This window comes from Streptomyces sp. NPDC002476, from assembly GCF_042889785.1.
Classification (GTDB): Bacteria; Actinomycetota; Actinomycetes; order Streptomycetales; family Streptomycetaceae; genus Streptomyces.
On record NZ_JBIARH010000016.1, the window covers coordinates 1 to 57,401 of the forward strand.

Genomic DNA, 57,401 nt, shown 5'->3' on the forward strand with positions numbered 1-57,401 from the left:
GAGCTCGGGGAAGGGGCGTCGGTGACCGACGACGACGCGGGAGGCGGAGTCGCAGGGCGTCGGGAGCCCGCTCCCTATTGCTCCCCAGGTCGTAATAGGGCTTGCAGGGAAGCAACACCGTTGATTCCCTGCAAGCCCTCAGGACGTGCGCGGGCCCCGTACGAGAAACGTACGGGGCCCGCGTCGTGTCACTGTCCGGGGAGGTGCCGTGCCGGATCACATTCCCGCGATCAGCTTCTCCACCCGGTCGTCCACCGAGCGGAACGGGTCCTTGCACAACACGGTGCGCTGCGCCTGGTCGTTGAGCTTGAGGTGGACCCAGTCGACGGTGAAGTCCCGCCGCTGTTCCTGGGCCCTGCGGATGAAGTCGCCGCGCAGCCGCGCCCTGGTCGTCTGCGGGGGCACGGACTTGCCCTCGAAGATCTTCAGGTCGTTGCAGACCCGGTCGGCCTGCCCCTTGCGCTCCAGCAGGTAGTACAGGCCGCGACGGCGGTGGATGTCGTGGTACGCGAGGTCTATCTGAGCGACCCGCGGGTGCGACATCGTCATGTTGTGCTTGGCCCGGTACCGGTCGATGAGCTTGTACTTCATCACCCAGTCGATCTCGGTGTCGATCCGGTCCAGGTCCTGGGTCTCGATCGCGTCGAGCGCGCGCCCCCACAGGTCCAGGACCCGGGCGACCGTCCCGGTGCGGATGCCGCGGCGGTCGACGAAGTCGACGGCCTTCTCGTAGTACTCGCGCTGCACCTCGATGGCGGACGCCTCACGCCCGCTGGCCAGCCGCACCTTGCGCTGCCCGGTGGTGTCGTGGCTGACCTCGCGGATGGCCCGGATCGGGTTCTCCAGCGTCAGGTCCCGCATCACCGTGCCCGCCTCGATCATGCGGAGCACCAGGTCGGTCGCGCCGACCTTGAGCAGCATCGTCGTCTCGGACATGTTGGAGTCGCCGACGATGACGTGGAGGCGGCGGTACCGCTCCGCGTCCGCGTGCGGTTCGTCCCGCGTGTTGATGATCGGGCGGGACCGGGTCGTGGCGGAACTGACGCCCTCCCAGATGTGCTCGGCACGCTGGCTGACGCAGTAGACCGCGCCGCGCGGCGTCTGGAGCACCTTGCCCGCGCCGCAGATCAGTTGCCTCGTGACGAGGAACGGAATCAGGATGTCCGCGAGCCGGGAGAATTCTCCGTGCCGGGCCACGAGATAGTTCTCGTGACATCCGTAGGAGTTTCCCGCCGAGTCGGTGTTGTTCTTGAAGAGGTAGACGTCGCCCGCGATTCCCTCCTCGTGCAGGCGGCGTTCGGCATCGACGAGCAGACCTTCGAGAATACGCTCACCGGCCTTGTCGTGGGTGACCAGTTCGGTCAGGCTGTCGCATTCGGGGGTTGCATATTCCGGATGCGATCCCACGTCGAGGTAGAGGCGGGCGCCGTTCCGCAGGAAGACATTGCTGCTGCGGCCCCATGACACGACACGGCGGAAGAGGTAGCGCGCCACTTCGTCAGGGGACAGTCGGCGCTGTCCCCTGAACGTGCACGTGACGCCGTACTCGTTCTCCAGCCCGAAAATGCGGCGGTCCATGACTGAACATTACGCCTTATGGCCTGAGCTGAAACCGGGTTCGACAGCACCGTTTCGATCATTTTCCGATCTGCGCACCGCTACGCCCGTGCTCGCGGGAACTGCGAGGGCCTTTTTCGTGGCCAGGAGAACGAGCAGGGCCGCCACCCCACTGGCCCCGGTCACGACGAAGCCCCATGTCGTCCCGCCCCCCTCGACGGCCGGGCCCGCCACCGCCGTGCCCACCGCCGCGCCCACCCCGAACGTCGTCACCAGCCAGGAGAACGCCTCGGTCACCGTGCCGCGTGGCGCGTGCCGGTCGACAACGATGAACGAGCAGGCGATCGAGGGCGCGAGGAAGACGCCCGCGAGGGCCGCCAGGGCGGTCATGGCGACCACCCCCGGAGTCAGCATCAGCGGCAGGTAGCCCAGCGCCAGCAGCGCCACGAGGTACCGCAGCCGGCGCTCCGGGGTCCCGGCCCACTGCCGCGCCCCGTACACCGCGCCGCCGGTCAGCGCGCCCAGGCCGAGCGCGGCCATCAGCCAGCCGTACACCGACTCCCGGCCGTGGTCGTCGGCGTACGCCACCGCGGCGACGGTGATCGACCCCAGGGCGAGCCCGACGAAGAAGAACGCACCGAGCAGCACCAGCAGCCCCGGTGAGCGCAGCGCGCCCAGCCAGTGCGCCTCGCGGGGCGCCGAGCGCCAGGCCCGGGAGGGTTCGGAGACGACGACGGAGAGCGCCCCCAGGACCCCCAGGCCGTTGATGACGAGCAGGGCCGCGGCGGGCGACCAGAGGGACACCAGCAGCGTCACCAGCAGCGGCCCCAGGGTGAACATGACCTCCTGGGCGACGGCGTCCATGGCGTACGCCCGGTGCACCCGCTCCTCACCGCCCAGCACCGACGGCCACAGTGCCCGCAGGCCGCCCTCCAGCGGCGGAGTGAACACCCCCGCCACGACCACGGCCGCGAAGGCCGGCGCCGGCGATCCGGGGCCCGTCAGCGCCAGCATCACCATGCCGAGCGCCGACACCACGGCGGCGGGCAGCTGGACGCGCGGCTGGCCGTACAGGTCCACTGCCCGGCCCAGCAGCGGCTGCCCGACCGCGGTGGACAGTCCGTACACGGCCGCGAGCGCCCCGGCGAGGGTGTAGCTCCCGCCCTCGGCCCGGGTGAACAGCACGATCGCGATGTGGGCGGTGCCGCTGGGCAGCCGGCCCACCAGGGTTCCCACCAGCAGCCTGGCGGCATGCCGTGTCCGGAGGATGTCCAGATATCCGGCGGCCATGTCCCGCCCCTCTCCTCGGGCGCCTTCCGGCACCATGGGGTTTTACGTATAACGACGAGGGTCATACGTACCATGTGCCCAGTCCGCAGGTCCACCGCACGGCGCCTGCCCCGACCGGCCCGGAGGCCCGAGTGACCAGCGCACCACCGCCCGCATCCGCCCGGCCCACCAGCCGGGACGTCGCACGGGCCGCGGGCGTCTCGCAGGCCACCGTCTCCCTCGTGCTCGGGGACAAGTGGCGCGGCCGGGTCTCCGAGGCGACCGCCGCCCGGGTGCGGCACGCCGCCGACGGCCTCGGCTACCAGCCCAACCTGGCTGCCCGCCAGCTGCGCCTCGGCCGCACCAGGACGGCGCTGCTGGTCGTGCCGGCGCTCACCAACGAGTTCTTCGCCCGTGTCCACACCGGTGCCGCCGCCGTCGCCGCGGAACACGGCTTCGGGGTCGTCCTCTACCCGTCCCCGGAGGGCGTCGGGCCGGCCAGGGACCCCTTCGCCTCGGCGCGCGCCTCCCTGGACGGGGTGATCGCCTCGTCGATGGCCGCGGGCGCGCTCGACGCGCTGCGCGGCGCGGACCTGCCGCTGGTCATGCTCGACAGCGACCCGGCGGACACCGGTGTCGCGGCCCGGGTCAACCTGGACATCGCCGACGGCATGCGGCAGGTCGCGGAGCATCTGCTCGCGCTCGGTCACCGCCGCTTCGTCCATCTGGCGTCGGCGGTCGACTCCTGGACGTTCGGCGTCCGCGCCCGTGCGCTGCACGACACCGTGGGGGCGGTGCCCGGCACCTGCGTACGGACCGTCGAGGCGGCGCTCGACGTCCATTCCGGGCGCGAGGCCGCGCAGCGGGCGCTGGCCGCCCCGGGGCCGCGTCCCACGGCGATCGTGTGCGACGACGACGTCCTCGCCGCGGGCGCCTGCAAGACCGTCCGCAGGCTCGGCCTCCGCGTCCCCGACGACCTGTCGGTCACCGGCTTCAGCGATCTGGCCCTCTCCGTGGCCGTCGAGCCGGAGCTCACCACCGTGCGGCTGCCCGCCGAGCGGGTGGGCGAGCGCGGCATGGCCGCCCTGCTCGCGGTCCTGGACGGCCGCCCCGCCGAACCGGGGAGCCTGCCCGTGCACCTGGTGGCACGCGGCTCCTCGGCGGCGGCGCCGCAGGACGCCGGGCACGCGTGACGGTGCCCCGGCCCGCCGGAAGGGCGGACCGGGGCACCGGAGGGCTGCTTACGACCTGGGGAGCAACAGGGAGCGGGCTCCCGACGCCCTGCGACTCCGCCTCCCGCGTCGTCGTCGGTCACCGACGCCCCGCGTCGGTGACCTCCTCCGCCTCGGATCCGAAGCCGCACGACGCCGCTCGCCGATCCACTCCCCATTGCTCCCCATCAGGTCGTTACTCCACGTCCGCGCCGGAGTCGCCGGAGCCGTCGGCGGGCCTGACGGTGTCCGTCGTGCTCGCGGGCGGTTCGGCCGCCTCGCCGGACTCGTCGTCGGAGGGGGCGTCGGTCGGCGCGGCTCCGCCGTCCGCCTCCAGCAGGCGGGCCAGTTGCCGGCCCACGATCCGCTTGAACTTCCGCTGCTGCGGCCGTGTACGGTCCAGGACCGCGACCTCCAGCCGCTCGGCGGGGATCTCCCGCTCGCTGCCGTTGGGGTCCCGGGACAACGCCTGCACGGCCAGCTTGAGCGCCTCGGCGAGCGTCATGCCGTCGCGGTGGCGCTGGTCGAGGAAACCGCTGATCTGCTCGGCGTTGCCGCCGACCGCGACCGAGCCGTGCTCGTCGACGATCGAGCCGTCGTGCGGCAACCGGTAGATCTGGTCGCCCTCGGGCTCGGTGCCGACCTCGGCCACCACCAGCTCCACCTCGTACGGCTTCTCGGCCGCGCTGGAGAAGATGGTGCCCAGCGTCTGGGCGTAGACGTTGGCCAGACCGCGGGCGGTCACGTCGTCGCGATCGTAGGTGTATCCGCGCAGGTCGGCGTAGCGGACCCCGCCGATGCGGAGATTCTCGTACTCGTTGTACTTGCCGGCGGCGGCGAAACCGATCCGGTCGTAGATCTCGCTGAACTTGTGCAGCGCGCGGGACGGGTTCTCGCCGACGAACACAATGCCGTCGGCATACTGCAGCACTACGAGGCTGCGTCCACGGGCGATGCCCTTGCGGGCGTATTCCGCCCGGTCGGCCATGGCCTGCTGGGGTGAGACATAGAACGGCGTCGACACCGGTTGTCCGTCCCTTTCTGTCAGTGACGAGAGTGTCGGGGAAGCATCGGACCGGCGGTCAGAGCAGCGCGGCGCGCGGGCCGTCGGGCTGTTCCATTCGGTGCTCCACGATCGAGCGGGCGATATCGGAGGATTCCGCGTCGGACAGCTTCCGGAAGCCCTCGTCGGTGATGACGGTGACGATCGGGTAGATCCGCCGGGCCATGTCGGGGCCGCCGGTCGCCGAGTCGTCGTCCGCGGCGTCGTACAGCGCCTGGACGACCAGGGTGAGGGCCTGCTGCTCCGTCAGGTCCTCGCGGTAGAGCTTCTTCATCGAGCCGCGGGCGAAGATGGATCCGGAGCCGGTGGCCGCGTACCCGGTCTCCTCGGACCGGCCGCCGGTCACGTCGTACGAGAAGATCCGGCCCTTCTCGCGGTCGACGTCGTAGCCGGCGAAGAGCGGCACGACGGCCAGGCCCTGCATGGCCATCGCCAGGTTGCCGCGGATCATCGTGGAGAGCCGGTTGGCCTTGCCCTCCAGGGACAGCTGGGCGCCCTCGACCTTCTCGAAGTGCTCCAGCTCCAGCTGGAAGAGCTTGACCATCTCGACGGCCAGACCGGCCGTGCCGGCGATGCCCACCGCCGAGTACTCGTCGGCCGGGAAGACCTTCTCGATGTCGCGCTGCGCGATCATGTTGCCCATGGTCGCCCGCCGGTCACCGGCCAGGACCACGCCTCCGGGGAAGGTCGCCGCGACGATGGTCGTGCCGTGCGGCGCCTCGACGGCCCCGTGCACGGGCGGCAGACTCCGGCTGCCCGGAAGCATCCCGGGCGCGTGGGCGGACAGGAACTCCATGAACGAAGAGGACCCCGGCGTCAGGAAGGCAGCCGGTAGCCGCCCGGTGCTACGAGTGTTGGCTTCCACGCGTTTCCCTCCAGGTGTGCGACGGCCCGCGCGGGGCGTCAGGAGTCCCTCCCGACGTGACGGTGGCCGAGTTGCAGTCGATGCGGTGTGTGCCACGGACCCTACCCGGCCCGCGGCGCTGATCCACAAGAAGCGGGAGGGGCGGCCCGCACGACTCGCGGCGCCGTTTGCGACCGCGCGGTACGGGCCGACTCGGCCCGTACCGCGCGCGTCCTGCATCCACTCCCCCGAGTTCACGGTCGTGAACTACTGTCCGCCCTTTTGCACGAAGGAGCGCACGAAGTCCTCCGCGTTCTCCTCCAGCACGTCGTCGATCTCGTCCAGAACCGAGTCGACGTCGTCGCTCAGCTTCTCCTGGCGCTCCTTGAGGTCGTCGGACGCCTGTGCGTCCTGCGCCTGCTCCTCGACCTCCTCGGTGGAACGCGTCGCCCTCTGCTGTCCGCCGCCGGTGTCCTTGGTCGCCATCTCGCTCACCCCGCTCGGTTCGAAGCACTTGATTCAGACCCTACCCACGGGGTCCGACATCGGCCCGGTACTTGCCGGGACGCCCGGGGTCATCTCCATGATTCCCCGGTCGCGGCCCTTTCAGCCGCCCGACAGCACCTGGACCAGCTCCTCGGCGGTGCGGCACCGGTCCAGGAGTTCCTTGACGTGGTCACGGGTGCCGCGCAGCGGCTCCAGGGTGGGCACCCGCTGCAACGAGTCGTGACCCGGCAGGTCGAAGATGACCGAGTCCCAGGACGCCGCAGCCACGTCGTCGGCGAACTGCTCCAGGCAGCGGCCCCGGAAATAGGCCCTGGTGTCCTCCGGAGGCGCCGTGCGCGCCTTCTCGACCGCGTCCTCGTCCAGCAGCCTCTTCATCTTGCCGCGGGCCGCCAGACGGTTGTACAGGCCCTTCTCGGCCCGCACGTCGGCGTACTGGAGGTCCACCAGATGCAGCCGTGCGGCGTCCCAGTCCAGGCTGTCGCGGCGGCGGTAGCCCTCCATCAGCTCCCGCTTGGCCACCCAGTCCAGCTCTCCGGACAGACTCATCGGGTCGCTCTCCAGCCGGCCCAGGACGTCCTCCCAGCGGCCCAGGACGTCCTTGGTCTGCGCGTCGGCATCCGCCCCGTAGCGGTCCTCGACGTACTTGCGGCCCAGCTCGAAGTACTCCATCTGGAGCTGCACCGCCGTGAGGGTCCGGCCGTTGCGCAGCGTGACCAGCTGCTTCAGCGTCGGGTCGTGGGAGACGTGGTGCAGGGTGCGCACCGGCTGGTCGACCGCGAGATCGACGTTGATGAAGCCGTCCTCGATCATGGACAGGACCAGCGCGGTGGTGCCGAGCTTGAGGTAGGTGGAGATCTCCGACAGGTTCGCGTCGCCGATGATCACATGGAGCCGGCGGTACTTCTCCGCGTCGGAGTGCGGTTCGTCGCGGGTGTTGATGATGGGGCGCTTGAGCGTGGTCTCCAGCCCGACCTCAACCTCGAAGTAGTCCGAGCGCTGGCTGATCTGGAAGCCGTGCTCGTGGCCGTCCTGGCCGATGCCCACGCGGCCCGCTCCCGTGACCACCTGGCGGGAGACGAAGAACGGGGTCAGGTGGCGCACGATGTCCGAGAAGGGGGTCTCCCGCTTCATCAGGTAGTTCTCGTGCGTGCCGTACGAGGCGCCCTTGTTGTCGGTGTTGTTCTTGTAGAGGTGGATCGGCTGGGCGCCCGGGAGCTGCGCCGCGCGCTCGGCCGCTTCGGCCATGATGCGCTCGCCGGCCTTGTCCCAGAGGACCGCGTCCCGCGGGTTGGTGACCTCCGGGGAGCTGTACTCGGGGTGCGCGTGGTCGACGTAGAGGCGGGCACCGTTGGTGAGGATGACGTTGGCCAGGCCGATGTCCTCGTCGGTGAGCTGGCTGGAGTCCGCGGCCTCGCGGGCGAGGTCGAAACCCCGGGCGTCCCGGAGCGGGTTCTCCTCCTCGAAGTCCCATCGGGCGCGGCGCGCCCGGTGCATCGCCGCCGCGTAGGCGTTGACGATCTGGGACGAGGTGAGCATGGCATTGGCGTTGGGGTGGCCGGGGACGGAGATCCCGTACTCCGTCTCGATGCCCATTACTCGCCGTACGGTCATGCGGCCCTCCTTGCCCGGCGGGCGCTCCCCCTCGGGGGGCGGCGCTCGCATACCGCTGCTGGTCCGGTGCCTTTGTGCGGTGCCCGTTCCCGCACTGCGCGACCGGGCGGTACGCAAGAGCCTAGAGCGACTCCGCACCGGTGGGGCGCCCTCGGGCGAGCTGTCCGGAAAGCGACCGGCTGCGGATGCCCGGCCGGGCATCCGCAGCCGGTCCGTGTTCTAAAGGTACTGTCCGGTATTCGCCACCGTGTCGATCGAGCGACCGGTGTCCGCGCCCTGCTTTCCGGTGACAAGGGTACGGATGAATACGATCCGCTCGCCCTTCTTGCCGGAGATACGGGCCCAGTCGTCCGGGTTGGTGGTGTTCGGCAGGTCCTCGTTCTCCTTGAACTCGTCCACGCACGCCTGGAGGAGATGGGAGACCCGCAGGCCCTTCTGGCCCTGTTCGAGGAATGCCTTGATGGCCATTTTCTTCGCCCGGTCGACGATGTTCTGGATCATCGCGCCGGAATTGAAGTCCTTGAAATAGAGGACTTCCTTGTCGCCGTTGGCGTACGTGACTTCGAGGAAGCGGTTCTCCTCGGACTCCATGTACATGCGCTCGACGACGGACTGGATCATGGCGTGCGCCGCGGCTTCCTTGGAGCCCGAGTGCTCCGTGATGTCGTCCGCGTGCAGCGGCAGCGAGGGGGTGAGGTACTTGGCGAAGATGTCCTTCGCCGCCTCCGCGTCGGGGCGCTCGATCTTGATCTTCACGTCGAGGCGTCCGGGCCGCAGGATCGCGGGGTCGATCATGTCCTCGCGGTTGGAGGCCCCGATGACGATCACGTTCTCCAGGCCCTCGACACCGTCGATCTCGGCGAGCAGCTGGGGGACGATGGTGTTCTCCACGTCCGAGCTGACACCGGAGCCGCGGGTACGGAAGAGGGACTCCATCTCGTCGAAGAAGACGATGACGGGGGTGCCCTCGCCCGCCTTCTCGCGGGCGCGTTGGAAGACCAGGCGGATGTGGCGCTCGGTCTCGCCGACGTACTTGTTGAGGAGTTCCGGGCCCTTGATGTTGAGGAAGTAGCTCTTCCCCGCGGGCTGGCCGGTGACCTCGGCGACCTTCTTGGCAAGGGAGTTGGCCACGGCCTTCGCGATGAGCGTCTTGCCGCAGCCGGGCGGGCCGTAGAGCAGGATGCCCTTCGGCGGGCGCAGTTCGTGCTCCTTGAAGAGGTCGGGATGCAGGTAGGGCAGTTCGACCGCGTCCCGGATCAGCTCGATCTGGTCGCCCAGGCCGCCGATCCGGTCGTAGTCGATGTCCGGCACCTCTTCGAGGACGAGCTCCTCGACCTCGCTCTTGGGGACCACTTCGTAGACGTAGCCGGACCTGGGTTCGAGCAGCAGGGCGTCACCGGGGCGGATGGTGGTGTCCAGCAGGGGCTCGGCGAGCCGTACCACCCGCTCCTCGTCGGTGTGCCCGATGACCAGGGCCCGCTCACCGTCCTCGAGGATCTCCTTGAGGGTGACGATGTCCCCGGCACGCTCGAATTCCATGGCGTCGACCACGTTGAGCGCTTCGTTGAGCATGACTTCCTGGCCGCGCCGGAGTTCGTCGAGCTCGATACTGGGGCTGACGTTCACCCGGAGCTTGCGGCCCCCGGTGAAGATGTCGCAGGTACCGTCCTCGTTTCCCTGGAGAAACACACCGAACCCGGCCGGCGGCTGCGCGAGCCGGTCGACTTCTTCCTTCAGGGCCACGATCTGGTCGCGGGCCTCGCGGAGCGTGTTGGCGAGCCGCTCGTTCTGTGCGGTCACGCCCGCCAGGTTGGTCTGCAACTCGACGATCCGCTCTTCGAGAATCCTCGTATGGCGCGGAGAGTCGGCGAGCTTACGTCGCAGGACGGCGATTTCCTGCTCGAGATAGGCGACCTCGCCGGCTGGGTCTTCGGACCCCCGCCCGGGCCGGATGCCGCGGTTGATGTCGTCGTCGTGGGCTGCCACGGTCCTCACCTCCTCCAAGGGGAGCTGGACGCTTCCTGACCCTACCTGGGTGGGTGATGATTGAAACCCCTAGATCACAAAGACTGCGGGGCGTGTCCGATCTTCACCCTTGCGTTCCCCCTCGTCCCTGGGGAATACCCACCCTTCAACATCGGAAAGCGGCCGGTTGTATCGTCGAACCGATCAACACACGTCAGGGCCGGCCACTTCTGGTTCGGAAAAGCAGGGAATGACAGGAGAGACGACCGTGCAGCAGGACGCTCCGACCGGCGGCGACGCGCAGGACCTGGAGGTCTGGATCGACCAGGACCTCTGCACGGGGGACGGCATCTGCGTGCAGTACGCGCCCGAGGTGTTCGAGCTGGACATCGACGGTCTGGCGTATGTGAAGAGCGCCGACGACGAGTTGCTCCAGGACAGCGGAGCGACGACGCCCGTGCCGCTGCCGCTGCTCCAGGACGTCGTCGATTCGGCCAAGGAATGCCCCGGCGACTGCATTCACGTGCGTCGCGTCTCGGACAAGGTCGAGGTGTTCGGCCCCGAGGCCGCCTGATCCACCGGACCCCGGCGGCCGGTCAGGCGCCGGCCGGGGCGGTGCCGGCGGTGCGGACGAAGGCGCCGCCCTCCCAGCGCCAGGTGACCGCTTCGCGCTGGTCGGGGCAGCAGCGGGGCACGTCCTCGGAGGAGTAGCCGAGCAGGGTGGCGGAGACGACTCCGTCACGCACCGCGAGAGCGCCGACGCTCATCCGCTGAGCGGGGTCCACCAGGGTCGCCACGGTCCTGGGCGCGGCCCCGCTCGCCTGCGTGAGGACGTAGACGCCGCTGGGCGGGGTGCCGGAACCGGCGGCGCAGTGGACCACGGCGACGGTCTCGGGGCGGCCGTCCCCGTCCAGGTCGCCCGCGGCCTGCCGGGCGACGGTGTGCTCCAGGCCGCCGCAGTCCAGGGGGTAGGTCGCCCGCAGCGGATCGGGCGCGGCCGCGGGAGCCGGTCCCTCCCCCGCGGTGGTCCGATGGGTCGACGCGGATGCCGCGGGCTCCGGCTGGAGCATGCCCGCGGCGGCGACGACGGCCGCCATGGCCGCCGCGGTGGCGAGCCAGTGCAGCGGCCTGCTGTCGGTGTGCGCGAGGTCCGGGAGCTCGGAGGTCTGCACGCGGGATGTCTCCTGTGGTTCCTGTGGACGAGGATGCCCCGGGCCGGGCCGCGACCTCCGGGAGGCGTCCGCGACGGCGTGGGAGCGGCCAGCATCGTGCCACACCGGGCGGAGCGGAGGAAACGGTGGGGTCGGCACGGATGACTGTCCGTAGGGACAACGAAGGGGCGCCGCCGCCGAGTTCCCGGGTCGGTCCGGGAACTCGGCGGCGGCGCCGGTACGTTGCGCGACCCGTCCGCACTCGGATGCGCGAAGGGCTCAGCCGCGCGAGGAGCCGCTCTGGCTGCCGGGACCGTCGTAGTCCTCGCCGTAGGCGCCCTTGGCGGGGCGGCGGCGGCGCAGCGGGGGCTCCACGCCGTCGGCCAGACGGCGGGCGGTGACGAGGAAGCCGGTGTGGCCGATCATGCGGTGGTCCGGGCGGACGGCCAGGCCCTCGACGTGCCAGTTGCGGATCATCGACTCCCAGGGCTGCGGTTCGGCGAAGCAGCCGGTCTCACGGATGGACTCGACGGTCCGCGCGAGCTGGGTGGTGGTCGCGACGTACGCGCAGACGATGCCGCCGGGCACCAGCGCCTTGGAGACGGCCTCCAGGCACTCCCAGGGAGCGAGCATGTCGAGGACGACCCGGTCGACGTCGGTGTCCGAGAGGTTGTCCTGGAGGTCGCCGACGGTCAGCTGCCAGGCGGGGTGGGGTTCGCCGAAGTAGCGCTCCACGTTCTGCCGGGCGATCTCGGCGAAGTCCTCGCGGCGCTCGTAGGAGTGCAGCATGCCCTGCTCACCGATGGCGCGGAGCAGGAAGGTGGACAGCGATCCGGAACCGACGCCGGCCTCCACGACGCGGGCGCCGGGGAAGATGTCGGCGAAGGCCAGGATCTGCCCCGCGTCCTTGGGGTAGACCACGGCGGCGCCGCGGGGCATGGACAGGACGTAGTCGGGGAGCAGGGGGCGCAGCGCGAGGTAGGCGACGTTTCCCGTGGTTCGGACAACACTGCCCTCGGGGGCACCGATCAGCTCGTCGTGCGGGAAGGAACCCTTGTGGGTGTGGAAGTTCTTTCCGGCTTCGAGCGTGAAGGTGTAGTGGCGTCCCTTGGGATCGGTGAGCTGGACCTGGTCCCCGACCTTGAAGGGCCCGCGTCGGCGGGCGGCACCGGTCGGTTCAGACATGTGACCAGCGTACCGGTGATTCGCGGCGCTCCGGCCGCGAGCCCGGGCGGCTGCGGGGCCCCGGCCGGGCCCGTGGTCAGGCGGCGGGCCTGGCCAGGGCGGCGACGAACGCCCGCTCGACGTCGGCGGTGGAGAGCACCCCGTAGATCTCGCCGGTCTCCTCGACCACGAGGTATTCGGTGGCGGGGGTGGCCCTGAGCCGGTCCAGGAGCGCCTCGCCGGCCAGTTCGGCCGGGACCTTCATGCCCTCGGTGAGGTCCTGGGAGAGTCCGCTCACGGCGACCCAGGGGCGGCGGTGCTGGGGCACGGAGACGATGGCCGTCTCCCGGACGACGCCCATGGGTTCGCCGTGCCCGTCGACGACGACGAGGGCGCGGGCGCCCGCCTCGTTGGCCCGGCGCAGGGCCTCGGACAGCGGAGTGTCCGCCTCCACGGGGACGGCACGCCGGGTGAGGGTGCGGGCGCGCAGTTCGGGGAGGTGTTCGCGCAGCCTTGCCATGCGCAGGCTGTTGCCGGCGCCGGTCCAGATGATGGCGGCGAGGATGGCGGCGAGCAGCGCGTCGGTGACGGTGTCCGTGCCGCTGAGGTCGCGGGGGTCGTTCCCGAAGAAGCCGGTGTGGGTGAGCATCGGGAGGCCGATGAGGGTGACGACGGCGAGGGCGCGGCCGACCCAGGCGGCGGCGACGGTGCCGCTCATCGGGCGGCCGGTGATCTTCCAGACGACGGCGCGGAGCATGCGTCCGCCGTCGAGGGGCAGGCCGGGGAGCAGGTTGAACGCGGCCACCAGGAGGTTGGAGATCATCAGGCCGGCGAGGACGACGCCGGGGACGGTGCCGGGTTCGACCAGGCCCATCCCGGCGTAGAAGAGACCGGCGAGCACCAGGGAGAGCAGCGGGCCGACGAAGGCGAGCACGAACTCGCGGCCCGGCGTCTCGGTCTCCTTCTCGATCTCGGAGACGCCGCCGAAGAACTGGAGCTGGATGCGGCGGACCGGCAGCCCGTAGCGCAGCGCCACGACCGTGTGGGCGAGCTCGTGGACGAGCACGGAGGCGTAGAAGGCGATCGCGAAGAAGAGGGAGACCAGGTAGCGGGCCGCGCCGAGTTCGGGCAGCACCCGTTCGAGCTGGCCGCCGAAGACCCAGGTGATCAGCGCGGCCACGACGAACCAGCTGGGCGCGACGTACACGGGCACGCCGAAGAGACGGCCCATGAGGAGGCCGCCTCCGGGCTCTTCGGGGCGGCGCGGTCCGCCCTTGTCCGGGCCGGTCCCGGGGGCCTGTCCCCCCGCGCCGGGGTGCGGGCGCCCGCTGTCGCCGCTCTCGTCCACGAGGTCCCTTCGGTCGGTGCCCTGTTTCACGATCATGCCGTGTCCGGGGGTGTGTGGTCGATGGTATGCCGACGGATGTCCGTGGCGGGCCGTAGGGTCTTCGCATGACCTCCCTGCCGCGGCCGGCCCAGCCGCCTTCGTCCCTCTCGCCGTCACGGGCCGGCGATTTCATGCAGTGTCCTCTGCTGTATCGCTTCCGGGTCATCGACAGGCTGCCGGAGAAGCCGAGCAAGGCGGCCACTCGGGGGACGCTGGTGCACGCGGTCCTGGAGCGCCTCTTCGACGCCCCGGCGGCGGAGCGCACGGCCCGCAGGGCGACGGCGCTGATCCCCGCGCAGTGGGACCGGCTGCTGGAGTCGAGGCCGGAGCTGTCGGAGCTGTTCACGGAGGACGCCGGGGGCGAGCGCCTGGCGCGCTGGCTCTCGGAGGCGGAGCGCCTGGTGGAGCGGTGGTTCTCGCTGGAGGACCCGACGCGCCTGGAGCCCGCGGAGCGGGAACTGTTCGTCGAGACGGAGCTGGAGTCGGGGCTGCGGCTGCGCGGGGTGATCGACCGGATCGACGTGGCGCCGACGGGCGAGGTCCGGATCGTGGACTACAAGACGGGCAGGGCGCCGCGTCCGGAGTACGCGGAGGGCGCGCTCTTCCAGATGAAGTTCTATGCCCTGGTGGTCTGGCGGTTGAAGGGCGTGGTGCCGCGCCGGCTCCAGCTGGTCTATCTCGGCAGCGGGGACGTCGTGACGTACGACCCGGTGGTGGGCGATCTGGAGCGGGTCGAGCGCAAGCTGCTGGCGCTGTGGGAGGCGATCCGGGTCGCGACGGAGACGGGCGAGTGGCGGCCGCGGCCGACGAAGCTGTGCGGCTGGTGCGACCACCAGGCGGTCTGCCCCGAATTCGGCGGGACTCCCCCGGTGTATCCGCTGTCGGTACGCCCGGCTGAGTCCGGTCAGGATGTCCAGGGCAGAATGGACCCGCCCCGCGCCGAGGCCGCCGGGCCCGTGACCGTCGAGGGACCCTGAGGAGACCTTGTGGCAATCCGCGTCCTGCTGGTCGACGACCAGCCGCTGCTGCGCACCGGATTCCGGATGATCCTGGAGGCGGAGAGCGATATCGCGGTGGTGGGTGAGGCCGGGGACGGCCTCCAGGCTCTCGACCAGGTGCGGGCGCTCCAGCCCGATGTGGTGCTGATGGACATCCGCATGCCGCGGATGGACGGCGTGGAGGCGACGCGGCAGATCACCGGTCCGGACCGGGACGGTCCGGCGAAGGTGCTGGTGCTGACCACGTTCGATCTCGACGAGTACGTGGTGGAGGCGCTGCGCGCCGGTGCCAGCGGCTTCCTGCTGAAGGACGCCCCGGCCAACGAGCTGGTGCAGGCGATCCGTGTGGTCGCGGCGGGCGAGGCGATGCTGGCCCCGAGCGTCACCCGCAGGCTGCTCGACAAGTACGCGGACCACCTGCCCTCGGGCGAGGAGCCGCTGCCGGACACACTGCACACACTGACGGACCGCGAGGTCGAGGTGCTGAAGCTGGTGGCGCGCGGGCTGTCGAACGCGGAGATCGCCGCGGACCTGTTCGTCAGCGAGACGACGGTCAAGACGCATGTCGGCCATGTGCTGACCAAGCTCGGTCTGCGCGACCGGGTGCAGGCGGCCGTGTACGCCTACGAGAGCGGTCTGGTGCGGCCCGGCGCCCAGTGACCGGCGTGCGCCTCGACGCCTGGTGAATGGCCCCCGCCCCGACGCCCGGGGCGCGTTCGTCGGGCCGGGGGCGAAACCGCGTGCCGGCGTGTCTCAGACGGCGTCGCGGCTCAGCTCCCACAGCCGGATCTCTGCAGCGGAGTTGACCGCCCGTTCGACGCCATGGAGCCCGGTCCGGGAGGCGGCGTACTGCTTGCCCTGCCAGATGGGCAGGACGGGGACGTCGTCGGCGACGAGGTCCTGGATCCGGTGGAAGGTCTTCGTCGCGGCGCTGCGGTCGGTCTCGCGGCGGGTCTGCGGGATGAGCGTGTTCTGCGCCAGTGCCGACGTGTAGGGCGAGTTCAGGAAGTTGTTCCGGTCGAGGAACGGTGCGGTGTAGTTGTCCGGGTCGGGGAAGTCGGGGAACCAGCCGAATCCGTAGACGGCGTGGTCTCCGCGCACCTGCGCGGGCCGGAACTCGGACCAGGCCGTGCCCTTGGTGTCGACGTCGAACAGGCCGGTGTCGTTGAACTGCTTCTGCAGGGCCTTGAACTCGGCGGCGGTGGTGGCGCCGAAGTGGTCGGTCGTGTAGTGGAGCGTGAGCTTCACCGGGGTGGGTACACCCGCCGCCCGCAGGATCGCCGCGGCCTTCGCGGTGCTGGGTTCGCCGTACTTGTCGTAGAACGAGTTGGTGTGCGCGGTGATGCCCGAGGGGATCAGCGAGTACAGCGGTTCGGCGGTGGTGCCGTACACCTTGTCCGCGATCTCCGCCCGGTCGACGACCTGGGCCATGGCCTGGCGGACCGCCTTGTTCCGCACAGCCGGGTCGTCGGTGTCGAAGCCGAGGCAGCGGATGGCGAGGCCGGGCATCTCGGTGACCCTGACGTCGTCGCCGGGATCGTCGAGCAGTCGCCGGGACTGTTCGGGCGACATGGTGCGGGTCATCATGTCGATCCTCTTGTCGTCGAACGCCTTCCCCATCGCGTCCGCACCGGGGAAGAGGTCCAGTTCGACCCGGTCGTTGCGCACGTGCAGGTCGCCCTTGTAGCGGGGGTTCCTGGTGAAGACGACCTTGACCACCCGGTCGTGCTCGACCTGCGGCTTCATGGTGTACGGGCCGGAGCCGTCGACCTGGAAGCCGGTGCGCGGAGACTTCGCCGCGTACTTGGCCCTCGGCACGATCCCGGCGACCGGGGTGGCGAGCTTGTACGGGAACGTGGCGTCTGGCGCGCGGAGATGGAAGACGATCTCTCGCTCACCCTGCGTCTCGACGGTGTCGATGCCGGACAGCAGGGCCACCGGCCCGTTGGGGGCATCGATGCCGACGACCCGGTCGATCGAGTACTTCACGTCGTCGGGGGTGACGGGGGTGCCGTCGGCGAAGGTGAGGCCGGGGCGCAGCTTGCAGCGGTAGCTCTCGTTCTGGGTGTCCGTGAAGCCGCAGCTCTCCGCGGCCTCGGGCACCGGCCGACCGCCGCCGCGCGGTATGTGCAGGAGGGACTGGACGGTCTGGCGGAGCACGTTCCACACGCCCGCGTCGTACCCGACCGCGGGGTCGAAGGGCGCGGGGTCGTCCTCGGTCGCGACGAACCGGTCGGTGGTGCCGACGACGATCGCGGCCCGGCCGCCGTCGCCCTCGGACGCGCCGCACCCGGCGAGCACGGGCGCGAGCACGCACGCGACGGTCGGCAGCACCAGGGTCTTGCGGTTCATCTCGGTCGCTCTCCCTCGTCCGGGCATTGAGAGAGCGACCTTAGCGGGCCGGGTCGTCCACGCCCGATCGCCGCCGCACGGCGCGTAACCGGACGGTTATGGAGAATGACGGAGAGTCGACTTCCCTGCCCCGAAATGCATCCCCCAGACAGGGATCAAACGGGACAATTCAAAGCGACAAAAGGGGCACCTGGGAAGATTTCGGAAGTCTTCCGTGAGAAATTCGGTGACCAACCTCACGTCCGCTTCATTTCCTCCCCCGTTCGTCCGTCCGGGATTTTCCCGCGGGGGCGCGACGGAAAAAGCACGGACCCCCGCCGAATTCCTTCGATTCGTTCACAGGAAATCCCCGGGAATTGATCACGGCGCTCATCTGATCAGGCCCCGGAGGAAGGCGAGGTCGACCTCCTCCAGTGAACGCACGACCACCCGGCCGTTCGCCGGGTCGATCGGCGCGACGGACGGCACGGCGACCACCCGGCAGCCCGCTGCCTCCGCCGCCGCCACTCCGGTGGCGGTGTCCTCGATGACCGCGCAGCGTCCGGGCTCGGCCCCGAAGCCGGAGGCGGCGGTCAGATAGGGCTCCGGGTGCGGCTTGGTGCGGGTGACCTCGTCGCCCGCGATACTCAGGGCGAAGTGGTGGTGGCCCACCGATTCCAGCACCCGGTCGATGATCCGCCGGTGCGAGGCGGAGACCAGGGCGGTGGGGACGTCGTGCCGGACCAGCTCCGCCAGCAGCCGCTTCGCCCCCGGCATCAGCGGCACGCCGCGGTCGATGCGCTTTTCGAAGCGGTCGTTGAGCAGCACGGTGAGTTCGGCGAGGGTGATGTCCGCGCCGGTCACGTCCATGAGGTAGCCCGCGCTGCGGGTCATCGGCCCGCCGACCACCACGTCGCGCCACGCCTCGTCGAGCTGGTGACCGAGCTCGGCGAAGACCTCCACCTCGGCCTCCCACCAGAAGCCCTCGGTGTCGACGAGGGTGCCGTCCATGTCGAGCAGGACGGCCTGCAGCGCGGCGCCTTCGGCCGTGCGGGTCATGGACGCGGGGACCGTGCTGGTCATCCGGCACACCTTCCGTGAGGGACGAGAAGGCCGGCCACCGTTTCCCGTGGGAAGGGCGACCGGCCCGCACTGGACCGACCAGTGTACGACGTGTCGGGCGACCGTGCGTCGAACGCCGTCCTACCGCGCGTTGAAGTACTTCGCCTCCGGGTGGTGGATGACGATCGCGTCGGTGGACTGCTCCGGGTGCAGCTGGAACTCCTCCGAGAGGTGCACGCCGATCCGCTCCGGCCGGAGCAGCTCGGCGATCTTTGCCCGGTCCTCCAGGTCGGGGCAGGCTCCGTACCCCAGCGAGAAGCGCGCGCCCCGGTACTTCAGCGCGAACATGTCCTCGACGTCGACCGGGTCCTCGCCGCCGAAGCCGAGCTCGGAGCGGACCCGGGCGTGCCAGTACTCGGCGAGTGCCTCGGCCAGCTGTACGGACAGGCCGTGCAGCTCCAGGTAGTCGCGATAGGCATTCGCCTCGAACAGCTTGGCGGTCTCGCCCCCGATCCGCGAACCGACGGTGACGACCTGGAGCCCGACCACGTCCGTCTCTCCGGATTCCTCGGGGCGGAAGAAGTCCGCGAGGCAGAGCCGGCGGCCGCGGCGCTGGCGCGGGAAGGTGAAGCGGGTGCGCTCGGAGCCGTCCTCGTGGAGCACGATCAGGTCGTCGCCCTTGGAGACGCACGGGAAGTAGCCGTAGACGACGGCCGCCTCCAGCAGGTTCTCGGTGTGGAGCTTGTCGAGCCAGCCCCGCAGGTGGGGGCGGCCCTCGGTCTCCACCAGTTCCTCGTAGGCGGGTCCGTCGCCGGCACGCGCCTGCTTGAGGCCCCACTGACCCTTGAAGAGCGCACCCTCGTCCAGCCAGGAGGCGTACTCCTTGAGCTGGATGCCCTTGATCACCCGGGTGCCCCAGAACGGGGGCTCGGGGACCCGGTTGTCGACGGCGACGTCGGAGCGGACGCCTTCCTCCGGCTCGTCGACCTCCAGGACGGCGGTGTCGCGCTTGGGCACCCGGCGCTGCTTGAGCTCGGGGAGGGCCGCTCCGGGCACGCCCCGCTTGACCGCGATCAGGGCGTCCATCAGGCGCAGCCCCTCGAACGCGTCCCGGGCGTAGCGGACCTCGCCCTCGTACAGCTCGTGCAGGTCCTGCTCGACGTAGGCCCGGGTGAGCGCGGCGCCGCCGAGGATCACCGGGTAGACGCCCGCCAGCTTGCGCTGGTTCAGCTCCTCCAGGTTCTCCTTCATGATCACGGTGGACTTGACCAGGAGGCCGGACATGCCGATGACGTCGGCCCTGTGCTCCTCGGCCGCCTCCAGGATCGCGGAGACGGGCTGCTTGATGCCGAGGTTGACGACGTTGAAGCCGTTGTTGGACAGGATGATGTCGACGAGGTTCTTGCCGATGTCGTGGACGTCGCCGCGCACGGTGGCCAGCACGATGGTGCCCTTGCCCTCGGCGTCCGACTTCTCCATGTGCGGCTCCAGGTGTGCCACCGCCGACTTCATGACCTCGGCGGACTGGAGCACGAACGGCAGCTGCATCTGGCCGGAACCGAAGAGGTCGCCGACCACCTTCATGCCGTCGAGCAGGGTGTCGTTGACGATGTCGAGCGCCGGGCGGGTGAGCAGGGCCTCGTCGAGGTCGGCTTCCAGCCCGTTCTTCTCGCCGTCGATGATGCGGCGCTTCAGCCGTTCCTCCAGCGGCAGGGCGGCCAGCTCCTCCGCCTTGCCCGCCTTCATCGACTTGGTGCTGACGCCCTCGAACAGCTCCATGAGCTTCTGGAGGGGGTCGTAGCCCTCGGAGCGGCGGTCGTGGACGAGGTCGAGGGCGACCTTCACCTGTTCCTCGTCGAGGCGCGCGATCGGAAGGATCTTGGAGGCGTGCACGATCGCGGAGTCGAGACCGGCCTTGACGCACTCGTCGAGGAAGACCGAGTTGAGGACGGTGCGGGCGGCCGGGTTGAGCCCGAAGGAGATGTTGGACAGGCCGAGCGTGGTCTGCACCTCGGGGTGGCGCTTCTTGAGCTCGCGGATGGCGCCGATGGTGGCGATGCCGTCGCCCCGGCTCTCCTCCTGACCGGTGCAGATGGTGAAGGTGAGGCAGTCGATGAGGATGTCCGACTCGCGGATGCCCCAGTTGCCGGTCAGGTCCGCGATCAGCCGCTCGGCGACGGCGACCTTGTGCTCGACGGTACGGGCCTGGCCCTCCTCGTCGATGGTCAGCGCGATCAGCGCGGCGCCGTGCTCGGCGGCCAGGGCGGCGACCTTGGCGAAGCGCGACTCGGGGCCGTCGCCGTCCTCGTAGTTGACGGAGTTGAGGACGGCCCGGCCGCCGAGCTTCTCCAGACCGGCGCGCAGCACGGGCACCTCGGTGGAGTCCAGCACGATCGGGAGGGTGGAGGCGGTGGCGAAGCGTCCGGCCAGCTCCTCCATGTCCGCGACGCCGTCGCGGCCGACGTAGTCCACGCACAGATCGAGCATGTGCGCGCCCTCGCGGATCTGGTCGCGCGCCATCTCCACGCAGTCGTCCCAGCGTGCTTCCAGCATGGCCTCGCGGAACTTCTTGGAGCCGTTGGCGTTGGTGCGCTCGCCGATCGCGAGGTACGAGGTGTCCTGGCGGAACGGGACGGCCTGGTACAGGGAGGCGGCGCCCGGCTCGGGGCGCGGGTCGCGTGGCGCGGGAGCGGCACCGCGGACGCGCTCGACGAGCCGGCGCAGGTGTTCCGGGGTCGTCCCGCAGCAGCCGCCCACCAGGGAGAGCCCGTACTCCTGGACGAACGTCTCCTGGGCCTCGGCGAGGCCCTCGGGGCCGAGCGGGAAGTGCGCGCCGTCCTTGGTGAGCACCGGCAGACCCGCGTTGGGCATGCAGAGCAGCGGGATACGGGAGTGGCGCGTGAGGTAGCGCAGGTGCTCGCTCATCTCGGCGGGGCCGGTGGAGCAGTTGAGGCCGATCATGTCGACGCCCAGTGGCTCCAGCGCGGTGAGCGCGGCGCCGATCTCGGAGCCGAGCAGCATGGTGCCGGTGGTCTCGAACGCCAGGGAGACCAGGATCAGGAGGTCGCTGCCGGTGGCCTCCAGGGCGCGCCGGGCGCCCAGTACGGCGGCCTTGGTCTGCAGGAGGTCCTGTGTCGTCTCGATGATGAGCGCGTCCGCACCGCCGGCGATCAGGCCCTCGGCGTTGCGCTGGAAGCCGTCGCGCAGCGTCGTGTACGGGGCGTGGCCCAGGGTCGGCAGCTTGGTGCCGGGGCCGATGGAGCCGAGGACCCAGCGCTGCCGGCCGGTGGCGGCGGTGAACTCGTCGGCGACCTCGCGGGCGATGCGGGCACCGGACTCGGAGAGCTCCTGGATGCGGTCGGCGATGTCGTACTCGCCGAGGGCGGAGGCGTTGGCTCCGAAGGTGTTGGTCTCGACGCAGTCCACGCCGACGGCGAAGTACTCGCGGTGCACCGAACGCACGATGTCGGGGCGCGTGATGTTCAGGATCTCGTTGCAGCCTTCGAGGTTCTGGAAGTCCTCGAGGGTGGGGTCCTGCGCCTGGAGCATGGTGCCCATGGCACCGTCGGCCACCACCACCCGGGTGGCGAGGGCTTCGCGCAGCGCGTCTGCGCGGTGGCGGCTGTCGGCGGAAGGGGTCGGCAACGAGGCCATGGATGTACTCCCTGGAATGCGACGGCTGTCGGCTTTGCGTCTTCGGTGGAAGGCGCACCAGGCCAGCCTAGCCGGGAGGCGGCCGGGGCCGTCACTCCATCCCATGGAACGGACGGCATGCTGTGGCGGGCGGTGTCCGGATCCGGACGGTGCGGAAGGCTACGGCGGTTTTCCTCCGTGATCGAGCGCTGGTCGGCATCGGCCGATAGTGTTCAGCATTGTCGAACCATAGGTGGAGGAGTACGGCGCGATGGCCAAGAACATCCAGTCGCTGGAACGAGCGGCGGCGATGCTGCGCCTGCTGGCGGGCGGCGAGCGTCGGCTGGGACTGTCCGACATCGCCTCCTCGCTGGGTCTGGCCAAGGGGACCGCGCACGGCATCCTGCGCACACTCCAGCACGAGGGCTTCGTCGAGCAGGACGCCGCGTCGGGCCGCTACCAGCTGGGCGCCGAGCTGCTGCGCCTGGGCAACAGCTATCTGGACGTCCACGAGCTGCGGGCCCGCGCGCTCGTCTGGACGGACGACCTGGCCCGCTCCAGCGGCGAGAGCGTCCATCTGGGCGTGCTGCACCAGCAGGGCGTCCTGGTCGTCCACCACGTCTTCCGCCCCGACGACAGCCGCCAGGTCCTGGAGGTCGGGGCCATGCAGCCCCTGCACTCCACCGCCCTGGGCAAGGTGCTCTCGGCGTACGACCCGGTGGCGCACACCGAGGCGCTGGAGGCCGAGCGGCAGTCCTTCACCCCGCGCACCGTGACCGGCGCGGAGGACTTCGAGTCGATGCTCGACCTGGTCCGGGCCCGCGGCTGGGCGGCTGACGTGGAGGAGACCTGGGAGGGGGTGGCCGCGGTGGCCGCCCCGATCCACGACCGGCGGCGGATGCCGGTGGGCGCGGTGGCGGTGACGGGCGCGGTGGAGCGGGTCTGCGCCGACGGGGAGCTGCGGCCCGAGCTGATCGCGGCGGTGCGGGACTGCGCGCGGGCGGTCTCCCGGGACCTGGGCGCCGGGCGCTTCTGATCCGCGGCGGGCCGCCGCGGATACGGACGCACCGCGCGGGGGCGCACCGCCACCGGCACCGTGCCGGACCCGCGCCTCCGCGCGACCCCGCCCCGCGCGGGGCGCACCCCCGCGCCGCACGCACCCGCGCTCCGTCGCCGCCCCGTGCCGCGGTCCGGGCGCCGCGACAGCGCGGCGGCCCGCCGGCCGGCGGGCCGCGAGGGTAACGATCGAGTTTTGGGCCACACAACTCTTGACGATCGAACCACCGCCGGGAAGCATTGCCGTTCACCGGTCGGCATTGTCGAACAACTAACGGAAATAGGCGTTATGGTGTGACAGCGCCCCAGGCCGGAGAACGCCCTCGCGCGAGGGCGCGGACCACCGGAGGGACCCGGGGTTCGGCTTACCTGGACCAAGGACAAAGGAGTCGCGGGTGTCCAGCTCCGACATCTTCATCGGCGAGACCATAGGTACCGCCGTGCTCATCCTCCTGGGCGGTGGTGTGTGCGCCGCCGTCACGCTCAAGCGCTCCAAGGCGCAGAACGCCGGATGGCTGGCGATCACCTTCGGGTGGGGGTTCGCGGTGCTGGCGGGGGCGTACCTGGCCGGTGGCGTGTCCGGTGCGCACCTCAACCCGGCGGTCACGATCGGCCTCGCGATCGAGGGCGGCACCGAGTGGAGCGACGTGCCGCTGTACATCGCCTCCCAGATGCTCGGCGCGGCGATCGGCGCGGTGCTGGTCTGGCTGACGTACTACGGGCAGTTCCGCGCGCACCTGACGGATCCCGGGGTCGTGGGCCGGAAGGGTGAAGAAGGCATGGTCGGCCAGGCCGCCGCCCCGGAGGCGGGCCCGGTGCTCGGCATCTTCTCGACCGGCCCCGAGATCCGGCACGTGGCGCAGAACCTGGTCACCGAGGTCATCGCCACCGTGGTGCTCGTCCTGGTGATCCTCACCCAGGGCCTCAACGACGACGGCAACGGCCTGGGAACCCTCGGCGCGCTGGTCACCGCCCTGCTCGTGGTCGGCATCGGGCTCTCGCTCGGCGGCCCGACGGGTTACGCGATCAACCCGGCTCGCGACCTCGGTCCGCGTATCGTTCACGCGCTGCTGCCGCTGCCGAACAAGGGCGGTTCCGACTGGGGCTACGCATGGATCCCGGTCGTCGGACCGCTCATCGGCGGCGCGATCGCGGGCGGGCTCTACAACGTCGCCTTCGCCTGATCCATGACGCACCGAGCCCCGACCCCCCAAGACCACACAGACCTCCGGGAGCACACCGTGACCGACGCACACACCACCGGCCCGTTCATCGCCGCCATCGACCAGGGCACCACCTCCAGCCGGTGCATCGTCTTCGACCGGGACGGCCGGATCGTCTCCGTCGACCAGAAGGAGCACGAGCAGATCTTCCCGAAGCCGGGCTGGGTCGAGCACGACGCGACCGAGATCTGGGAGAACGTCCAGGAGGTCGTCGCCGGTGCCGTCGTCAAGGCGGGCATCACCGCCGCCGACGTGAAGGCGATCGGCATCACCAACCAGCGCGAGACCACGCTGCTCTGGGACCGGAACACCGGTGAGCCCGTCCACAACGCCCTGGTCTGGCAGGACACCCGTACCGACGCGCTCTGCAAGGAGCTCGGCCGCAACGTGGGCCAGGACCGCTTCCGCCGCGAGACCGGTCTGCCGCTCGCCTCGTACTTCGCGGGCCCCAAGGTGCGCTGGCTGCTGGACAACGTCGAGGGGCTGCGCGAACGCGCCGAGCGCGGCGACATCCTCTTCGGCACCATGGACTCCTGGGTCATCTGGAACCTGACCGGCGGCACGGACGGCGGCGTCCACGTCACCGACGTCACGAACGCCTCGCGCACCCTCCTGATGAACCTGCACACCATGGCGTGGGACGAGAAGATCCTCGCGTCCATGGAGATCCCGGCGGCCATCCTGCCCGAGATCCGTTCCTCCGCCGAGGTGTACGGCACCGCGAAGGGCGGCGTCCTGGACGGCGTCCCGGTCGCCTCCGCGCTCGGCGACCAGCAGGCGGCCCTCTTCGGCCAGACCTGTTTTTCCGAGGGCGAGGCCAAGTCCACGTACGGCACCGGCACCTTCATGCTGATGAACACCGGTGAACGGCCCGTCAACTCGTACAACGGACTGCTGACGACCGTCGGGTACCGGATCGGCGACGAGAAGCCGGTCTACGCCCTGGAGGGCTCCATCGCCGTCACCGGTTCGCTCGTCCAGTGGATGCGCGACCAGATGGGCCTGATCAAGTCCGCGGCCGAGATCGAGACCCTGGCGTCGTCGGTCGAGGACAACGGCGGCGCGTACTTCGTGCCCGCCTTCTCGGGCCTGTTCGCCCCGTACTGGCGCTCCGACGCGCGCGGCGTCATCGCCGGCCTGACCCGGTACGTCACCAAGGCGCACATCGCCCGTGCCGTCCTGGAGGCCACCGCCTGGCAGACCCGCGAGATCACCGACGCCATGACCAAGGACTCCGGCGTGGAACTGGCCGCTCTCAAGGTCGACGGCGGCATGACCTCCAACAACCTGCTGATGCAGACGCTCGCCGACTTCCTGGACGCGCCCGTGGTGCGGCCCATGGTCGCCGAGACGACCTGCCTCGGCGCCGCCTACGCCGCCGGTCTCGCCGTCGGCTTCTGGCCGGACACCGACGCCCTGCGCGCCAACTGGCGCCGGGCCGCCGAATGGACCCCCCGCATGGCCGCGGACACCCGCGACCGCGAGTACAAGAACTGGCTCAAGGCCGTGGAACGGACCATGGGCTGGATCGAGCACGAGGAGTGAGCGACATGACCACCCTGCAGAGCGTCCCGGCCCTCGGGACACACCCGGCCTCCGGCTCCCTCCCGAGCCGGGCCGAGACTCGGGAGCAGTTGTCCAAGGCTGCGTACGACCTCCTGGTGATCGGTGGCGGCATCCTGGGCATCTCCACGGCCTGGCACGCCGCGCAGTCCGGGCTGCGGGTGGCCCTGGTGGACGCCGGCGACTTCGCCGGTGCCACCTCCTCCGCCTCCTCGAAGCTGCTCCACGGCGGTCTGCGCTACCTGCAGACCGGTGCCGTGAAGCTGGTCGCGGAGAACCACTTCGAGCGCCGTGCGGTGTCCCGCGAGGTGGCGCCGCACCTGGCCAATCCGCTCACCTTCTACCTGCCGGTCTACAAGGGCGGCCCGCACGGCGCCGCGGTCCTCGGCGCGGGCGTGTTCGCGTACTCGGCGCTCTCCGCGTTCCGCGACGGGGTCGGGCACGTGATCAGCCCGGAGAAGGCGCGGCGCGACGTGCCGGAGCTGCGCACGGACAACCTGAGGGCCGTGGCGGTCTACGGCGACGGCCAGATGAACGACGCCCGGATGGCGCTGATGACGGTCCGCGCGGCCGTCGACGCGGGCGCCGTGGTCCTGAACCACGCGGCGGTCACCGGGCTGCGGTTCACCAAGGGCCGGGTGACGGGCGCCGATCTGCAAGACCGCCTGGACGGCACGGAGTTCGGCATCGATGCCCGTCTCGTGCTGAACGCCACCGGGCCGTGGGTCGACCACCTGCGCAGGATGGAGGACCCGAAGGCGGCCCCGTCGGTGCGCCTGTCGAAGGGTGCGCACCTGGTGCTCAAGCGCACCCGACCGTGGAACGCCGCGCTCGCGACCCCGATCGACAAGTACCGCATCACGTTCGCCCTGCCGTGGGAGGACATGCTGCTGCTGGGTACGACGGACGAGGAGTACGAGGGCGATCCCGCGGACGTCGCGGTCGACGAGAAGGACGTCGCCCAGATCCTCGACGAGGCGGCGTTCTCCATCAAGGACCAGCAGCTGTCGCGCGATCTGATCACGTACTCCTTCGCGGGGCTGCGGGTGCTGCCCGGCGGACCGGGCGACACCTCCAAGGCCAAGCGCGAGACCGTCGTCACGGAGGGCCGCGGCGGGATGCTGTCGGTCGCGGGCGGCAAGTGGACGACGTTCCGCCACATCGGCCGCACGGTGATGGCCAAGCTGGCCGCGCTCCCCGGGCACCCCCTCGGCAGTGGTGTGGAGCCGATATCGCATCTGCCGAGGAAGCTCCCGCTGCCCGGCATCGCCAACCCGAACGCGGTGGCGCACCGGCTGCTGATCGACGGTGCCGCGCCCGGCCCCCGGATGGCGGCGGACACCGCGCGCCACCTCGCCACGCACTACGGTTCGCTCGCCTTCGACATCGCGCGGCTGGCGAACGAGAACCCGGCGCTGGCCGAGCGCATCCACCCGGACGCGCCGGAGATCTGGGCGCAGGTCGCCTACGCCCGCGACCACGAGTGGGCCGAGACGGCGGACGACGTGCTGCGCCGCCGTACGACCCTGACGATCCGGGGCCTGGCCACGGACGAGATCCGGGCCGGTGTCGAGTCCATGCTCGGCGACCGCGGCTGACGGGACGCGCGCGGCGCGCACGACGAGACGCGCATCAGGCGGACGGGGCGGCTCCCACGGCGGGACCGCCCCGACCGCCTCATGGGCGTCTCGTCCCACGCCCCGTCACACGGCGAACGCGGCACGCTGAACGCGCCACACGACCGTCGTACGGGCGCAATACGACGCGGGGACGGTTGGGGCATGAAGTTCTCGGTGCTCTCCCTCATCGGTCATGCCCCGCGTCCGCTCACCCGCACCTCCGCCACCCGGATCACCGAGGCCCGACTGGACGCGCCGGGCGCGGCGTTGGACGCCCCGAGGGAAGCCTTCTCGGTGGAGGAACCGGTCGCGTCCGATCCGGAGTTCCACCGCTGGATCGTACGGGCGTCCGGGAACACGGTGCGCTGCTCGTTGCTCGTTGCTCGTTGCTCGTTGCTCGACGGGCTGACGGGCTGACGGGCTGACGGGCCCGATGCTCCGGGCGCGGGTCCGGCGCGGCCTGACGCAGGAGGACGCGATCGGCCGGACGCTGTACGAGCACCGGACGGTCCTGTCCGCGCCGCGCGACCGGGACACGGAGGCCGCCCGGTCCTGGGCGAGGGTGCATGTGGCGGGCGTGGAGCAGTGGTTGCGGTCGACGTCGCGGGAGGCCGGGCGGGGCCGGACCCCGCCCCCTGACACCGGCCGGCGGGCGGACCCGCACCACGCCGCCGCGAACGCCGGGGCGCCCGGGATCCCGAGGACGGGTTCACCCCGCCGTGTACGAGGGCTGCGTCGGAGGTGGCCAAAAGCCGTAAGGTTGTTGCGTACGCAAGGGAACTTCGGAAGGAGGCCTGGGTGATCGAGCTCGAGGGGGTTCCCGAGCTGATCGACCCGGTCATGGTGGCCGCGTTCGAGGGATGGAACGACGCAGGTGACGCCGCCTCCACGGCGGTCGCGCACCTGGACCGGGAGTGGAAGGGAGAGGTGTTCGCGGCACTGGACGCCGAGGACTACTACGACTTCCAGGTCAACCGGCCCACGATCTGGCTGGACGGCGGTACGCGCAAGGTCACCTGGCCCACCACCCGGCTCTCCGTGGTCCGCGTCGGCGGGGAGCAGCCCCGCGACCTCGTCCTGGTCCGGGGCATCGAGCCGTCCATGCGCTGGCGCTCGTTCTGCAACGAGCTCCTGGGCTTCGCCCACGAGCTGGGCGTGGAGATGGTGGTGATCCTGGGAGCGCTGCTCGGCGACACCCCGCACACCCGCCCGGTGCCGGTCAGCGGGGTCACCTCCGACCCCGACCTGGCCCGGTCCATGGACCTGGAGGAGACCAGGTACGAGGGTCCGACGGGCATCGTCGGCATCCTCCAGGAGGCGTGCACCCACGCGGGCGTGCCCGCGGTCAGTCTGTGGGCCGCGGTGCCGCACTACGTGTCGCAGCCGCCCAACCCGAAGGCCGCCCTCGCGCTGCTCAACCGGCTGGAGGACCTGCTCGGTCTGCGCATCCCGCTGGGCGAACTGCCCGAGGACGCGCGCGCCTGGCAGCTCGGGGTCGACCAACTGGCCGCCGAGGACAGCGAGGTGGCGGAGTACGTGCAGACGCTGGAGGAGGCCCGGGACACCGCGGAGCTTCCCGAGGCGAGCGGCGAGGCCATCGCCCGCGAGTTCGAACGCTATCTGCGCCGACGGGACGCCGGTCCGGGTCAGGCCCCCGGCGGACACGCGACGGAGAGCGGCGACACCGCGTATCTGCGCGACACCTCCGGTGGCCGGAACCGTCCGGCGAAGTCGCCGCGGCCGGAGGGCGAGGGCCGGACGGCACCCGGTGCTCCGCCCGCGAACGGCTCCGCCCGCCCGGACACCGCCGACGACGACGGCGGCGAGGGCGACGACGGCCCGGCCCGGTCCTCGGAGGAGTCCCCCGACGACTGAGGTGTTGGCGGCCCGGGGCACCTGCCCCGGACGCGTGCCCCAGGTCCGGGTTCGGACCCCGGAACGGAACGGAACGGCCCCGGACTTCGTCACGAAGTCCGGGGCCGGTTCGTCGGTCGGGGAATCGGCGGGTCGCCTCCGCGCGGGTGCTACAGCGCGACACCCAGCAACGCGTCGACGGTGCGCGAGACGAGTCCGGGCGCGCCCTCGTCCGTGCCGCCCTCGGCGTGCTGCCGCTCGGCCCAGCGGTCCACGGCGGCCAGTGCCGCCGGTGCGTCCAGGTCGTCGGCGAGGGCCTCGCGGACCTCCTCGACCAGGGCCTCGGCGGACGGTCCGTCGGGGCGGGAGACGGCGGAGCGCCAGCGTCCGAGCCGGGCGACCGCGTCGGCGAGCACCTGGTCGGTCCACTCCCAGTCGGACCGGTAGTGGTGCGCGAGCAGGGCGAGACGGATCGCCGCCGGGTCCACGCCGTCGCGGCGGAGCCGTGAGACGAAGACCAGGTTGCCCTTGGACTTGGACATCTTCTCGCCGTCCAGGGCGACCATCCCCGCGTGCACGTACGCCCGGGCGAACGGGTACTCGCCGGTCAGGACCTGGGCGTGCGAGGCACCCATCTCGTGGTGCGGGAAGGCGAGATCGGACCCGCCGCCCTGGACGTCGAAGCCCATGCCGAGGTGGTCCAGCGCGATGGCGACGCACTCGATGTGCCAGCCGGGCCGTCCGGGGCCGAGCGAGCCGCCGTCCCAGCTCGGCTCACCCTCGCGGGCGGCCATCCAGAGCATCGGGTCGAGCGGGTTCTTCTTGCCGGGGCGCTCCGGGTCGCCGCCGCGCTCGGCGGACAGCAGCCGCATCGCCTCGGCGTCGAGGTGGGAGACGCCGCCGAAGTGCGGGTCGGCCTCGACGGAGAAGTACACGTCGCCGTCGAGTTCGTAGGCGGCACCGGCGTCCCGGAGCCGTTCGACGAGCGGGACGATGCCCGGTATCGCCTCCACCGCGCCGATGTAGTGCTTCGGCGGGAGCATGCGCAGAGCGGTCATGTCCTCGCGGAACAGGGCCGTCTCGCGCTCGGCGAGCCGGGTCCAGTCCTGCCCGTCGCGCACGGCCCGCTCCAGCAGCGGGTCGTCCACGTCGGTGACGTTCTGCACGTAGTGGACCTGCCGCTTGGTGTCGAGCCACACGCGCTGAACGAGGTCGAACGCGTTGTAGGTCGCCGCATGACCCATGTGGGTCGCGTCGTACGGCGTGATGCCGCAGACGTAGATGCGGGCGACGGGACCGGGTTCGAGAGTGATCCGTCCGCCGGTCGCGGTGTCGTGGATCCGAAGGTCGCGGCCCTTGCCGGGCAGGGCGGGGACCTCAGAAGCGGGCCAGGCATGCATGTCACGAGCCTAACCGGATGCACGTTCCGGATACGAACCGGATACCGGATCCTGGCCGAAGAGGCGCTCTTGCGCGATGCGGCCCCTTCTGCTTCGGCCCGGGAGGAAGGCGGCGCCGGGGACCGCGCGTGCCCCGGGGAGGCGCACGGGTTCCGCCCGTCTTCCGCCGCACGATCGCCGAATCGGCCTGTTCTCCGCGGGCATCGCACCCGGCGTGCCCCCGCGCCGGGCCGCCGCCCGACTCCGGAACGCCCCGGGCCGCCCGGACGGTCTTCCGCGCCGGACACGTTCGCGCCGGGGCCGCCGCTCGCGCCCGCCCCGGCGCCGCCGCTCACACCGGCGGCCCAGGGCACCGGTTCACACCTGCGGCCAGGGGATCGAGGGCCACGAGCCGCTCGGTTCCGGGTGCCGTCCCGACGCCCGCAGCCCGCCCACACGGCCCCGCAGCGCCTCGATCTCGGCCTCGGTGATCAGCTCCCCCAGCCGGGTGGCGAGAGCGGTCCCGGGGGCCAGTTCCGCGCCCAGCCGGTCCACGACGCCGACGGCCTCGGCCGTCAGCGGCTCCCCCGCCCACCCCCACAGCAGGGTGCGCAGCCTGTCCTCGGCGTTGAAGGTCACACCGTGGTCGATGCCGTAGAGCCGGCCGTCGGGCGCGGGCAGCAGATGGCCGCCCTTGCGGTCGCCGTTGTTGATCACGGCGTCGAGGACCGCCATCCGCCGCAGCTCCGGGTCGTCCGCGTGCACCAGCAGGGCCGTCCTGCCCTCCCCGATCTCGGCGCGTACGACGGCCTTCCAGCCCTCGCCGGGCTCGTCGTCCTCGACGAGCGCCAGCAGCGGGCGCCGCCCGTCCTCGGCGTGCCCCTCGCCGTCCGGCTCGGCATCGATCCACAGCTGGCACATGCCCTCGCCGTACGGACCGTCACGAAGCACGGTGGGGGGTATGAGTCCCCAGCCGGTCGCCTCGGAGATCTCGTACGCGGCCACCTCCCGCTGGGCGAGGGTGCCGTCGGGGAAGTCCCACAGCGGCCGTTCGCCGGCCACGGGCTTGTAGACGCAGGCCAGTTCCGCGCCCTCGTGGGAGACCGCGCAGTGCAGCACCGCGTTGGACGCCCCGCGGACCTGTCCGCGGACGGTGAGCCGGCCCTCGGCCAGCACGGTGACCAGGTCGGCGTCGGTCAGGCTCCGCGGCGGTATCCGTTCTGGCGCGGGCATACGTGTCCTTCCGGGTCGAGCGGCAGGCTGCACAGCGGGCACGGGGGGCGCCCGGCGTTCACGACGTCCAGGGCGCGCTTGGCGAAGGCCCGCGCCTGTACGCCGCTCAGACGGACCCGGAGGACCGGAGGACCGTTCTCCTCGTCCTGCAGCAGCCGTTCCTCGGCCTCCGCGAGGTCCTCGTCGGATTCCACGTCCAGTTCGACCAGGGCCTGCGCCTCGACGATCATGCGCTGTTCCTCGCCGTCCCACGCGAGCGCCATCGTGCCGACCCGGAACTCCTCCTCGACGGGCACGTCGAGGGGGGCGGTGTCGGTGACGTCCATGGGCGCGACGGCGGGCACCGGCGAGTTGCCGCCGGTGCGCCGGACCACTTCGTCGAGCAGTTCGTCGATGCGCTCGGCGAGTGCGGCGACCTGAGTCTTCTCCAGGGCCACGCTGGTGACGCGGCTGCCCGAGGATGCCTGCAGGAAGAACGTACGGCGTCCAGGCAACCCGACCGTGCCGGCCACGAAGCGGTCCGGGGGGTCGTAGAGGAACACCTGACGGGACACGTCCTGTCTCCCTTGAAGATCGGCGGCGAATGGGGAATGGGGTGGCCGAGGCCGCCGGCCGTCCCGGTCCGGGCGCCCACGGCGCGTCCACCCTACTGCGCGAAGCGATCACGGCGCCCCGGCGCCGCCGCCGACCTCCGCGTCGGCTTCGGTGCCGGTGGCCGGGTGCGCGGTCGGCTCCGCCCCGTCCGTCCGCTCGCGCGGCGCCAGGGAGGCGAGGTCTCCGGTGTCGCCGAGCCGCAGCAGGAACGGCCGCAGACGCGTGTAGCGGATCGCGGTGACCGAACAGGGGTCCACGTGGATCCGCTGGAAGAGGTCGAGGTGCATGCCGAGCGCGTCGGCGACGAGCGCCTTGATGATGTCGCCGTGCGAGCACATCACGTAGGCGGCGTCGTCGCCGTGCCCGGACTCGATCCGCGCGTTCCAGTCCCGTACGGCGTCCACGGCGCGCGCCTGCATGGCGCGCAGGGACTCGCCGCCGGGGAACGCCGCCGCCGACGGGTGCCGCTGCACGACGCTCATCAGCGGCTCGTCGGCGAGTTCGGCCAGCTTGCGCCCCGACCAGTCCCCGTAGTCGCACTCGTTGATCCGTTCCTCGCTGTGCGCCACCAGGCCCGGCCGGGCGTCGAGCAGCGGGCGCAGGGTCTCCCGGCAGCGCTGGAGGGGGCTGGTGACGACGGCGGCGAGGGGCAGCGCGGCCAGCCGTCCGGGGAGTGCCGCGGCCTGCGCGGTGCCGCGCTCGTCGAGCGCGACCCCCGAGGCACGGCCGGCGAGCACCCCGGCCGTGTTGGCGGTGGAGCGTCCATGGCGTACGAGGATCAGGGTGGGCATAGGGGCCAGCGTAGGCCGCCGCAGGGTCGCGCGGAGCGGGCCGGGATGCGCGGGAGTGCGGGGCAGGGAAGAATGCGCGCCGTGATTGTGGACTGTGCGATCTACCGGGACGGGCGCCGTACCGAGGGCCCCGCCGACCTCTCCGACGCCCTCGCACAGGCACGGGCCACCGGGGACGCGTTCCTCTGGATCGGGCTGTACGAGCCGACGGAGCGGGAGATCGAGCGCGTCACCGAGGAGTTCGGGCTCCACCCGCTGGCCGTGGAGGACGCCCTGAGCGCCCACCAGCGGCCCAAGCTGGAGGTGTACGACGACTCGCTGTTCGCGGTGATCAAGCCGGTGGTGTACGAGCACCTCAGCGACACGGTCACCGCCGACGAGCTGATGGCCTTCATCGGCGATTCGTTCGTCGTGACGGTCCGGCACGGGGAGGGCGCACCGCTCGCCGCGGTACGGCGCCGGCTGGAGGCGGAGCCGGAGGTGCTCAGGCACGGGCCGACCGCGGTGCTGTACGCGATCAGTGACGCCGTCGTCGACCACTACATCGAGGTGGCGGGCGAGCTCCAGAACGACCTCGAGGAGCTGGAGACCGAGGTGTTCGCGCCGACCGGCTCCGCGAACACCAAGAACACCGCGTCCCGCATCTACACCTTCAAGCGGCAGATCATGGAGTTCCGCCGTGCCGCCGGTCCGCTGAGCGCGCCCATGGCCCGGCTGGCGGGCGCGGACGTGCCGTTCGTCCACGAGCACGCGCAGCCGTTCTTCCGGGACGTGAACGACCACCTGACGCGGGCCAACGAGTACGTGGAGGGGCTCGACCGGCTGCTCTCGGACATCCTGTCCGCCCATCTGGCCCAGGTGGGCGTGCGGCAGAACGACGACATGCGCAAGATCTCGGCCTGGGCGGCCATGGCCGCCGTTCCGACCATGGTCGCGGGGATCTACGGCATGAACTTCGAGCACATGCCGGAACTCGGCTGGGTGTGGGCGTATCCGGCGGTGATCGTGCTGATGGTCACCGTGGTCTTCGGCCTGCACCGGCTCTTCAAGCGCCGCGGCTGGCTCTGAGAGCCCGTCGGGAGACCTCCGACCGGAGAGCGGACGCGGCGTGATGCGTGCGCCTCCGGCGTTGCCGGGCCGTCCGGTGCGGGGGCGCCGGTCAGACGGGCTCGGTCTCGCGCGGCGCGGGCCCGCCCAGCGCGTCACGGCGCTCCGGCTGCTCCAGACGCACCATGCGCCGCCATCCCACGAGCCGTTCGTACGCGTGGACCAGGTGGATCCCCGCCGCCAGCACGGCCGCCCTGGCCCGGGACCAGCCGAGGATGCGGCCCATGTGGTCCATCACGGCGAGGCTGACGTCGCGGTACACCCGGATCTCGGCGAGCGCGCATTCGCGCAGCAGGCGCTGGATCGTACGGCCGTGTCCGGCCCCGGCGAGGCGCAGCAGCTCCTCGTGGCAGTACGCGAGGTGGTTGTCCTCGTCGTCCGCGATCATCCGCACCGCGCGGCCGATGCCGGGGTGGTCGGCGAAGTGCCGTCGCAGCAGCGCCATCTGCTCGGAGGCGCGCTGCTCGGTGACCCGGCTGTGGGCGAGGTAGGTGATGATGTCGCGCTCGGTGAGCGGTTCCCGGCGTGCCAGGCGTTCGTGGGCGATGCCGATGCCCCGCCGTTCCAGCAGCATCGTGTAGTCGGTCTCGGGCGGGACCTCGACCGGGCCCAGTCCGCGCTTCCTCAGCAGTGCGTGGAAGATCCGTCCGTGCTTGTCCTCGTCGGCGCCGTGCCGGGCGATCCTGGGTGCCAGGGCCCGCTGGCTCTCGGGGACGAGGGCCGCGATCCGGCCGTTCTCCCAGCCGCCCTGGGCCTCGCCGTCGGCCGCGATGGAGCAGAACAGCCGGAACGACTCGTCCTCGTCGAGAATCTCCTGGAACAGGTCCCTTGCCGAGAGCACCACAGCCACCTCCGTACCGGCTTCGGCCCATCGCCAGTCAAATGCGGCGCGTCCACCCGGGCAACAGGAACGGCTTCCGGCTACGCCGGACGGGCTGCCGACCGCGCGGCCGCCGTGGCCGAAACCTTTCACCTCCGAGGGGCGGCGGGCCGGACGGGCGTAACCGCGCGCCGCCGGGGCCGTTGTTCCGCGTGACGGCCGTGGCGGGGAGACCCCGAGCCCCCACCACGGCCGCGATGCCTATCGGAGCCCGTGGTCCCGGGGTCCGTGGATCCGTGTCACGCGAGGCCGGACCGCTCCAGCGCCTCCGTGCCGGCCCGCAGCGCCGCGATCCGCTCGTCGAGCGTGAATCCGGCCGGGGCCAGGGTGAGCGTCGTGACGCCCGCGGCGGCGTACGCCTGCATCCGCTCGGCGATCCGCTCGACCGGGCCGAGCAGCGTGGTCCGGTCGATCAGCTCGTGCGGAACGGCTGCGGCGGCGCCGTTCTTGTCGCCGGACAGGTACTTGTCCTGGATCTCGACGGCCTCCTTCTCGTAGCCCATGCGCCGTGCCAGCCGGTTGTAGAAGTTCTGGTCGCGGCTGCCCATGCCGCCCACGTACAGCGCGGTGTACGGACGGAAGATATCCGCGAGCGCGTCGATGTCGTCGCCGACGGCGAGCGGCAGCGTCGGGCACACGTCGAAGCCGTCCATGGTCAGCCCGGCCTTCTCGCGCCCGGCCCGCAGGTACTTGACCGCGGTCTCCTCCAGGTGCTCGGCCGCGGGGAAGATCAGCAGGGCGCCGTCGGCGATCTCGCCCGTCTGCTCCAGGTTCTTCGGGCCGATGGCGGCGATGTAGAGCGGGATGTGCTCGCGCTGCGGGTGGACGGTGAGCCTGAGGGGCTTGCCCGGACCGTCCGGCAGCGGGAGCGTCCAGTGCTGCCCCTCGTACGTCAGCCGTTCACGGGACATCGCCCGGCGGACGATCTCGACGTACTCCCGGGTGCGGGCCAGGGGCTTGTCGAACTTCACGCCGTACCAGCCCTCGGAGACCTGAGGCCCCGACACACCGAGGCCGAGCCGGAAGCGGCCTCCGGAGAGAGAGTCGAGGGTGGCGGCGGTCATCGCCGTCATCGCGGGCTGACGGGCCGGGATCTGCATGATCGCGGAGCCCACGTCGATGGACTCGGTCCGGGCGGCCACCCAGGACAGCACGGTCGGTGCGTCGGAGCCGTACGCCTCGGCCGCCCAGCAGACGTCGTAGCCGAGCCGGTCGGCCTCCTGCGCCACGGCGAGGTTGTCGCCGTCCATGCCCGCGCCCCAGTAACCGAGATTGATGCCGAGCCGCATAGCCGCTCTCCTTACCGATCAGTAACGTCTCTGGGTCCTGGACTCTAGCGCCCGCCGGCCCCTCGCGGCAGGGGCGACCCGGAACCGGGTTGTCCACAGCCCTCCGCCCCGTGGGGTTCCGGCCAGTAATCTCAGCGCCCATGGAGCAGAGGCATCTCGGCCGCACCGGCCTTCGCGTGTCCAGGATCGGACTCGGCACCCTCACCTGGGGACGGGACACCGACGAGCACGACGCCGCCGAACAGCTGAAGGCGTTCTGGGAGGCGGGCGGCACCCTGATCGACACGGCCGACGTGTACGGCGGCGGGGAGGCCGAGTACCTGCTCGGACGGCTCACCGACGGCCTCGTGCCGCGGCACGAGCTGATCGTCGCGACGAAGGCGGGCAGCGTCGCCGACCCGTACCGCAGGTTCAACGGCTCCCGGGGGCATCTGCTGGCGGCCCTGGACGCCTCGCTGGACCGGCTCGGCACGGATCACGTCGACCTGTGGCAGGTCCACGCCTTCGACCCGGCGACTCCGCTGGAGGAGACGCTTCAGGCGGTGGACCTGGCGGTGTCCAGCGGCCGGGCCCGGTACGCGGGGGTGTCGAACTTCTGCGGCTGGCAGCTGGCGAAGGCGGCGACCTGGCAGTTGGCCGCACGTGGCGCGCGCACCCGGCTGGCGAGCACCCAGATGGAGTACTCCCTGTTGCAGCGAGGCGTGGAGCGCGAGGTGCTGCCCGCCGCCCTCGACCTGGGCGTGGGGCTGCTCCCCTCCTCTCCGCTGGGTCGGGGAGTGCTGACCGGGAAGTACCGCACGGGCACTCCCGCGGACTCGCGCGGCGCCTCGGAACTGCTCGCTCCGTTCGTCGAGCCGTATCTGGACGACGCGGCGGCCCGCGTCGTGGACGCGGTGGCGACGGCGGCGGACGGTCTGGCCACCACGCCACTCCAGGTGGCGCTGGCCTGGGTACGGGACCGGCCGGGAGTAGTGGCCCCGATCGTCGGCGCGCGCAACGCGCAGCAGCTGACGGAGGCATTGTCGGTGGAGACGCTTAGTCTTCCTGACGAGATCTGCCAGGCGCTCGACGACGTGTCGGCGCCCGTGCATCGCTATCCCGACCAGGACTGGAGCACGCTGTGACCGCGCTTCCCGGGGGAGACGCCCCCGGCTCCCCGGCCGCCGACGACGCAGGCGCCGTCGCGGACCCCGCAACCGTTCCCACCCCGCCCTCACCACCCGTGCGGGGCGAGGCCGGGGAGGCACACGAAGGAGCGGCGACGGCCGACGACGTCGCCGCCGAGGCGGCAGGGGCGGCCCCGGACGGCGGGGACGACGGGCCCCCCGAGGGCGGGGAGTCCGTGGGCGAAGGGGCCGCCGACGCCGAGGGGACGCCCGGCGAGGAGACCGCCGGCGGCGAAGGGGCGGCCGCGCCGCTCTCGGAGACCGAGGCCGAGCTCGCCGCCCAGCGGGAGCTCAGGGAGCGGATCGAGAAGCGCAAGGCCGAGAAGGCGGGCCCCATCCCGGCCGGGGGGAAGCTGAGCGGCACGGCGGCCGATCTGCTGGCCGCCGTGCGTGCCGTGGAGAGCGGCGAGAAGACCGCCGCCGCGTTCTTCGACTCGCCCGCGCCCGCCGCCGCGCCCAGACGGTCCGCTCCGGCCCCCGCGCCGAACCGCCCCCGGCCGCCCGAGCCGACGCCCGCGCCCCGCGGCCCCTCCATGGAGGCGGTGGCCGAGGTGGCCGCCGTGCTGGCCGAGGGCGGTGCTCCCGGAGCGCTCGCGGGACCGACGGCCGAGGCACTGGGCCCGCAGGCGGCTGGCGTCCTGCGCGAGGACCCGTGGCGCATGCTGGCCGTGCCGGGGGTCGGCCCCGAGCAGGCCGACGCCTTCGCGCGGGCCCTGCTGGGCCCCGGATGCGGTCCGGACGACGAGCGCAGGACCACCGCCCTGATCGGCCGGCTGCTGGAGCGGGCCGCACTGCGGGGACACACGGCGATGGAGGCGACGGCGGTCCACGCCGCGCTCGCCGAGCAGGCGGTGTCCGACCCGGAGGCGACCGTGCGGCACGCCGTCGCCGCGGGCGCGGTCCTCGTGTTCCAGGAGGACGAGGAGGAGGACGGGGGCCCCGCCGCCGCGGAGTCCGGCGAGGACCTGGAGGAGAACGCCCCGTCCGGGCGGAATCCTGTCCGGGTGCTGCTCGGGCTCGACCGGTACGCGCTCGCCGAGGAGAGCCTCGCCGACGGTCTGGCCCGCCTGGCCCACGCCTGCGAGAAGGGCGCCGACTGGAAGGAGGCGGCCGCGGCCGCGGGCTCCCCGTCGGCGGCCGAGCTGATCCGCGCGGTCGCGGCCCACGGCGTCGTGGCGCACACCGGCGGCGAGGCGGCCCGCACCGAACCCGCCGCACTCCTCGTCGCCGCCCGCGCGCTGGGCCTGCGCGTCCTGGGCGCCGCGCACGGCGTCGACGGCAGACGCAGACTGGCGGAGGCGACCGGCGATCCGGCGGCGGCCGTCACCCTGGCCGGGCTGCTCTCCGACACGGAGGGCCCGGGACGGGACGAGGAGGGGGCGATCGCCGTCGACCTGCTCGTCGTCCTGGACGCCCCGCAGGTGGACGTCGAGTCCGCCGCGATGCTGGTGGAGTCCCTGGCCGACGGCACCCGGCTGGTGCTCAGCGGCGATCCGGGCGTGCTGGGATCAGCCGGTGCGGGGCGGGTGTTCGCGGACGTGCTGGCGGCCCGCGCCTGCCCGCAGGTGGTCTCCCGCACCCCGGATCCGGGACCGATCGGCGAACTGGTCTCGGGCATCGGCATCGGTGAGCTGAACCAGGTCGCGGCGCCGGGCAGGGAAGTGGTGATCGTCCCCGTGCGCGATGCGGGCGAGGCGGTGCACCGCACCGTGCAGCTGGTCGCGGACTCGGTGCCGCGCGCCCTCGGCATCCCCTCCGCCGACACCCAGGTCATCACCGTCGGCCACGGCGGTCCGGCGGGCACCCGCGCGTTGAACGCTGCCCTCAAGCAGCGGCTCAACCCCGGTCCGGGACGGTTCGGCGGATTCGACCCGGGCGACCGTGTCGTCCACGTCCCGGTGCCCGGCAGGACCGTGCCCGCCACGGTCGTCTCGGCCGACGCCGAGGGCCTGCACCTGGACTGCGCGGGCGAGCGGATCGTCGTCCCCCAGCAGCGGGTGGCGTCGTCCGTGCGGCACGGCTGGGCCCTCAGCGCCCACCAGGCGGCCGGGACGCGGTGGCCCGCGGTGGTCGTCGTGCTGCCGGGCGACGCGGCGCAGGGGCTGAGCCGCCCCTGGGTGTACACCGCGTTCGGCCGGGCCGAGCGGCACCTCTCCGTGGTGCACGGCGTGGACCAGGCGCTCCCGCGCGCGGTCGCCGAACCCCCGGCCCAGGACCGCACGACGCGGCTGCGCGGCCTCCTGGAGGCCGCGGCCCACTGACCGGGCCGCGCGCCGTCCCGTACCCCCGGCCGATTCCGGCGGCGGGTACGGGACGGGCAGGACACACGGGGGTACGGACCCGGGCGACGGCACGGGTCAGGAGCCGTCCGCCACCAGCCCCGCCGGTTCCTCGTCGGTGTCGTCCTCGTCGAAGACGGAGCTGACGTCGAAGCGGCACACCACGAGTTGCGGATCCGCGTCCTCGAACGGTGCGTCGAGCCACTCCCCCGCCTCCGGCGGCTCCTCCACGGCCGTGACCCAGAGCGTGGAGTCCCCTTCCTCCAGCCCGAACTCGGCGTGCCGGGAGGCGATCTCGTCCGGTTCGTACTCCCCGAACAGCACACCGAGCGCCGCGTGGACGCTGGAGCCGACGACCGCGGCGCTCCCGGTGGCCCGGTCGTCGGGATCGAGGTCGGCGATCCGCTGTGCCTGTGCGAACAGCCGCGGCGGCTCCACCACGGCGTAGTCCCGCCGGATCAGAACGCTGAGCGCGTTCGGTTCCTCGGGGCCGGCGTACGGCGGCAGGGAGCCGTCCGCACCCGGGATCTCGAAGGGAGTGACCTCGTCGTAGCGGTCGTAGAGCAGTTCGTCGTAGACCTCGGCGGCGGCGGCCAGTGCGTTGAACGCGTCGTAGACGGCGGGATCGTCGTCCCCCGTCCGGCGCTCGACCGCGTCGAGGTGACGGTCGAGCGCGGCTTTGATGGCTTCGGCGGCGGCGCGTACCTCGGCAGCGGTGGGCTGCGCAGCATCAGACATGGTGCAGACGCTATCCGTACCGGGCCTCTGCCCGCACAATGGATGGGATGCCGGAATACGAATTTGTCGATGTGTACGTACCGCGCGGGGTGTCCCGGAAGGACGCCGCACGCCTGCTGACCGACCATGCCGAGTACGGGCACTGGGAACTGGACCGACTGACGCTGCGCCACGACGGCAGCCGCAGGGTGCGGCTGCGGCGGCGGATCATCCGCCAGCTCCGCGCCACCTGGTGAGAGGGGCGGGCCCCGCTGTCGCGGGTCCCGCCCCTCTCGCTTCGCCGCCTCGGTCCGTTACGCGGACAGGCGGGCGCGGCGGTAGAACACCGCTCCCGCGCCCGCCAGCAGCAGGCCCGCGCTCGCCGGGATCAGCAGTCCGGCACCGCCCGCCCCGGTGTGGGCGAGCTGGGGCACGTTCTGCGCCTCGGGCACGTTCGGTACCTCCCGCGGGCCCGGCACCGGCGGCTTGTGCTCGGTGACCGGCGTGACCGGCGTGACCGGGGTGACGGGGGTGACCGGCTTGACCGGCTTGACCGGCGGTGTGACGACGTCCGTGTCGTTCCCGCATTCGTTGCCGAAGGTGGGATTGAGCAGTCCGCCGATGGTGACGCTGTTCCCGCAGACGTTCACGGGGATGTCGATCGGCGCCGAGATGCTGTTCCCGGACAGCACGCCCGGCGAGCCCTCCGCGACGCCCTGGGCCGTCGCCCCGCCGTCGATCGGGGCCCGGTGCTTGCCCGTTCCCGGCCGGCTCGCCTGGGTGAGGTCGCCGGACACCTGGCTGGCGGAGGCGTGCTTGCCCGTGGAGGCCCCCTGCGAACCATTTCCGCAGGTGTTCCCGAACGCGGGGTTGATCAGCGCCACGACGTCCACGGAGTTCCCGCAGACGTTGACCGGGACGTCGACCGGGATCTGGACGGAATTCCCGGACAGCACCCCCGGGGAATTCGCGGCGCCCCCGGACGCCCCCGCGTCCGCGTGCGCGTACCCACCGCTCAGCGCGAGCGCGCCGCCCGCCGCCGCCATGGTGATCAGGCCCTTGCGCGTGACCTGTCGCATAACTTCTTTCCTGCCTTCTGCCTTCCGGAATACCCCCGGACTCGATCGAGCGGGGGCGAAGTACCCAGCAGCCCCGGAGTGCATGACGTGCACTCCGGGGCCGACCGGATTCAAACCCTCACGGGTTGACCCATCAACGTCAGGCGTTGACGCAGGCGTTGCCGAAGGTGGGGTTCAGCAGCCCGATGATGTCGACCGTGTTGCCGCACAGGTTCATCGGGACGTGCACGGGCACCTGGATGGTGTTGCCCGAGATGACACCCGGGTTGCCCATGGCGGCGCCCTGGGCGCCGGAGTCCGCGACGGCCATGCCCGCACCCGAGAGCACCAGACCACCGGTCACGGCCGCAGCAGCGACGACCTTCTTGATCATTGTTTCCTCCTAGTTGGCAATGCGGTCCCAGCCGCGGACCGCATCACCTGTAACGAGGACGAGCTAATCGGGCTACGAGCGTATGGTTCCTTTCACTCGTTCCGGTCAAATACGCACGCGCTGGCGATTATTGGCGTGACACAACGGCGGACCGGCGTCACTCGTCCCTGCTCGGAGGCCGCGCGGGCTCAGCAGTTGTCGATGAAGCGGTCGAGCACCCGCACGCCGAACTTCAGACCGTCCACCGGCACCCGCTCGTCCACGCCGTGGAACATGCCCGCGAAGTCGAGCTCCGGAGGCAACTGCAGCGGGGCGAACCCGAAGCACCGGATACCGAGATCGTCGAAGGACTTGGCGTCGGTACCGCCCGAGAGCATGTAGGGGACCGCACGAGCGATCGGGTCCTCGGCCTTGAGGGCCACCTGCATCGCCTCGACGAGCGAGCCCTCGAAGCTGGTCTCCAGCGCCTTGTCCGTGTGCACGTCCTCCCGCTTCACCCGGGGGCCGAGGATGCGGTCCAGATCGGCCAGGAACTCCTCCTCGAAGCCGGGCAGGAAGCGGCCGTCGACGTGGGCCACGGCCTGTCCGGGGATGACGTTCACCTTGTAGCCGGCACCGAGCATGGTGGGGGCCGCCGAGTTGCGGAGCGTGGCGCCGACCATCTTGGCGATGCCGTTGAGCCTGGAAAGCGTGGCCTCCATGTTCTCCGGGTCGAGCGGGACACCGAGCGCGTCGGACAGCTCGTCGAGGAAGGACCGCACGGTCTTGGTCACCCGGACCGGCCACTTGTGCCGCCCGAGCCGTCCGACCGCCTCGCACAGCTCGGTGATCGCGTTGTCGCCGTTGGTCATCGAGCCGTGACCGGCGGTGCCGTCCACGGTGAGCCGCATCCAGTGCATGCCCTTCTCGGCCGTCTCGACGAGGTAGAGCCGCAGCTTCTCGTTCACCGTGAAGGAGAAGCCGCCGACCTCGCCGATCGCCTCGGTGACGCCCTCGAAGAGACCGGGGTGCCTGTCCACGAGATACCGCGCCCCGTACGTGCCGCCCGCCTCCTCGTCGGCGAGGAACGCCAGCACGATGTCACGCGGGGGCTTGCGGCCGCTGCGCAGCCGGTCGCGGACGACCGCGAGGGTCATCGCGTCCATGTCCTTCATGTCGACCGCGCCCCGGCCCCACACGCAGCCGTCCGCCACCTCGCCGGAGAACGGGTGGTGGGTCCAGTCGTGGGCATTGGCCGGCACCACGTCCGTGTGCCCGTGGATGAGCAGCGCGGGACGGGACGGGTCCTCGCCCTCGATCCGGGCCACGGTCGAGGCCCGGCCCTTGTGGGACTCGATGATCTGCGGCTCCAGCCCGACCTCGGCCAGCTTCTCCGCGACGTACTCGGCGGCGCCGCGCTCCCCCGGCCCCGAGTGGTCCCCGTAGTTGCTGGTGTCGATGCGGATCAGGTCACGACAGAGGTCCACGACCTCGTCCTCGCCCGGGACGGTCCGGGCCGTGTCGGTCTCGCTCACACTGCTTCCTTCCACTGTCGCTGTGTCCCTCCCCCTCATCCTCCCCCGCTCCGTCCGCCCGCCCAAGGCCCTCCGCCTCTCGTCATGTGCCCTTCACACCCCCGGCGTGATCGAGCACCCCCTGATGTTTGCTATTGTTTTCCACGTCGGAACGGGCGAGGCCCGCGAGACAGACACCTGGTCCGGGTGGCGGAATGGCAGACGCGCTAGCTTGAGGTGCTAGTGCCCTTTATCGGGCGTGGGGGTTCAAGTCCCCCCTCGGACACCACTGAAAACCCCAGCTCAGCTGGGGTTTTCTGCTGTTTCGGGCGAGGTCGCGGGAGCGCACGGCCCACGGGCCCGGCACGCCGTCCACCGACATCCCGGGCCCCGCCTCCCGGGTTACGCGAGCACCTCGGCCAGCAGGGCGGCGGTCCTGGCCACCAGTGCGTTGTCGGCCGGCGCGTCCTCCTCGTACCTGGTCGTGAGGACGGCCATCACGATCGGAGCGCCGCCCGGAGGCCAGGTGATTCCCACGTCGTTGCTGCCGCCGTACCGGCCGCCGCCGGTCTTGTCGGCGACGGTCCAGTCGGCGGGCAGGCCGGCGCGGAACCGCTCGTCGCTGGTCGTGTTGCCGAGCAGCCAGCCGGTGAGGCGGTGCCGGTCCCGGGGCGAGAGCGCGTCGCCGAGCGTGAGGTTCGCGTAGGTGCGGCCGATGGCGCGCGGGGTGGTGGTGTCGGTGGCGCGCCACGGTTCCGCCGAGTTCAGTTCGGGCTCCCAGCGGTCGAGCCGGGTGCGGCCGTCCCCGGTCGAACGGCAGAAGCGGGTGACGGCGGTCGGTCCGCCCAGCTCACGCAGGAGCAGGTTGCCCGCGGCGTTGTCGCTGTGGCGGATGGCCGCGTCGCACAGTGCGCCGACGGTCATGCCGCGGGCGATGTTCTCGTCCTCGCCGGTGATCGGGCAGTACCCGGAGTCCTCCGCGTACCGGCGGGTGTAGTGGATGCGCTCCGCCAGGAACTCGCCGTCGTGGTCGAGGTCGCGCAGCACGGCCGCGGCGGCGATCGTCTTGAACAGCGAGCACATCGGGAAGCGCTCGTCCGCCCGGTAGGCCACCGTCCTCCGGGTGCGCGTGTGGTGGGCGTACACGCCGAGCCGGGCGGTGTGCTCCCGCTCCAGTTGCGCCAGGCGCGAGGCGACGGCGCCGCCGGTCGAGGCGTACGCGGTGCCACCGAGTGCCGGGGGCAGGGCGGCGGAGAGCGCCGCGCCGGCGCCCAGGACGAGCGCGGTACGGCGGGACGGGCGTGGTCCTGTGATGTGCAAGGCGTTCCCTTCTCCGGTGTTCACGACATACCCCGACACGCGGCCGACCCGCGGAACGGTTCCGTCCGGTCGGATGCGGGGCGGTGGGGACGGGCCGCGCCCCGCGCCCCGCGTACCGCGTGCGCGAGGGTGCGGTCGACCGCGTCGGCTTCCCGGGTGGAGCGGGCCCGTTCTCCGTCCCGCGGGGCGGGGGCGGTGCCCCGGCGGGCCGGGACGACCGGGGATACTGGGCGAGCACCCCGACGAGAACACGAGGAGTCCGTTTCCATGCCCACCGCCGTACCGGACGGCGCGCCCCGGTGAGGGGGCGCGCGAAGCCTCCGCCCGCACCGCTGCCCCAGCGGGCCGGGATCGATCCGGTGCGGGTGCGGCTTCCGGAGGACCCGGAGGGGCGGTGGGTGACGGTCGGGGATCATCTGCGGGCACGGTTCGCGGGGCCGGTCGGGGCGGCGCGGGTGGACGCCATGTTCGCCGAGGGGCGGTTCGTGTCCGTGCGCGGTCCCGTGTCCGCCGACGAGCCGTACGCCGCGGGGCGGTACCTCTGGTTCCACCGGGACTTCGCGCCGGAGGAGCCGGTGCCGTTCCCGGTCGGGGTCGTCCATCGCGACGCGCATCTCGTCGTCGCCGACAAGCCGCACTTCCTGGCGACGACACCGCGCGGACGCCATGTCACCGAGACGGCGGTGGCCCGGTTGCGCCGGGATCTGGACATGCCCGCGCTGCAGCCCGCGCACCGGCTGGACCGGCTGACCGCGGGACTGGTCCTGTTCGTGGTGCGGCCCGAGGAGCGGGGGGCGTACCAGACGCTGTTCCGGGGCCGGCTGGTGCGCAAGGAGTACGAGGCGGTGGCACCGTACGATCCCGGGCTGGTCCTGCCCCGGACCGTGCGCAGCCGGATCGTGAAGGAGCGCGGGGTCGTCGCCGCGCGTGAGGAGCCGGGCGAGCCGAACAGCGAGACCCGGATCGAGCTGCTGGAGCACCGGGCGGGTCTCGGCCGCTACCGGCTGCTGCCCGCCACCGGACGCACCCACCAGTTGCGGGTCCACATGAACGGGCTGGGGCTGCCGTTGGTCGACGACCCGGTCTATCCGGTGGTCGAGGCGGATGGCGAGGCCGACGACTGGTCTCGACCGCTCCAACTGCTCGCGCGCGTACTGGAGTTCACCGATCCGGTCACGGGCGAGCCGCGCCGCTTCGAGAGCGGGCTGCGGCTCTCCGCGTGGCCGGAGCGGTGACCGGCGGGCCGTACCGGTCCGGGGCCGGGTGACCTGCGCGGGCCCGGGGCCGGTGTGTGCCGCCCGGCCTCAGAGCCTGTCGGGTGACCTTCGACCGGAAAGCGGACGCGGCATGGTGTTGTGCGATTCCAAGGCGCCGGGATGCCCTCGTGGTGGCACTACGAGGGCATCCCGGCAACGCCGGAAGTGTGCGCGCCAGGGCGTGGCCGCCCGGTCAGAGGCCACCCGACAGGCTCTCAGTGGCCGCGGGCGATCCACTCGTCGAGGTGCGGGGCCTCCGCGCCGATGGTGGTGGAGTCGCCGTGTCCGGTGCGGACCTTGGTCTCCGGGGGCAGGGGGAGCAGCCGTTCCCTGATCGAGCCGATGATCGTGGGGAAGTGGGAGAAGGAGCGTCCGGTGGCTCCCGGGCCGCCCCGGAAGAGCGTGTCGCCGGTGAAGACGGTGGTCAGCCCGGGGGCGTACAGGCAGACGGCGCCGGGCGCGTGGCCCGGGGTGTGCAGGACCGTGAGCGTCGCGTCGGCGATCCGCAGTTCCTGCCCGTCGGTCAGTTCGCCGTCCGGGGCGCGGTCCGGATGGGTGCGCTTCCACAGCGGCAGGTCGTCGGGGTGCAGCAGGATCGGTGCGCCGGTGGCGGCGGCGAGGGCCGGGGCCGCGTCGATGTGGTCGTTGTGCGCGTGCGTGCACACGATGGCGCGCAGGGCACGGCCGTTCAGCGCGGTCTCGATGGCGTCGGCGTCGTGGGCGGCGTCGATGACGATCGCCTCGGTGTCGTCGCCGACGATCCAGACGTTGTTGTCGACGTCCCACTCCCCGCCGTCGAGGGCGAAGGTGCCGGAGGTGACGAGGTGGTCGATGCGGGCGGCCATCAGAGGACCACCACCGAGCGCAGCACGTCGCCCTCGTGCATCCGGGCGAACGCCTTCTCGACGTCGCCGAGTCCGATGGTCTCGGTGACGAACGCGCCGAGGTCGATGCGGCCCTGCTGGTGCAGATCGATGAGCATGGGGAAGTCGCGCGAGGGCAGACAGTCGCCGTACCAGGAGGACTTGAGCGAGCCGCCGCGGCCGAAGACGTCGAGCAGCGGCAGCTCCAGTCGCATCTCCGGGGTGGGGACGCCGACCAGGACGACGGTGCCCGCGAGGTCGCGGGCGTAGAACGCCTGCTGGTACGTCTCGGGGCGGCCGACCGCCTCGATGACGATGTCCGCGCCGTTGCCGCCGGTCAGCGAGCGGATCGCCTCGACCGGGTCGGTGGAACGGGAGTTGACGGTGTGGGTGGCGCCCATCGACTTGGCCGTCTCCAGCTTGCGGTCGTCGACGTCCACGGCGATGATCCGCGCCGCTCCGGCCAGCCGGGCGCCGACGATCGCCGCGTCGCCGACACCGCCGCAGCCGATCACGGCGACCGAGTCGCCGCGGCCGACCTGGCCGGTGTTGAGGGCGGCGCCGATGCCCGCCATGACGCCGCAGCCGAGGAGTCCGGCGACGGCCGGGGAGACCTCGGGGTCGACCTTGGTGCACTGGCCGGCGGCGACCAGGGTCTTCTCGGCGAACGCGCCGATACCGAGGGCCGGGGAGAGTTCCGTGCCGTCGAGCAGCGTCATCTTCTGCTTCGCGTTGTGGGTGTCGAAGCAGTACCAGGGCCGGCCGCGCAGACACGCCCGGCACTGGCCGCACACCGCACGCCAGTTGAGGACGACGAAGTCGCCGGGCGCGACGTCCGTGACGCCCTCGCCGACGGACTCGACCACGCCGGACGCCTCGTGCCCGAGGAGGAACGGGAACTCGTCGTTGATACCGCCCTGCTTGTAGTGCAGATCGGTGTGGCAGACGCCGCACGCCTGGATCTTCACCACGGCCTCACCGGGGCCCGGGTCGGGGATCACGATGGTCTCGACCCGTACCGGCTCGTTCTTCCCCGGTGCGATGACCCCTTGCACCTGCTGCGACATACCGCGGTCTCCTGTTTCCGTCATTTCGTGAAGATCGAACGCGAACAACCGTACGCCCCGGAAGCGTGTCACGGCGGCGCGCCGCGTCGGCGCGAAACGACCGCCGCCCACCCGGTGGGATGTACCGGTTTCGGTCAGATGGGGCGTTGCGGTGAACTACGGCACCACTCTCCGCGGTCCTTCGATGCAGAGGGATCGCGGGGCCGATACCTGCGGGGGCAGGGGTCCTGTGGTCCACCGACAAATGATCTATGGATCACGGGGGGAAGTACCTTGACCGAGATCGCCGGGTTCACGGAGAAGACCGGCCGACGGACCGACACGGCAGGAACCGACGCGGTGACGGCCGCGGCACCGGCCGGCGCGGCCCGGACCGACGCGGTGGCGCCGGAGGCCGGAGCGGCCGTGTCGGCGGCACGGGTGGGCGGACTCGTGCCGTACGCCGACCCGTTGCCCGTACCGCCGGTGCTGCGCCCGCGGAGCGACGACCCGCTCCACGAGACCGAGATAGCCGTGTCGCCCACCTGGGTACGGATGCACTCGCAGCTGCCGCCGACCCTGATGTGGGGGTACGACGGGATGGTGCCGGGGCCGACCATCGAGGTGCGGCGCGGGGAGCGGATCAGGATCGCCTGGACGAACCGGGTGCCCGAGGGGAGCGAGTACCCGGTGACCGCGGTGGAGGTCGGTCCGGTGGGACCGGGCGAGACGGCCCCGCACAACCGGCCGGGACGCGACGGCGTCGAGCCGGACGCGGACGTCTCCGCGCTGCCCGCCTGGACGGTGACCCACCTGCACGGCGCGCAGACCGGCGGCGGGAACGACGGCTGGGCGGACAACGCCGTCGGCTCCGGCGACGCCCAGCTGTCGGAGTACCCGAACGACCACCACGCCGCCCACTGGTGGTACCACGACCACGCCATGAACATCACCCGTTGGAACGTGTACGCCGGGCTCGTCGGCACGTATCTCGTCCGGGACGACGAGGAGGACACGCTCGGTCTGCCGTCCGGCGACCGGGAGGTGCCGCTGATCCTCGCGGACCGCAACCTGGACACCGATGAGGACGGACGGCCGAACGGGCGGCTGCTGCACAAGACCACCGTGGTCGTCGCGGCCGACCCGGAGACCGGAAAGCCGGTGTCGCTGCCGTTCCTGGGCCCGTACACGACGGTCAACGGCCGTATCTGGCCGCACTTCGACGTGGACGACGCCTGGTACCGGTTCCGGCTGGTCAACGCCTCCAACGCCCGGATCTACGATCTGGTGCTGCTGGACGACGCCAACGAGCCGGTGCCGGGCGTGATCCGGCAGATCGGCAGCGACGGCGGGCTGCTGCCGCGGCCGGTCCCGGTCGACTTCGACGAGTCGATGCCCTCGCTGACGATCGCGCCGGCCGAGCGGATGGACCTGCTGATCGACTTCTCGGCGCTGGCCGGGCGACGGGTCCGCCTGGTCAACCGGGGCAGGCTCGGGCCGGGGGTGCCGGACCTCGCGTCCAGCGTGCCGTTCCCGCAGGTGATGGAGTTCCGGGTACGGGAGACCGGGCTGCGGGACGCCTTCGTGCCGCCGGAGGTGCTGTCGGGTTCCTTCCGCCGGTACGAGCACGGCCTGGTGGAGCACGGGCACCGGCTCGTCGTGCTGACCCCGCCCGGCACGGTCGGGGGCGGCGGCCACCCGGAGATCTGGGAGATGACGGAGGTCGAGGACGCGTCCGGGGTGCCGATGCCGTCGGACGGCGTCGTCCAGGTGCGGGGCGAGGACGGCACGGTGCGCACGTACCGCAGGATCGCCCGGAGCTTCAATGACGGGCTCGGGTTCACGGTCGGCGAGAACACGTACGAGCAGTGGTCGTTCCTCAACCTGGGCGCCCCGACCCATCCGATGCACATCCACCTGGCGGACTTCCAGGTCCTCGGCCGGGAGGCGTACACGGTGGACGGCTTCGACACCGCGATCGGCGGCACCCGCTCCCCCGTGGCGTTCGACCACGGCACCGAGATCCCGGTGCCGGCGAACGAGCAGGGCTGGAAGGACGTCTTCCGGGTGCCGCAGGGGCAGTTGGTGAAGGTGCTCGGCAACTTCGACGGCGGGTACGGACGGTTCATGTACCACTGTCATCTGCTGGAGCACGAGGACATGGGCATGATGCGGCCCTTCGTCGTGTTGCCGCCGGAGGCGCTCAAGTTCGACCACGGCGCCGGGCACGGCGGCCACGGCCGGGGGCACGGCGGCTGACCCGGTCGCGAACGGCGGCCCCCGCGGGAGCGCCGACGCCGTCCCGGTGACGCGTCGGCCGCTTCGCGCCTGTCGTCGGACCGCCGCCGCACGGACGGCCGCGGGTCCGCTCTTCTTCAGCCACGTCAACGACGCCGGGTTCCGGCTGGTGAAGGAGTACTTCGGAATGAACGTCGGTCGGATGATCAAGACCTGGTCGGTGACGGAGACCGTCATCTCCGTGGTCGCGCCGGCCTTCATCCTGCCGCTGTCGCTGATTCTCCAGTGCCGCGTCAGGCAACGTTTGCCCCGTCTGCCCCTCCCGGCACGGTCCTCCCCCCTCGGCGGCTGCCGGGGCCGTGCCCGATGGCGCCCGACGGTCCGGCACGCATGCCAAGGCGTGCGTCCGGTTCGGCGGACGCCGTCGCCATGTGCGCGGTCGACCGGCGGGAACGGAGTGCGTGCCGTCCGGCGCCGGGTTCGTGAGCGCGTGCCAGACTGAGCGCCATGCCGAACAGTGAACCCCTCAAGCCCTTTCTGCTCGCCTTCCCCGGCCCGCTGCGCGACCGGCTCGTCCGGGCGGTGCTCGAGGGCGTGAAGGTGTCGACGACCGGGCTGCTCGCCGAGTACGAGGCGGAGAAGGAGGAGCTGCCCCCGGTGGGTGAGCGGTCCGCGCTGATCGACTCGGACGGCCGTGAGATCGCGGTGCTGGAGGTGACGGAGGTACGGGTGCTGCGCCTCGGCGACATCGATCTGCCGCATGTGATCGACGAGGGCGAGGGGCACGCCTCGGTGGCCGAGTGGCGCGCGGACCACGAGAGGTTCTGGCACGGCACGGAGATGCGGGAGGCGCTCGGCGACCCGGGCTTCACCGTGAACGACGACACCATGGTCGTCGCCGAACGGTTCCGGGTCGTCGAGCTGTCGGTCCCCGTGGCGGGCTCGGCGGAACGGTAGGGGCGGCCGGCCTCACCCGCCTTCCCGGGAACGCGATCCGGGCCCCGCCCCCGGCCGCGCCCGTGGCCCGCGATTCCGCCCCCGCCCCGGAGCCGGGACCGGAGCCGGACCGGGACCGGAGCCGGACCGGGACCGGCGCCGGACCGGGACCGCGGCGGGTCAGGAGACCTTCCGGCAGGTCAGGGGCGGCGGGACGGCGCCCGGGCGGCCGGTGTGCGCGAAGCCGGCCCAGGCGGCGCGCATCGCCCGGCCCAGCTCGTCCACCTCGTCCCATTCGGTGTCCCCCAGCATCGGGGACTTCCGCCAGGCGGCCCGGGTGCCCAGGAGCAGGGGCAGTTCCAGGCAGTGGGTGGCACCGAACGGAGAGCCCGCCGGGCGCCAGTCCAGCCGGTAGGCGTGGACCCGGGCCCCGGCGCGCACCAGCCGCTGCCCGAGGGCGGTCAGCGGTTCCTCGTACATCCGGCGGGTCGGCCCGGCCGGATCGCCGTCCTCGTTCGGCTCCTCGGGGAAGGCCGTCATGTCGTCCGCGTTCCAGCCGTACAGGACGTCCATGCCGCGCACGCCCGCATCGAGTGCCGCGCCGGGCGTCCGGACCGGTCCGAACGGCGGTTCCAGGGTGGAGCCGGAACGGGCGCGGTGGGCGAGGGCGGTGTCCCGTTGCGCGGCGAGCAGGGCTGCGGGGTCGGCGGTGCGCGGGTCGGCGCCGGGGGCGTGGACCGCGAGCCGTTCGACGAAGAGGCGTCCGAGGGCGGTCGCCTCCGCGCGGGGGCGGGTCGTGATCGCCAGCGGGGCGCTCTGCAGGATCGCGCGGTGGAACAGCCCGCGGGCCTCGGGCAGTTCCATCAGCAGCCGGATGGAGAGGGCCCCGGCGGACTGCCCGAAGACGGTGACGTCGGCGGGGTCGCCGCCGTACTCGGCGATGTGCCGGTGCACCCACCGGAGCGCTTCGAGCTGGTCGTACAGGCCCAGGTCGCCTTCGCAGACCCCGTCGAGGCAGAGGTAACCGAGTGCACCGAGGCGGTAGTTGACGGACACCACCACGACGTCGCCCTCGGCGGCGAGCGCTCCTCCGTCGTACCAGTCCATGAGGCCGCCGCCGCTGCTGAAGCCGCCGCCGTGGAACCAGACCATCACCGGCCGCGCCCGGCCGTCGCGGGCGGGTGTGGTGACCGTGAGGCCGAGGCAGTCCTCGCCCTGCGGGCGCCGGTCGAGCGGGGGGCCCATGACCGCGTCGAGCCGGGACGGCGGCTGCGGACAGATCTCGCCGCTCGCCGGACGGGTGTCGTGCCCGGCCACCGGCCGCGGCCGGCCGAACCGCTCGGCCACGGCGTAGCGGATCGGGCCCGACCGGTGGACCCGGGCACCGGTCCGGTCCGCGCCCTCGCCCGGACCGGACCTCGGCGCGCCGGTCACGCGGCGCTCCCGGGCGCCGGCTCGGCCGGGGCCCGCGCCGGTTCCGGCGCCCCTTCCGGCACCAGGCGAAACAGGGCGACGGCGCCCGCCAGGCTCACCGAGCAGATCGCGACCAGGTACCAGGTCACCCCGGTCGAGGAGCCGCCCGAGTTGAGGAGCGCCGTCGAGATCATGGGGGCGAGACCGCCGCCGAGGATCGCGCCGGCCTGGAGGATGAGCGAGGTGCCGGAGTAGCGGACGTTGACGGGGAAGGTGTCGACGATGATGCTGCCCTGCACGCAGTGGGTGACCGGGATGATCAGGCCCATGCCGAGCAGCGCCACCACCGCGAGCGCGGAGTTTCCGGTGTTCAGCAGCGGGAAGAAGGCGACGCACCAGACGAGGATGGCGACGGATCCGCCGATGAACATGGTGCGCCGTCCGTGCCGGTCGGCGATCTTCGTCCACACCGGGATGGTCGCGAACCACAGGGTGGCGGCGACGGTGACGCTCACGATGAGGAACTGCTTGTCGTAGTCGAGGTGCTGGGAGCCGTACGACAGGGTGAAGACCATGAACACGTAGGCGACGGCCGAGTTCGCCACGACGGCGAACAGGGTGAGCGCCAGCCGGGGCAGGCCGACCTTGAAGGACTCCGCCAGCGGGAACCTGACCACCTCGTCGCGGGCACGCGCGCGGTCGAAGGACGGGGACTCGGTCACCCGCAGCCGGATCAGCAGCCCCACGGCGACGAGCACGAAGCTGAGCAGGAACGGGATGCGCCAGCCCCATGAGGTGAAGGCGCGGTCGCCGACGAGCGCGTTGGTGGTGAGGAAGACGATGTTGGCCAGGACCAGTCCGCCGGGCGTGCCCATCTGCGGGAAGCCGGCGTACAGGTTCTTCTTGCCGCGCGGTGCGTGTTCCATCGACATCAGTGTCGCTCCGGCGCCCTCGCCGCCGAGGCCGATGCCCTGGACGATGCGCAGGGCGACCAGGAGGACCGGGGCCCAGAAGCCGATGGTGTCGTAGTTCGGGATGGCTCCGATGAGGGTGGAGCCGATGCCCATCAGCACGAGGGAGACGACCAGCGTCGCCTTGCGGCCGATGCGGTCCCCGTAGTGACCGAAGACCAGTCCGCCGAGGGGACGGGCGATGAAGCCGACGGCGAAGGTGCTGAACGCGGCGAGGGTGCCGGCGGCGGGGCTCAGCGACGGGAAGAACTGCTGGTTGAAGATGAGTGCCGCGGCCGTGCCGTAGAGAAAGAAGTCGTACCACTCCAGGGTCGTGCCCGCGAGCGTGGCGAGCGCGGTTCTGCCGGCGGTGGCTCGGGCTTCGCCCGGGCTTTCTTCGCGAGGTGAAGTGTTCACGGGGTGACCTATCACTTGGATGGCGGGCTGGGGCGGTTCGCTCCGGACAGCCGCTACGACGGCCTGGCTTCACCCGTCGTCAACGGTGGATCCTGATGCCCTGAGACATGACGCACAAATAACCAATTGGGGACTCGTCATACCCGTTCGGGTATAGCAGAGGCGACCACTCCGACATCGGCACGTCGGCTCGGCCGCCCGCCGACACCCGTCCTGCCGGTATGACGAATCTGCTATGGCTCTCCACAGAAATCGCATTTGTACGGCATGACGGCGGGGATCACAGTGGGACCCATGACGGCAGAGACTGGGCGGTGGATCCGCAACTTCGTCGCCGGGCAGTTCGTGGAGCCCGACGAGAACCGCAGCTTCGAGAAGACCGACCCCGCCACCGGCCGGGCGTTCGCCCGGGTGCACGAGGCGGACCGGGAGCTGGTGGACCGTGCCGTGACGGCGGCCCGCCGGGCCCTGCACGACGGGTGGGCGTCGACACCGGTGCGGGAGCGCACGGCGCTGCTGCGGCGGGCGGCGGACCGGATCGAGGAGCGGTTCGAGGAGTTCGTCGCCGCGGAGATCGCGGACACCGGCAAGCCGGTCGTGCAGGCGCGGGAGCTGGACGTCGCCCGCGCCCTGACGAACTTCCGCACGTTCGCCGACGTGGTGGCCGCCGCCGGGCAGGACTCCTTCGTCACCGATCTCGCGGACGGCCGTCGGGCGCTCAACTACGCGGTCCGCAAGCCGCTCGGCGTCGTCGCGGTCGTCGTCCCGTGGAACCTGCCCCTCCTGCTGCTGACCTGGAAGGTCGCCCCGGCTCTGGCCTGCGGCAACGCCGTGGTCGTGAAGCCCAGTGAGGAGACCCCGGCCACCGCCACGCTGCTGGCCGAGGTGCTCGCGGAGGTCGGGCTGCCGGCCGGGGTGTACAACGTGGTGCACGGGTTCGGGGGCGGCTCCGCCGGGGAGTACCTGACCTCGCACCCCGGGATCGACGGCGTGACCTTCACCGGTTCGTCCGCGACCGGCTCGCACGTCATGCGGACCGTCGCGCCCCGGGTCCGCCCGGTGTCGTTCGAACTCGGCGGGAAGAACGCCGCGGTCGTCTTCGACGACGTCGACATCGACGAGGCGCTGAACGGGCTGACCAGGTCGGTCTTCACCAACACCGGCCAGGTCTGCCTGTGCACCGAGCGGGTCTACGTTCAGCGCGGGATCTTCGACGACATCGCCCAGGGGCTCGCCGAGCGGGCCCGGGGTCTGCGGCTGGGCGACCCGCTGGACGAGTCGACGACCACCGGCCCACTGATCTCGCAGGCCCATCGCGAGAAGGTGCTGGGCTACTTCGAGCTGGCCGAGCGGGACGGGGCGCAGGTGCTCGCCGGTGGCGGCGTACCGCAGCTGGGCCCCGGTCTGGCGGGCGGTTCCTGGATCGAGCCGACGCTGTGGACGGGCCTGAGCAACGCGCACCGGGCGGTGCGCGAGGAGATCTTCGGCCCGGTGGCCGCCCTGATCCCCTTCGACACGGAGGAGCAGGCGATCGCCCTGGCCAACGACACGGACTACGGCCTCGCGGCCTCGGTGTGGACCAACGACCTGCGCCGGGGGCACCGGGTGGCGCAGGCGATGAACGTCGGCATGGCCTGGGTCAACACCTGGTTCCTGCGCGATCTGCGCTCCCCGTTCGGCGGCATGGGGCTCTCGGGCATCGGCCGCGAGGGCGGCGAGTCCTCCCTGCACTTCTACACCGAGCCGACGAACGTGTGCGTGCAGCTGTGACCGGTCGACGTGGCCGATCGCCCGTGAGCGATCGACGAGGTCCGGTCACCGGTGGCCGGGCACCCGCGACCGTTCGTCACGACCCCGGCCCGCGCCGTGCGGATACGGCACGGGCCCCGAAGGAAAGGAACGACCAGTGATTTCGGCGGAGCTGACCGGCATCCTGGCGCAACGGCTGGACACGGCGCAGACGTCCCGCAGGGACACCCCGAGTCTCGCCGACGGCCATGAGCTGGACATCGACGACGCGTACGCGGTGCAGGCCGCTCTGCTGGCGCTGCGCGAGGCGCGCGGCGAGCGGATCGTCGGCGTGAAGCTGGGCTTCACCAGCAAGGCGAAGATGGCGCAGATGGGCGTCTCCGACGTGATCGTGGGACGGCTCACCGACGCGATGCGGATCGCGGACGGCGGTGAGGTGGACCTGTCGCGCTTCATCCACCCGAAGGCCGAGCCGGAGGTGGCGTACCGGATCTCCCGGGACGTGGACCTGGACGATCCGTCGGTGAACATCGTGTCCTGCGTGGACGCGATGGCTCCGGCCATCGAGATCATCGACTCGCGGTACCGGGACTTCCGGTTCACGTACACCGATGTCGTCGCGGACAACACCTCCGCGTCCGCCTTCGCGATCGGCCCGTGGCGACCGGTGGAGAACGTCGCCGACCGCGCGGTGCGGCTGCGCACCGGCGGTCAGGAGACGACGGGCTCGACCGCCGCGATCCTCGGCGACCCGGTGAACGCGCTCCACGCGCTGCTGGACATGGCCCGGCGCCGCCGCATCCCGCTGGAGGCGGGCCAGGTGGTGCTGGCGGGCGCGGCCACGGCGGCGCTGCCGCTGACGGCCGGAATCACCGAGTGCGAGGTGGCGGGCGTCGGTTCCGTCACGATGAAGGGGTGCTGATGAACGGCTCACGGGTGATCGAGGGCAAGGCCGCCCCGCGCGGGCGGTTCCCGCACGTGAAGGTCGTCGGGGACCTGGTGTTCGTCTCCGGCACCAGTTCTCGCCGACCCGACAACACGTTCGTGGGGGTGGAGGCCGACGAGTTCGGCACCACGAACCTGGACATCCGGGCGCAGACCCGGGCGGTGATCGAGAACATCCGCGACATCCTCGCCGAGGTGGGCGCGGAGCTCTCCGACATCGCGCAGATCACCACCTATCTGGTGTCCATGAACGACTTCGGCGGATACAACGAGGTCTACGGCGAGTTCTTCGACGAGCGGGGCCCGACCCGTACGACCGTCGCGGTGCACCAGCTGCCGCATCCCCATCTGCTGATCGAGATCCAGGCCGTCGCGCATCTGCCGCGGCCCCGCACGACCGTCACGGCGCACAGCACGGAGGTGTCCTCATGACCGCCATTCCCCCGGTCATCGATTTCCAGGGCTGGATCACCGAGCACGAGCACCTCCTCAAGCCGCCGGTGAACAACCGCACCATGTCCCTGGGCCAGGACTTCATCGTCCAGGTCGTCGGCGGCCCCAACCAGCGGACCGACTTTCACGTCGACCCGTACGAGGAGTGGTTCTACCAGGTCAAGGGCGACATGCACGTCGACCTGATGACCGATCAGGGGCCGCGGACCGTGCACATCCGTCAGGGCGAGGCATGGCTGCTGCCCGGCAACGTGCCGCACTCCCCGCAGCGGCCCGACGCCGGTTCGATCGGGCTGGTCATCGAGCGGGTGCGGGAGGAGGGGACCCTGGAGAAGTTCCAGTGGTACTGCCCCGGCTGCTCCGCGCG

General features: G+C 71.7%; 48 protein-coding genes, 1 tRNA gene and 2 pseudogenes (1 of these 51 running past the window's edge). 23 read left to right on the plus strand and 28 right to left on the minus strand.

Features of this window, described 5'->3' with window-relative positions; all coding sequences use genetic code 11:
* Window positions 1–216: 216 nt before the first annotated feature.
* Both pafA and ACFYXM_RS19505 read right to left on the minus strand, forming a co-directional pair.
* Window positions 217–1,578: a Pup--protein ligase gene (gene pafA / locus ACFYXM_RS19500; protein WP_389290828.1), complete on the minus strand. Its 1,362-nt coding sequence runs from the start codon at window positions 1,576–1,578 to the stop codon at window positions 217–219.
* Between the two features lie 9 nt (window positions 1,579–1,587).
* Window positions 1,588–2,847: an MFS transporter gene (locus ACFYXM_RS19505; RefSeq protein ID WP_389290830.1), complete on the minus strand. Its 1,260-nt coding sequence runs from the start codon at window positions 2,845–2,847 to the stop codon at window positions 1,588–1,590.
* Window positions 2,848–2,978: 131 nt separating this feature from the next.
* On the opposite strand from ACFYXM_RS19505, the gene ACFYXM_RS19510 reads away from it, so the two are divergent.
* Window positions 2,979–4,019, plus strand: a complete 1,041-nt coding sequence (locus ACFYXM_RS19510) for a LacI family DNA-binding transcriptional regulator (RefSeq protein ID WP_389290832.1) — start codon at window positions 2,979–2,981, stop codon at window positions 4,017–4,019.
* A gap of 214 nt (window positions 4,020–4,233) precedes the next feature.
* On the opposite strand, the gene prcA is transcribed toward ACFYXM_RS19510, so the two are convergent.
* The 5 genes from prcA to arc all read right to left on the minus strand — a co-directional run bounded on the left by prcA (window position 4,234) and on the right by arc (window position 10,048).
* Window positions 4,234–5,061, minus strand: a complete 828-nt coding sequence (gene prcA / locus ACFYXM_RS19515) for a proteasome subunit alpha (protein WP_389290834.1) — start codon at window positions 5,059–5,061, stop codon at window positions 4,234–4,236.
* A gap of 58 nt (window positions 5,062–5,119) precedes the next feature.
* Window positions 5,120–5,965, minus strand: a complete 846-nt coding sequence (gene prcB, locus ACFYXM_RS19520) for a proteasome subunit beta (protein ID WP_389290835.1) — start codon at window positions 5,963–5,965, stop codon at window positions 5,120–5,122.
* A gap of 246 nt (window positions 5,966–6,211) precedes the next feature.
* A complete protein-coding gene (locus ACFYXM_RS19525; RefSeq protein WP_073787958.1) occupies window positions 6,212–6,430 on the minus strand; it encodes a ubiquitin-like protein Pup in 219 nt (72 codons plus the stop codon).
* A 120-nt stretch (window positions 6,431–6,550) separates the two neighbouring features.
* The gene (gene dop, locus ACFYXM_RS19530; RefSeq protein ID WP_389290836.1) at window positions 6,551–8,062 is read right to left on the minus strand and encodes a depupylase/deamidase Dop; all 1,512 of its coding nucleotides are present in this window, start codon (window positions 8,060–8,062) and stop codon (window positions 6,551–6,553) included.
* Between the two features lie 219 nt (window positions 8,063–8,281).
* Entirely contained in the window at window positions 8,282–10,048 is a 1,767-nt protein-coding gene (gene arc / locus ACFYXM_RS19535) for a proteasome ATPase (RefSeq protein WP_389290838.1), read from the minus strand.
* A gap of 229 nt (window positions 10,049–10,277) precedes the next feature.
* Between arc and ACFYXM_RS19540 the strand changes: the two genes are divergently transcribed.
* Complete coding sequence (locus ACFYXM_RS19540) at window positions 10,278–10,601, plus strand: ferredoxin (RefSeq protein ID WP_389290840.1); 324 nt, start codon at window positions 10,278–10,280, stop codon at window positions 10,599–10,601.
* 22 nt (window positions 10,602–10,623) lie between these two features.
* Here ACFYXM_RS19540 and ACFYXM_RS19545 read toward each other — a convergent pair whose 3' ends face one another.
* From ACFYXM_RS19545 to ACFYXM_RS19555, 3 genes are all read right to left on the minus strand, one after another.
* On the minus strand, window positions 10,624–11,199 hold the full coding sequence (locus ACFYXM_RS19545) for a hypothetical protein (RefSeq protein ID WP_389290841.1): 576 nt from the start codon (window positions 11,197–11,199) through the stop codon (window positions 10,624–10,626).
* A gap of 258 nt (window positions 11,200–11,457) precedes the next feature.
* Entirely contained in the window at window positions 11,458–12,363 is a 906-nt protein-coding gene (locus ACFYXM_RS19550) for a tRNA (adenine-N1)-methyltransferase (RefSeq protein ID WP_389290843.1), read from the minus strand.
* A gap of 76 nt (window positions 12,364–12,439) precedes the next feature.
* Complete coding sequence (locus ACFYXM_RS19555; protein ID WP_389291058.1) at window positions 12,440–13,690, minus strand: site-2 protease family protein; 1,251 nt, start codon at window positions 13,688–13,690, stop codon at window positions 12,440–12,442.
* 104 nt (window positions 13,691–13,794) lie between these two features.
* Between ACFYXM_RS19555 and ACFYXM_RS19560 the strand changes: the two genes are divergently transcribed.
* Window positions 13,795–14,706: a RecB family exonuclease gene (locus ACFYXM_RS19560; protein WP_389290845.1), complete on the plus strand. Its 912-nt coding sequence runs from the start codon at window positions 13,795–13,797 to the stop codon at window positions 14,704–14,706.
* A 9-nt stretch (window positions 14,707–14,715) separates the two neighbouring features.
* The gene (locus ACFYXM_RS19565) at window positions 14,716–15,387 is read left to right on the plus strand and encodes a response regulator transcription factor (protein WP_073787861.1); all 672 of its coding nucleotides are present in this window, start codon (window positions 14,716–14,718) and stop codon (window positions 15,385–15,387) included.
* Between the two features lie 93 nt (window positions 15,388–15,480).
* Here ACFYXM_RS19565 and ACFYXM_RS19570 read toward each other — a convergent pair whose 3' ends face one another.
* From ACFYXM_RS19570 to metH, 3 genes are all read right to left on the minus strand, one after another.
* Entirely contained in the window at window positions 15,481–17,079 is a 1,599-nt protein-coding gene (locus tag ACFYXM_RS19570; protein WP_389290847.1) for an ABC transporter substrate-binding protein, read from the minus strand.
* Window positions 17,080–17,448: 369 nt separating this feature from the next.
* On the minus strand, window positions 17,449–18,141 hold the full coding sequence (locus tag ACFYXM_RS19575) for an HAD family hydrolase (protein ID WP_389290848.1): 693 nt from the start codon (window positions 18,139–18,141) through the stop codon (window positions 17,449–17,451).
* 120 nt (window positions 18,142–18,261) lie between these two features.
* Window positions 18,262–21,774 (minus strand): methionine synthase, encoded by a 3,513-nt coding sequence (gene metH, locus ACFYXM_RS19580; protein ID WP_389290850.1) that lies wholly within the window; start codon window positions 21,772–21,774, stop codon window positions 18,262–18,264.
* A 250-nt stretch (window positions 21,775–22,024) separates the two neighbouring features.
* Here metH and ACFYXM_RS19585 point away from each other — a divergent pair, with 250 nt between their 5' ends.
* The 6 genes and pseudogenes from ACFYXM_RS19585 (at window position 22,025) to ACFYXM_RS19610 (ending at window position 29,089) form a co-directional block, all read left to right on the plus strand.
* On the plus strand, window positions 22,025–22,789 hold the full coding sequence (locus ACFYXM_RS19585; RefSeq protein ID WP_351524433.1) for an IclR family transcriptional regulator: 765 nt from the start codon (window positions 22,025–22,027) through the stop codon (window positions 22,787–22,789).
* 415 nt (window positions 22,790–23,204) lie between these two features.
* Window positions 23,205–23,993 (plus strand): MIP/aquaporin family protein, encoded by a 789-nt coding sequence (locus tag ACFYXM_RS19590; RefSeq protein ID WP_389290853.1) that lies wholly within the window; start codon window positions 23,205–23,207, stop codon window positions 23,991–23,993.
* Window positions 23,994–24,050: 57 nt separating this feature from the next.
* Entirely contained in the window at window positions 24,051–25,577 is a 1,527-nt protein-coding gene (gene glpK, locus ACFYXM_RS19595; protein ID WP_389290854.1) for a glycerol kinase GlpK, read from the plus strand.
* A 5-nt stretch (window positions 25,578–25,582) separates the two neighbouring features.
* Entirely contained in the window at window positions 25,583–27,193 is a 1,611-nt protein-coding gene (locus ACFYXM_RS19600) for an FAD-dependent oxidoreductase (RefSeq protein WP_389290856.1), read from the plus strand.
* Window positions 27,194–27,424: 231 nt separating this feature from the next.
* A pseudogene (locus ACFYXM_RS19605) lies at window positions 27,425–27,815 on the plus strand (FCD domain-containing protein); the annotation flags it as partial.
* A gap of 197 nt (window positions 27,816–28,012) precedes the next feature.
* Window positions 28,013–29,089 (plus strand): PAC2 family protein, encoded by a 1,077-nt coding sequence (locus ACFYXM_RS19610; protein ID WP_389290858.1) that lies wholly within the window; start codon window positions 28,013–28,015, stop codon window positions 29,087–29,089.
* A 149-nt stretch (window positions 29,090–29,238) separates the two neighbouring features.
* Here ACFYXM_RS19610 and mshC read toward each other — a convergent pair whose 3' ends face one another.
* The 4 genes from mshC to ACFYXM_RS19630 all read right to left on the minus strand — a co-directional run bounded on the left by mshC (window position 29,239) and on the right by ACFYXM_RS19630 (window position 33,065).
* Complete coding sequence (gene mshC, locus ACFYXM_RS19615; protein WP_389290860.1) at window positions 29,239–30,468, minus strand: cysteine--1-D-myo-inosityl 2-amino-2-deoxy-alpha-D-glucopyranoside ligase; 1,230 nt, start codon at window positions 30,466–30,468, stop codon at window positions 29,239–29,241.
* 357 nt (window positions 30,469–30,825) lie between these two features.
* The gene (locus ACFYXM_RS19620) at window positions 30,826–31,680 is read right to left on the minus strand and encodes an SCO1664 family protein (RefSeq protein WP_389290861.1); all 855 of its coding nucleotides are present in this window, start codon (window positions 31,678–31,680) and stop codon (window positions 30,826–30,828) included.
* Complete coding sequence (locus tag ACFYXM_RS19625) at window positions 31,644–32,234, minus strand: DUF3090 domain-containing protein (protein ID WP_389290863.1); 591 nt, start codon at window positions 32,232–32,234, stop codon at window positions 31,644–31,646. Before ACFYXM_RS19625 ends, ACFYXM_RS19620 begins: the two co-directional genes overlap by 37 nt.
* A gap of 108 nt (window positions 32,235–32,342) precedes the next feature.
* Complete coding sequence (locus tag ACFYXM_RS19630) at window positions 32,343–33,065, minus strand: histidine phosphatase family protein (RefSeq protein WP_389290865.1); 723 nt, start codon at window positions 33,063–33,065, stop codon at window positions 32,343–32,345.
* A 72-nt stretch (window positions 33,066–33,137) separates the two neighbouring features.
* On the opposite strand from ACFYXM_RS19630, the gene corA reads away from it, so the two are divergent.
* The gene (gene corA, locus ACFYXM_RS19635; RefSeq protein WP_389290867.1) at window positions 33,138–34,133 is read left to right on the plus strand and encodes a magnesium/cobalt transporter CorA; all 996 of its coding nucleotides are present in this window, start codon (window positions 33,138–33,140) and stop codon (window positions 34,131–34,133) included.
* A 91-nt stretch (window positions 34,134–34,224) separates the two neighbouring features.
* Here corA and ACFYXM_RS19640 read toward each other — a convergent pair whose 3' ends face one another.
* The gene (locus ACFYXM_RS19640; protein WP_389290869.1) at window positions 34,225–35,013 is read right to left on the minus strand and encodes a ferritin-like domain-containing protein; all 789 of its coding nucleotides are present in this window, start codon (window positions 35,011–35,013) and stop codon (window positions 34,225–34,227) included.
* Window positions 35,014–35,291: 278 nt separating this feature from the next.
* Window positions 35,292–36,341, minus strand: a complete 1,050-nt coding sequence (locus ACFYXM_RS19645) for an LLM class F420-dependent oxidoreductase (protein WP_389290870.1) — start codon at window positions 36,339–36,341, stop codon at window positions 35,292–35,294.
* Window positions 36,342–36,481: 140 nt separating this feature from the next.
* On the opposite strand from ACFYXM_RS19645, the gene ACFYXM_RS19650 reads away from it, so the two are divergent.
* Window positions 36,482–37,465, plus strand: coding sequence for an aldo/keto reductase (locus ACFYXM_RS19650; RefSeq protein ID WP_389290872.1), 984 nt, complete (start codon window positions 36,482–36,484; stop codon window positions 37,463–37,465).
* Window positions 37,462–39,768 (plus strand): helix-hairpin-helix domain-containing protein, encoded by a 2,307-nt coding sequence (locus ACFYXM_RS19655; protein ID WP_389290873.1) that lies wholly within the window; start codon window positions 37,462–37,464, stop codon window positions 39,766–39,768. Before ACFYXM_RS19650 ends, ACFYXM_RS19655 begins: the two co-directional genes overlap by 4 nt.
* Window positions 39,769–39,864: 96 nt before the next feature.
* On the opposite strand, the gene ACFYXM_RS19660 is transcribed toward ACFYXM_RS19655, so the two are convergent.
* Window positions 39,865–40,524 (minus strand): hypothetical protein, encoded by a 660-nt coding sequence (locus ACFYXM_RS19660; protein WP_389290875.1) that lies wholly within the window; start codon window positions 40,522–40,524, stop codon window positions 39,865–39,867.
* A gap of 47 nt (window positions 40,525–40,571) precedes the next feature.
* Here ACFYXM_RS19660 and ACFYXM_RS19665 point away from each other — a divergent pair, with 47 nt between their 5' ends.
* Complete coding sequence (locus ACFYXM_RS19665; RefSeq protein ID WP_266702672.1) at window positions 40,572–40,760, plus strand: DUF5703 family protein; 189 nt, start codon at window positions 40,572–40,574, stop codon at window positions 40,758–40,760.
* Window positions 40,761–40,817: 57 nt separating this feature from the next.
* Here ACFYXM_RS19665 and ACFYXM_RS19670 read toward each other — a convergent pair whose 3' ends face one another.
* The 3 genes from ACFYXM_RS19670 to ACFYXM_RS19680 all read right to left on the minus strand — a co-directional run bounded on the left by ACFYXM_RS19670 (window position 40,818) and on the right by ACFYXM_RS19680 (window position 43,469).
* Window positions 40,818–41,582, minus strand: coding sequence for a chaplin (locus tag ACFYXM_RS19670; RefSeq protein WP_389290876.1), 765 nt, complete (start codon window positions 41,580–41,582; stop codon window positions 40,818–40,820).
* A 139-nt stretch (window positions 41,583–41,721) separates the two neighbouring features.
* Window positions 41,722–41,955 (minus strand): chaplin, encoded by a 234-nt coding sequence (locus ACFYXM_RS19675; protein ID WP_389290877.1) that lies wholly within the window; start codon window positions 41,953–41,955, stop codon window positions 41,722–41,724.
* Window positions 41,956–42,143: 188 nt separating this feature from the next.
* Window positions 42,144–43,469 carry a M20/M25/M40 family metallo-hydrolase gene (locus ACFYXM_RS19680; RefSeq protein WP_389290879.1) on the minus strand — a complete coding sequence of 442 codons (1,326 nt, stop codon included), beginning with the start codon at window positions 43,467–43,469 and terminating at the stop codon, window positions 42,144–42,146.
* 180 nt (window positions 43,470–43,649) lie between these two features.
* On the opposite strand from ACFYXM_RS19680, the gene ACFYXM_RS19685 reads away from it, so the two are divergent.
* Window positions 43,650–43,737: transfer RNA gene (locus tag ACFYXM_RS19685), tRNA-Leu, on the plus strand.
* Window positions 43,738–43,850: 113 nt separating this feature from the next.
* Here ACFYXM_RS19685 and bla read toward each other — a convergent pair.
* On the minus strand, window positions 43,851–44,768 hold the full coding sequence (bla, locus tag ACFYXM_RS19690) for a class A beta-lactamase (protein WP_389290880.1): 918 nt from the start codon (window positions 44,766–44,768) through the stop codon (window positions 43,851–43,853).
* Window positions 44,769–45,067: 299 nt separating this feature from the next.
* Here bla and ACFYXM_RS19695 point away from each other — a divergent pair, with 299 nt between their 5' ends.
* Window positions 45,068–46,003, plus strand: coding sequence for a pseudouridine synthase (locus ACFYXM_RS19695; RefSeq protein WP_389290882.1), 936 nt, complete (start codon window positions 45,068–45,070; stop codon window positions 46,001–46,003).
* 236 nt (window positions 46,004–46,239) lie between these two features.
* On the opposite strand, the gene ACFYXM_RS19700 is transcribed toward ACFYXM_RS19695, so the two are convergent.
* Together ACFYXM_RS19700 and ACFYXM_RS19705 are read right to left on the minus strand one after the other, a co-directional pair.
* The gene (locus ACFYXM_RS19700) at window positions 46,240–46,869 is read right to left on the minus strand and encodes an MBL fold metallo-hydrolase (RefSeq protein WP_389290883.1); all 630 of its coding nucleotides are present in this window, start codon (window positions 46,867–46,869) and stop codon (window positions 46,240–46,242) included.
* Entirely contained in the window at window positions 46,869–47,954 is a 1,086-nt protein-coding gene (locus tag ACFYXM_RS19705) for an S-(hydroxymethyl)mycothiol dehydrogenase (protein ID WP_389290885.1), read from the minus strand. The genes ACFYXM_RS19700 and ACFYXM_RS19705 overlap by 1 nt, the downstream gene beginning before the upstream one ends.
* 381 nt (window positions 47,955–48,335) lie before the next feature.
* On the opposite strand from ACFYXM_RS19705, the gene phsA reads away from it, so the two are divergent.
* The 3 genes and pseudogenes from phsA to ACFYXM_RS19720 all read left to right on the plus strand — a co-directional run bounded on the left by phsA (window position 48,336) and on the right by ACFYXM_RS19720 (window position 51,128).
* Window positions 48,336–50,192, plus strand: coding sequence for an O-aminophenol oxidase PhsA (phsA, locus tag ACFYXM_RS19710; RefSeq protein ID WP_389291059.1), 1,857 nt, complete (start codon window positions 48,336–48,338; stop codon window positions 50,190–50,192).
* Between the two features lie 58 nt (window positions 50,193–50,250).
* Window positions 50,251–50,454: pseudogene (locus ACFYXM_RS19715) on the plus strand (gluconate transporter); the annotation flags it as partial.
* Between the two features lie 224 nt (window positions 50,455–50,678).
* Complete coding sequence (locus ACFYXM_RS19720; RefSeq protein ID WP_389290887.1) at window positions 50,679–51,128, plus strand: ASCH domain-containing protein; 450 nt, start codon at window positions 50,679–50,681, stop codon at window positions 51,126–51,128.
* Window positions 51,129–51,287: 159 nt separating this feature from the next.
* On the opposite strand, the gene ACFYXM_RS19725 is transcribed toward ACFYXM_RS19720, so the two are convergent.
* Together ACFYXM_RS19725 and ACFYXM_RS19730 are read right to left on the minus strand one after the other, a co-directional pair.
* Entirely contained in the window at window positions 51,288–52,541 is a 1,254-nt protein-coding gene (locus ACFYXM_RS19725; RefSeq protein WP_389290889.1) for a carboxylesterase family protein, read from the minus strand.
* Window positions 52,538–53,887 (minus strand): MFS transporter, encoded by a 1,350-nt coding sequence (locus ACFYXM_RS19730; RefSeq protein ID WP_389290891.1) that lies wholly within the window; start codon window positions 53,885–53,887, stop codon window positions 52,538–52,540. The genes ACFYXM_RS19725 and ACFYXM_RS19730 overlap by 4 nt, the downstream gene beginning before the upstream one ends.
* 294 nt (window positions 53,888–54,181) lie before the next feature.
* Between ACFYXM_RS19730 and ACFYXM_RS19735 the strand changes: the two genes are divergently transcribed.
* The 4 genes from ACFYXM_RS19735 to ACFYXM_RS19750 form a co-directional block, all read left to right on the plus strand.
* A complete protein-coding gene (locus tag ACFYXM_RS19735; protein ID WP_389290893.1) occupies window positions 54,182–55,657 on the plus strand; it encodes a 2-hydroxymuconic semialdehyde dehydrogenase in 1,476 nt (491 codons plus the stop codon).
* Between the two features lie 136 nt (window positions 55,658–55,793).
* Window positions 55,794–56,558 (plus strand): 2-keto-4-pentenoate hydratase, encoded by a 765-nt coding sequence (locus ACFYXM_RS19740; RefSeq protein ID WP_389290895.1) that lies wholly within the window; start codon window positions 55,794–55,796, stop codon window positions 56,556–56,558.
* Window positions 56,558–57,013, plus strand: a complete 456-nt coding sequence (locus ACFYXM_RS19745) for a RidA family protein (protein WP_389290897.1) — start codon at window positions 56,558–56,560, stop codon at window positions 57,011–57,013. The genes ACFYXM_RS19740 and ACFYXM_RS19745 overlap by 1 nt, the downstream gene beginning before the upstream one ends.
* Window positions 57,010–57,401: the 5' portion of a 3-hydroxyanthranilate 3,4-dioxygenase gene (locus ACFYXM_RS19750; RefSeq protein ID WP_389290899.1), read on the plus strand. 130 nt of this gene lie beyond the right edge of the window; the window shows 392 of its 522 coding nt (coding positions 1–392); it begins with the start codon at window positions 57,010–57,012; its stop codon lies beyond the right edge, outside the window. Before ACFYXM_RS19745 ends, ACFYXM_RS19750 begins: the two co-directional genes overlap by 4 nt.

Coding starts and splice junctions, on each gene's coding strand:
- pafA (WP_389290828.1), bottom strand. CDS start 1,578: ATGGACCGCCGCATTTTCGGGCTGGAGAACGAGTACGGCGTCACGTGC.
- ACFYXM_RS19505 (WP_389290830.1), bottom strand. CDS start 2,847: ATGGCCGCCGGATATCTGGACATCCTCCGGACACGGCATGCCGCCAGG.
- ACFYXM_RS19525 (WP_073787958.1), bottom strand. CDS start 6,430: ATGGCGACCAAGGACACCGGCGGCGGACAGCAGAGGGCGACGCGTTCC.
- dop (WP_389290836.1), bottom strand. CDS start 8,062: ATGACCGTACGGCGAGTAATGGGCATCGAGACGGAGTACGGGATCTCC.
- ACFYXM_RS19540 (WP_389290840.1), top strand. CDS start 10,278: ATGACAGGAGAGACGACCGTGCAGCAGGACGCTCCGACCGGCGGCGAC.
- ACFYXM_RS19550 (WP_389290843.1), bottom strand. CDS start 12,363: ATGTCTGAACCGACCGGTGCCGCCCGCCGACGCGGGCCCTTCAAGGTC.
- ACFYXM_RS19560 (WP_389290845.1), top strand. CDS start 13,795: ATGACCTCCCTGCCGCGGCCGGCCCAGCCGCCTTCGTCCCTCTCGCCG.
- ACFYXM_RS19570 (WP_389290847.1), bottom strand. CDS start 17,079: ATGAACCGCAAGACCCTGGTGCTGCCGACCGTCGCGTGCGTGCTCGCG.
- ACFYXM_RS19575 (WP_389290848.1), bottom strand. CDS start 18,141: ATGACCAGCACGGTCCCCGCGTCCATGACCCGCACGGCCGAAGGCGCC.
- metH (WP_389290850.1), bottom strand. CDS start 21,774: ATGGCCTCGTTGCCGACCCCTTCCGCCGACAGCCGCCACCGCGCAGAC.
- ACFYXM_RS19585 (WP_351524433.1), top strand. CDS start 22,025: ATGGCCAAGAACATCCAGTCGCTGGAACGAGCGGCGGCGATGCTGCGC.
- ACFYXM_RS19600 (WP_389290856.1), top strand. CDS start 25,583: ATGACCACCCTGCAGAGCGTCCCGGCCCTCGGGACACACCCGGCCTCC.
- mshC (WP_389290860.1), bottom strand. CDS start 30,468: ATGCATGCCTGGCCCGCTTCTGAGGTCCCCGCCCTGCCCGGCAAGGGC.
- ACFYXM_RS19620 (WP_389290861.1), bottom strand. CDS start 31,680: ATGCCCGCGCCAGAACGGATACCGCCGCGGAGCCTGACCGACGCCGAC.
- ACFYXM_RS19630 (WP_389290865.1), bottom strand. CDS start 33,065: ATGCCCACCCTGATCCTCGTACGCCATGGACGCTCCACCGCCAACACG.
- corA (WP_389290867.1), top strand. CDS start 33,138: ATGCGCGCCGTGATTGTGGACTGTGCGATCTACCGGGACGGGCGCCGT.
- ACFYXM_RS19645 (WP_389290870.1), bottom strand. CDS start 36,341: ATGCGGCTCGGCATCAATCTCGGTTACTGGGGCGCGGGCATGGACGGC.
- ACFYXM_RS19650 (WP_389290872.1), top strand. CDS start 36,482: ATGGAGCAGAGGCATCTCGGCCGCACCGGCCTTCGCGTGTCCAGGATC.
- ACFYXM_RS19660 (WP_389290875.1), bottom strand. CDS start 40,524: ATGTCTGATGCTGCGCAGCCCACCGCTGCCGAGGTACGCGCCGCCGCC.
- ACFYXM_RS19665 (WP_266702672.1), top strand. CDS start 40,572: ATGCCGGAATACGAATTTGTCGATGTGTACGTACCGCGCGGGGTGTCC.
- ACFYXM_RS19670 (WP_389290876.1), bottom strand. CDS start 41,582: ATGCGACAGGTCACGCGCAAGGGCCTGATCACCATGGCGGCGGCGGGC.
- ACFYXM_RS19675 (WP_389290877.1), bottom strand. CDS start 41,955: ATGATCAAGAAGGTCGTCGCTGCTGCGGCCGTGACCGGTGGTCTGGTG.
- ACFYXM_RS19700 (WP_389290883.1), bottom strand. CDS start 46,869: ATGGCCGCCCGCATCGACCACCTCGTCACCTCCGGCACCTTCGCCCTC.
- ACFYXM_RS19705 (WP_389290885.1), bottom strand. CDS start 47,954: ATGTCGCAGCAGGTGCAAGGGGTCATCGCACCGGGGAAGAACGAGCCG.
- ACFYXM_RS19720 (WP_389290887.1), top strand. CDS start 50,679: ATGCCGAACAGTGAACCCCTCAAGCCCTTTCTGCTCGCCTTCCCCGGC.
- ACFYXM_RS19735 (WP_389290893.1), top strand. CDS start 54,182: ATGACGGCAGAGACTGGGCGGTGGATCCGCAACTTCGTCGCCGGGCAG.
- ACFYXM_RS19745 (WP_389290897.1), top strand. CDS start 56,558: ATGAACGGCTCACGGGTGATCGAGGGCAAGGCCGCCCCGCGCGGGCGG.